Annotated in this window: 49 protein-coding genes and 7 pseudogenes (1 of these 56 running past the window's edge); 29 read left to right on the top strand and 27 right to left on the bottom strand. The window is 61.5% G+C overall.

The window, feature by feature from the left end:
- The 3 genes in view from asnB to HUI96_RS29080 are tightly spaced (at most 14 nt apart) and all read left to right on the top strand, a layout consistent with a single transcriptional unit that may run on beyond the window.
- Positions 1-1,519: the 3' portion of an asparagine synthase (glutamine-hydrolyzing) gene (gene asnB, locus HUI96_RS12490; protein ID WP_188254991.1), read on the top strand. It extends 350 nt beyond the left edge of the window; 1,519 of the gene's 1,869 nt are visible here — the last part of the coding sequence; its start codon lies beyond the left edge, outside the window; it ends in the stop codon at positions 1,517-1,519.
- 14 nt (positions 1,520-1,533) lie between these two features.
- Positions 1,534-2,466 (top strand): glycosyltransferase, encoded by a 933-nt coding sequence (locus HUI96_RS12485; RefSeq protein ID WP_237684113.1) that lies wholly within the window; start codon positions 1,534-1,536, stop codon positions 2,464-2,466.
- The gene (locus HUI96_RS29080; protein ID WP_210320153.1) at positions 2,463-4,475 is read left to right on the top strand and encodes a nodulation protein NodZ; all 2,013 of its coding nucleotides are present in this window, start codon (positions 2,463-2,465) and stop codon (positions 4,473-4,475) included. Before HUI96_RS12485 ends, HUI96_RS29080 begins: the two co-directional genes overlap by 4 nt.
- 67 nt (positions 4,476-4,542) lie before the next feature.
- On the opposite strand, the pseudogene HUI96_RS12475 reads toward HUI96_RS29080, so the two are convergent.
- The 3 genes and pseudogenes from HUI96_RS12475 to HUI96_RS12465 all read right to left on the bottom strand — a co-directional run.
- Positions 4,543-4,709: pseudogene (locus HUI96_RS12475) on the bottom strand (IS630 family transposase); the annotation flags it as partial.
- A 37-nt stretch (positions 4,710-4,746) separates the two neighbouring features.
- Complete coding sequence (locus tag HUI96_RS12470; RefSeq protein WP_188254990.1) at positions 4,747-6,000, bottom strand: O-antigen ligase family protein; 1,254 nt, start codon at positions 5,998-6,000, stop codon at positions 4,747-4,749.
- 713 nt (positions 6,001-6,713) lie between these two features.
- Entirely contained in the window at positions 6,714-8,009 is a 1,296-nt protein-coding gene (locus HUI96_RS12465; protein WP_188254989.1) for a glycosyltransferase family 1 protein, read from the bottom strand.
- An 842-nt stretch (positions 8,010-8,851) separates the two neighbouring features.
- Between HUI96_RS12465 and HUI96_RS12460 the strand changes: the two genes are divergently transcribed.
- Positions 8,852-9,925: a glycosyltransferase family 2 protein gene (locus HUI96_RS12460; protein ID WP_188254988.1), complete on the top strand. Its 1,074-nt coding sequence runs from the start codon at positions 8,852-8,854 to the stop codon at positions 9,923-9,925.
- A gap of 222 nt (positions 9,926-10,147) precedes the next feature.
- Here HUI96_RS12460 and HUI96_RS12455 read toward each other — a convergent pair whose 3' ends face one another.
- Both HUI96_RS12455 and HUI96_RS12450 read right to left on the bottom strand, forming a co-directional pair.
- On the bottom strand, positions 10,148-10,912 hold the full coding sequence (locus tag HUI96_RS12455) for a glycosyltransferase (RefSeq protein WP_188254987.1): 765 nt from the start codon (positions 10,910-10,912) through the stop codon (positions 10,148-10,150).
- A 535-nt stretch (positions 10,913-11,447) separates the two neighbouring features.
- The gene (locus HUI96_RS12450) at positions 11,448-12,734 is read right to left on the bottom strand and encodes a glycosyltransferase family 4 protein (RefSeq protein ID WP_188254986.1); all 1,287 of its coding nucleotides are present in this window, start codon (positions 12,732-12,734) and stop codon (positions 11,448-11,450) included.
- 765 nt (positions 12,735-13,499) lie between these two features.
- Here HUI96_RS12450 and HUI96_RS12445 point away from each other — a divergent pair.
- From HUI96_RS12445 to HUI96_RS12410, 8 genes are all read left to right on the top strand, one after another.
- On the top strand, positions 13,500-14,003 hold the full coding sequence (locus HUI96_RS12445; protein WP_188254985.1) for an acyltransferase: 504 nt from the start codon (positions 13,500-13,502) through the stop codon (positions 14,001-14,003).
- The gene (locus tag HUI96_RS12440; RefSeq protein WP_188254984.1) at positions 14,000-15,037 is read left to right on the top strand and encodes a Gfo/Idh/MocA family protein; all 1,038 of its coding nucleotides are present in this window, start codon (positions 14,000-14,002) and stop codon (positions 15,035-15,037) included. The genes HUI96_RS12445 and HUI96_RS12440 overlap by 4 nt, the downstream gene beginning before the upstream one ends.
- Positions 15,034-16,140, top strand: coding sequence for a DegT/DnrJ/EryC1/StrS family aminotransferase (locus HUI96_RS12435; protein WP_188254983.1), 1,107 nt, complete (start codon positions 15,034-15,036; stop codon positions 16,138-16,140). Before HUI96_RS12440 ends, HUI96_RS12435 begins: the two co-directional genes overlap by 4 nt.
- Positions 16,130-16,855 (top strand): acyltransferase, encoded by a 726-nt coding sequence (locus HUI96_RS12430; RefSeq protein ID WP_188254982.1) that lies wholly within the window; start codon positions 16,130-16,132, stop codon positions 16,853-16,855. Before HUI96_RS12435 ends, HUI96_RS12430 begins: the two co-directional genes overlap by 11 nt.
- A complete protein-coding gene (locus HUI96_RS12425; RefSeq protein ID WP_188254981.1) occupies positions 16,852-17,826 on the top strand; it encodes an NAD-dependent epimerase/dehydratase family protein in 975 nt (324 codons plus the stop codon). Before HUI96_RS12430 ends, HUI96_RS12425 begins: the two co-directional genes overlap by 4 nt.
- Positions 17,823-19,007 (top strand): aminotransferase class I/II-fold pyridoxal phosphate-dependent enzyme, encoded by a 1,185-nt coding sequence (locus tag HUI96_RS12420; protein WP_188254980.1) that lies wholly within the window; start codon positions 17,823-17,825, stop codon positions 19,005-19,007. The genes HUI96_RS12425 and HUI96_RS12420 overlap by 4 nt, the downstream gene beginning before the upstream one ends.
- A 795-nt stretch (positions 19,008-19,802) precedes the next feature.
- Entirely contained in the window at positions 19,803-20,639 is an 837-nt protein-coding gene (locus HUI96_RS12415) for a hypothetical protein (RefSeq protein ID WP_237684112.1), read from the top strand.
- Entirely contained in the window at positions 20,620-21,096 is a 477-nt protein-coding gene (locus tag HUI96_RS12410) for a hypothetical protein (protein ID WP_188254979.1), read from the top strand. Before HUI96_RS12415 ends, HUI96_RS12410 begins: the two co-directional genes overlap by 20 nt.
- A gap of 1,286 nt (positions 21,097-22,382) precedes the next feature.
- Here HUI96_RS12410 and HUI96_RS29395 read toward each other — a convergent pair.
- From HUI96_RS29395 to HUI96_RS12370, 9 genes and pseudogenes are all read right to left on the bottom strand, one after another.
- On the bottom strand, positions 22,383-22,853 hold the full coding sequence (locus HUI96_RS29395) for a hypothetical protein (protein ID WP_237684111.1): 471 nt from the start codon (positions 22,851-22,853) through the stop codon (positions 22,383-22,385).
- Positions 22,854-22,864: 11 nt separating this feature from the next.
- Positions 22,865-23,224: pseudogene (locus HUI96_RS30270) on the bottom strand (TniQ family protein); the annotation flags it as partial.
- A 59-nt stretch (positions 23,225-23,283) separates the two neighbouring features.
- Positions 23,284-23,505, bottom strand: coding sequence for a hypothetical protein (locus tag HUI96_RS12400; protein WP_188254977.1), 222 nt, complete (start codon positions 23,503-23,505; stop codon positions 23,284-23,286).
- A gap of 118 nt (positions 23,506-23,623) precedes the next feature.
- Positions 23,624-24,310: an ATP-binding protein gene (locus HUI96_RS12395; protein ID WP_188254976.1), complete on the bottom strand. Its 687-nt coding sequence runs from the start codon at positions 24,308-24,310 to the stop codon at positions 23,624-23,626.
- A gap of 11 nt (positions 24,311-24,321) precedes the next feature.
- A complete protein-coding gene (locus HUI96_RS12390; RefSeq protein ID WP_188254975.1) occupies positions 24,322-24,708 on the bottom strand; it encodes a hypothetical protein in 387 nt (128 codons plus the stop codon).
- A gap of 99 nt (positions 24,709-24,807) precedes the next feature.
- Complete coding sequence (locus tag HUI96_RS12385) at positions 24,808-25,011, bottom strand: Mu transposase C-terminal domain-containing protein (protein WP_210320151.1); 204 nt, start codon at positions 25,009-25,011, stop codon at positions 24,808-24,810.
- Positions 25,012-25,085: 74 nt separating this feature from the next.
- A complete protein-coding gene (locus tag HUI96_RS12380; protein WP_188254973.1) occupies positions 25,086-25,484 on the bottom strand; it encodes a hypothetical protein in 399 nt (132 codons plus the stop codon).
- An 8-nt stretch (positions 25,485-25,492) separates the two neighbouring features.
- A complete protein-coding gene (locus HUI96_RS12375) occupies positions 25,493-25,765 on the bottom strand; it encodes a hypothetical protein (protein ID WP_188254972.1) in 273 nt (90 codons plus the stop codon).
- A gap of 10 nt (positions 25,766-25,775) precedes the next feature.
- On the bottom strand, positions 25,776-26,207 hold the full coding sequence (locus HUI96_RS12370; protein ID WP_188254971.1) for a hypothetical protein: 432 nt from the start codon (positions 26,205-26,207) through the stop codon (positions 25,776-25,778).
- Positions 26,208-26,285: 78 nt separating this feature from the next.
- Here HUI96_RS12370 and HUI96_RS12365 point away from each other — a divergent pair, with 78 nt between their 5' ends.
- Positions 26,286-26,456: a hypothetical protein gene (locus HUI96_RS12365; RefSeq protein WP_188254970.1), complete on the top strand. Its 171-nt coding sequence runs from the start codon at positions 26,286-26,288 to the stop codon at positions 26,454-26,456.
- A 109-nt stretch (positions 26,457-26,565) separates the two neighbouring features.
- On the opposite strand, the gene HUI96_RS12360 is transcribed toward HUI96_RS12365, so the two are convergent.
- Positions 26,566-27,390, bottom strand: a complete 825-nt coding sequence (locus tag HUI96_RS12360; protein ID WP_188254969.1) for an LssY C-terminal domain-containing protein — start codon at positions 27,388-27,390, stop codon at positions 26,566-26,568.
- Positions 27,391-27,539: 149 nt separating this feature from the next.
- On the opposite strand from HUI96_RS12360, the pseudogene HUI96_RS12355 reads away from it, so the two are divergent.
- From HUI96_RS12355 to HUI96_RS12345, 3 genes and pseudogenes are all read left to right on the top strand, one after another.
- A pseudogene (locus HUI96_RS12355) lies at positions 27,540-27,967 on the top strand (hypothetical protein); the annotation flags it as partial.
- Positions 27,968-27,997: 30 nt separating this feature from the next.
- The gene (locus tag HUI96_RS12350; RefSeq protein ID WP_188254968.1) at positions 27,998-29,950 is read left to right on the top strand and encodes an isochorismatase family protein; all 1,953 of its coding nucleotides are present in this window, start codon (positions 27,998-28,000) and stop codon (positions 29,948-29,950) included.
- 322 nt (positions 29,951-30,272) lie between these two features.
- The gene (locus HUI96_RS12345; RefSeq protein ID WP_188254967.1) at positions 30,273-31,052 is read left to right on the top strand and encodes an alpha/beta fold hydrolase; all 780 of its coding nucleotides are present in this window, start codon (positions 30,273-30,275) and stop codon (positions 31,050-31,052) included.
- A gap of 414 nt (positions 31,053-31,466) precedes the next feature.
- Here the strand turns inward: HUI96_RS12345 and HUI96_RS12340 are convergent, their stop codons facing one another.
- From HUI96_RS12340 to HUI96_RS12315, 6 genes and pseudogenes are all read right to left on the bottom strand, one after another.
- Positions 31,467-31,838, bottom strand: coding sequence for a zinc ribbon domain-containing protein YjdM (locus HUI96_RS12340; protein WP_273033178.1), 372 nt, complete (start codon positions 31,836-31,838; stop codon positions 31,467-31,469).
- Positions 31,801-31,994 (bottom strand): annotated as a pseudogene (locus HUI96_RS30265) (hypothetical protein); the annotation flags it as partial. The gene HUI96_RS12340 and the pseudogene HUI96_RS30265, both read right to left, overlap by 38 nt.
- A gap of 170 nt (positions 31,995-32,164) precedes the next feature.
- Positions 32,165-32,245 (bottom strand): annotated as a pseudogene (locus tag HUI96_RS12330) (DUF1348 family protein); the annotation flags it as partial.
- Positions 32,246-32,428: 183 nt separating this feature from the next.
- Positions 32,429-34,027 carry a 2Fe-2S iron-sulfur cluster-binding protein gene (locus HUI96_RS30060; RefSeq protein ID WP_188254965.1) on the bottom strand — a complete coding sequence of 533 codons (1,599 nt, stop codon included), beginning with the start codon at positions 34,025-34,027 and terminating at the stop codon, positions 32,429-32,431.
- Positions 34,028-34,091: 64 nt separating this feature from the next.
- Positions 34,092-34,523, bottom strand: a complete 432-nt coding sequence (locus HUI96_RS12320; protein ID WP_188254964.1) for a VOC family protein — start codon at positions 34,521-34,523, stop codon at positions 34,092-34,094.
- A 94-nt stretch (positions 34,524-34,617) separates the two neighbouring features.
- Complete coding sequence (locus HUI96_RS12315) at positions 34,618-35,163, bottom strand: carboxymuconolactone decarboxylase family protein (RefSeq protein ID WP_188254963.1); 546 nt, start codon at positions 35,161-35,163, stop codon at positions 34,618-34,620.
- 128 nt (positions 35,164-35,291) lie between these two features.
- Between HUI96_RS12315 and HUI96_RS12310 the strand changes: the two genes are divergently transcribed.
- Entirely contained in the window at positions 35,292-36,191 is a 900-nt protein-coding gene (locus HUI96_RS12310) for a LysR substrate-binding domain-containing protein (RefSeq protein ID WP_188254962.1), read from the top strand.
- A gap of 174 nt (positions 36,192-36,365) precedes the next feature.
- Here the strand turns inward: HUI96_RS12310 and HUI96_RS12305 are convergent.
- Positions 36,366-36,632 (bottom strand): annotated as a pseudogene (locus tag HUI96_RS12305) (winged helix-turn-helix transcriptional regulator); the annotation flags it as partial.
- A 350-nt stretch (positions 36,633-36,982) separates the two neighbouring features.
- On the opposite strand from HUI96_RS12305, the pseudogene HUI96_RS12300 reads away from it, so the two are divergent.
- Both HUI96_RS12300 and HUI96_RS12295 read left to right on the top strand, forming a co-directional pair.
- Positions 36,983-37,110 (top strand): annotated as a pseudogene (locus tag HUI96_RS12300) (polyketide cyclase); the annotation flags it as partial.
- Positions 37,111-37,955: 845 nt separating this feature from the next.
- Positions 37,956-38,933 (top strand): hypothetical protein, encoded by a 978-nt coding sequence (locus HUI96_RS12295; RefSeq protein ID WP_188254961.1) that lies wholly within the window; start codon positions 37,956-37,958, stop codon positions 38,931-38,933.
- A 142-nt stretch (positions 38,934-39,075) separates the two neighbouring features.
- Here the strand turns inward: HUI96_RS12295 and HUI96_RS12290 are convergent, their stop codons facing one another.
- Both HUI96_RS12290 and HUI96_RS12285 read right to left on the bottom strand, forming a co-directional pair.
- On the bottom strand, positions 39,076-40,080 hold the full coding sequence (locus HUI96_RS12290) for an alpha-ketoacid dehydrogenase subunit beta (RefSeq protein ID WP_188254960.1): 1,005 nt from the start codon (positions 40,078-40,080) through the stop codon (positions 39,076-39,078).
- 1 nt (position 40,081) lies between these two features.
- Complete coding sequence (locus HUI96_RS12285; RefSeq protein WP_188254959.1) at positions 40,082-41,047, bottom strand: thiamine pyrophosphate-dependent dehydrogenase E1 component subunit alpha; 966 nt, start codon at positions 41,045-41,047, stop codon at positions 40,082-40,084.
- 134 nt (positions 41,048-41,181) lie between these two features.
- On the opposite strand from HUI96_RS12285, the gene HUI96_RS12280 reads away from it, so the two are divergent.
- Positions 41,182-41,838: a GntR family transcriptional regulator gene (locus HUI96_RS12280; protein WP_210320149.1), complete on the top strand. Its 657-nt coding sequence runs from the start codon at positions 41,182-41,184 to the stop codon at positions 41,836-41,838.
- A gap of 156 nt (positions 41,839-41,994) precedes the next feature.
- On the opposite strand, the gene HUI96_RS12275 is transcribed toward HUI96_RS12280, so the two are convergent.
- Together HUI96_RS12275 and HUI96_RS12270 are read right to left on the bottom strand one after the other, a co-directional pair.
- Entirely contained in the window at positions 41,995-43,308 is a 1,314-nt protein-coding gene (locus tag HUI96_RS12275) for a glutamine synthetase family protein (RefSeq protein WP_188254957.1), read from the bottom strand.
- Positions 43,305-44,060 (bottom strand): SDR family NAD(P)-dependent oxidoreductase, encoded by a 756-nt coding sequence (locus HUI96_RS12270; protein ID WP_188254956.1) that lies wholly within the window; start codon positions 44,058-44,060, stop codon positions 43,305-43,307. The genes HUI96_RS12275 and HUI96_RS12270 overlap by 4 nt, the downstream gene beginning before the upstream one ends.
- A gap of 208 nt (positions 44,061-44,268) precedes the next feature.
- On the opposite strand from HUI96_RS12270, the gene HUI96_RS12265 reads away from it, so the two are divergent.
- The 8 genes from HUI96_RS12265 (at position 44,269) to HUI96_RS12230 (ending at position 53,075) form a co-directional block, all read left to right on the top strand.
- Positions 44,269-44,730, top strand: coding sequence for a VOC family protein (locus HUI96_RS12265; protein ID WP_188254955.1), 462 nt, complete (start codon positions 44,269-44,271; stop codon positions 44,728-44,730).
- Positions 44,730-46,316, top strand: a complete 1,587-nt coding sequence (locus HUI96_RS12260; RefSeq protein WP_188254954.1) for a gamma-glutamyltransferase family protein — start codon at positions 44,730-44,732, stop codon at positions 46,314-46,316. Before HUI96_RS12265 ends, HUI96_RS12260 begins: the two co-directional genes overlap by 1 nt.
- 105 nt (positions 46,317-46,421) lie before the next feature.
- The gene (locus HUI96_RS12255) at positions 46,422-47,303 is read left to right on the top strand and encodes a transporter substrate-binding domain-containing protein (protein WP_188254953.1); all 882 of its coding nucleotides are present in this window, start codon (positions 46,422-46,424) and stop codon (positions 47,301-47,303) included.
- Positions 47,304-47,333: 30 nt separating this feature from the next.
- Positions 47,334-47,987 (top strand): amino acid ABC transporter permease, encoded by a 654-nt coding sequence (locus tag HUI96_RS12250; protein ID WP_188254952.1) that lies wholly within the window; start codon positions 47,334-47,336, stop codon positions 47,985-47,987.
- A gap of 3 nt (positions 47,988-47,990) precedes the next feature.
- A complete protein-coding gene (gene ehuD, locus HUI96_RS12245; RefSeq protein ID WP_188254951.1) occupies positions 47,991-48,644 on the top strand; it encodes an ectoine/hydroxyectoine ABC transporter permease subunit EhuD in 654 nt (217 codons plus the stop codon).
- 44 nt (positions 48,645-48,688) lie between these two features.
- The gene (locus HUI96_RS12240; protein WP_188254950.1) at positions 48,689-50,197 is read left to right on the top strand and encodes an acyl--CoA ligase; all 1,509 of its coding nucleotides are present in this window, start codon (positions 48,689-48,691) and stop codon (positions 50,195-50,197) included.
- Between the two features lies 1 nt (position 50,198).
- Positions 50,199-51,212: a 2-dehydropantoate 2-reductase gene (locus HUI96_RS12235; RefSeq protein WP_188254949.1), complete on the top strand. Its 1,014-nt coding sequence runs from the start codon at positions 50,199-50,201 to the stop codon at positions 51,210-51,212.
- Between the two features lie 909 nt (positions 51,213-52,121).
- Complete coding sequence (locus HUI96_RS12230) at positions 52,122-53,075, top strand: DUF6615 family protein (protein WP_337918270.1); 954 nt, start codon at positions 52,122-52,124, stop codon at positions 53,073-53,075.
- A 779-nt stretch (positions 53,076-53,854) separates the two neighbouring features.
- Here the strand turns inward: HUI96_RS12230 and HUI96_RS12225 are convergent.
- Positions 53,855-55,231, bottom strand: coding sequence for a hypothetical protein (locus HUI96_RS12225; RefSeq protein WP_188254947.1), 1,377 nt, complete (start codon positions 55,229-55,231; stop codon positions 53,855-53,857).
- Between the two features lie 321 nt (positions 55,232-55,552).
- On the opposite strand from HUI96_RS12225, the gene HUI96_RS12220 reads away from it, so the two are divergent.
- On the top strand, positions 55,553-57,022 hold the full coding sequence (locus HUI96_RS12220) for an RES family NAD+ phosphorylase (RefSeq protein ID WP_188254946.1): 1,470 nt from the start codon (positions 55,553-55,555) through the stop codon (positions 57,020-57,022).
- Positions 57,023-57,671 lie beyond the last annotated feature (649 nt).

Below are 57,671 nucleotides of genomic sequence, written 5' to 3'. Positions count from 1 at the left end.
GCCCCGGTTCAGGGGCATGTTCGCCTTCGCGCTTCACGACAACATCGACAGAACCGTCGTGCTGGCTCGTGACCATTTCGGCAAGAAGCCACTGTTCATCGCGGAGCGGCAGACGGCGTCGGGAGCTACGCTGGTGTTCGGTTCCGAGATCCGCGCCTTGCTTGCCCATCCCGAAGTGCAGGCCGAACTCGATCTCGACTCGCTCTATCAATACCTTTGCTGGCGTTACGCGCCCGGTCCCTTCACCTTCTTCCGTGGGATCCGCAAACTGCCCCCGGCAAGCTACCTTGTGTGGAAGGCCGGCAAAACCACGACGAGGCAGTACTGGAGTGCGCCGGAAGAGACTGCGAGGGAACGGAAATCATGCCCGGATCCCGTAGCGGCGTTCCTCGATGTTTTCGACGAAGCGGTCAAGTTGCGCCTGAGAGCCGATGTGCCGCTTGGAGCCTTTCTCTCGGGCGGCCTCGATTCTACAGCCATCGTGGCAACGTTGGCGCATCTGGGCGCCCCGGAGATACGAACATTTTCCGTGGGCTTCCGAGACGATCCGGCGTCTGAATTGCCGGCCGCAGCCGAAGCCGCTCGTAAGATCGGAACAATCCATACCCCGTTGGAACTGCAGCCGGACGACCTGGCGGCGCTGCTACCGAAGCTAAGTCGACATCGGGCCGCACCGGTTGCGGAGACCGCCGACCTGCCGATCTACATGATGTCGAAGGAGGCGGGGAAACATGTCAAGGTGATCCTGTCGGGCGAAGGCTCCGACGAAATGTTCGCCGGCTACCCCAAGCATCTCGTCGAGAGATATCTCGGCGGACTTGCCGGGCCTGGCCTGCTGTCGGTTGCCGGTCAGGCCTTGCTGGCGGCGACGTCTCTCCCGTCGTTTCCGAACAGAAGGCTGAGAATCGCTGCCCGTGCCATGCGCGAGGGTCGCTTCGAAGATCGAATGGTCTTGTGGTTCGGGGCTGTCACCCGGGCCGAGCGTGAACAACTCTGGAATGGACCGGGCGTCTTTCGAGCACTCGACGAACGCCCTTTCCGTCCAGCCCCCGGAAGCACTCCTCTTCGTCGGATTTTGCATTTCGACCAGACGTCCTGGCTGCCCGACAATTTGCTCGAACGCATGGACATGATGACGATGGCCGCGTCGATTGAGGCGCGGACACCGTTCATGGATGTGAAGCTCGCCGAATTCGCCAGCACGTTGCCCGACCGCTGGCGGATCGGAGGTCGTGTCACCAAGCGCATTGTGCGCGAAGCCCTGGGGCCGCGTCTGCCGAAGGCCGTACTCCATCGACCAAAGAACGGCTTCCGGATGCCGGTCACGGAATGGTTCTGCGGCCCCCTTCTCGAACCGGCGCGGGCGCTCCTTCTAGGGTCTGACAGCATCAGCGGCAGCTACCTCGATCGGACGACGGTCGGACGTCTTCTCAGCGAGCATGCAGACAGGCGGCGGAACCATGACAAGACCCTGTGGGCTCTCTTCGCACTCGAGACGTTCCTCCGCGAATTCTTCTGACGAAGGACACGGCAATGTTGATTTCAGTCATCATTCCTCACCTCAACCAGGAAGATCACCTCAAGATCGGGCTGAAAGCTTTGCACGCCCAGGAGAGTGTCACCGCCGATATCGAGATCATCGTCGTAGATAACGGATCGACGCGGTTGCCTGAGCCGGTCTGCTCTGCCTGGCCCGGCGTCCGGCTGGTCTCTGAGCGCACACCCGGCCCGGGGCCCGCAAGAAACCGGGGAATAGGAGAAGCACGGGGCGATATCCTGGCATTCATCGACGCCGATTGCAGGGCCGATCCCGGATGGATTGCCGCGATCGAGGCAGCCTTCGCGAACCGACGAACGCAGATCATAGGTGGGGATGTGAGGGTCGGTTACGAGAATGCCGCGCGCCCTACATTTCTCGAGCCTTATGAGAGCATCTATTCCTATCGCAACAACGAGCATATCGCCGAAGGATTCTCGGGGACGGGCAATCTCGCAACGCTGCCTTCGGTCGTCGCAAATGTCGGACCCTTTGCCGGGATAGAGGTTGCCGAGGACAGGGACTGGGGATTGCGCGCCGGCGCGGCAGGTTATGCAATACAATACGTGCCGGAGATGATCGTGTTTCATCCTGCCCGGAAGACCTTCGCAGAACTGACCAAGAAATGGGACAGGCATATCGCACACGATTTCGAACGCATGCGATCCCGGCCCCTTGCGACACTGCGTTGGCTTGCACGGGCAGTCGCCGTCGCGGGTTCCCCCGTTTTCGAGTTCCGGACGCTGCTCGTCTCGCCGCGGGTCTCCGGGCCATATGAGCGCCTGCTCGCTTTCCTTTGTCTCACCCGCATCAGGTTCTATCGCGGCGGCCGCATGATCGCAGTTCTGCTGCAAAGTGATGGCCGCGCACTCTCGAAGGCGTGGAACCGCGACATCGGGACGATCAGGGAGGATTCTCGCGCCAGATGACTGCGGCAACCACAGAGGCAGGAACGGAAACGTTCGGGACGGAAGCGTCTGCCTTGGCCAGCCAATGCGATCCTGTCGTGTCGATTGTCGTCGTAAGCTACAATACTCGCGAGATGACGCTCGAGTGCCTGCACTCGGTCTTTGGCGAGACCAGGACGCGGTTCGAACTGATCGTAATTGACAATGCTTCGTCGGACGGATCGGCGGCTGCCATTGCTGCGGAGTTTCCTGGCATCCGGCTGCTGGCGGAAAGCCAGAATCATGGCTTCGCCAAGGCCAACAACATCGCCGCGTACCATGCAAGAGGGGAGTATCTTCTGCTGCTCAACCCCGACACCGTGGTGCTGGAAGGCGCAATCGACCGACTTGTGGATTTCGCGCAGCGTGTGCCGCAGGCAAGGATCTGGGGCGGACGCACGATGTTCGGCGACCGCAGCCTCAACCCTAGCAATTGCTGGGGACGTATGACGGTCTGGAGCGTCACGAGCCAGGCGTTGGGGCTGTCAAGCCTGTTTCGCCGAAGCAAGATCTTCAATCCTGAGGGATACGGGGGCTGGCTGCGTGACAGTGAACGCGAAGTCGATATCGTGACGGGGTGTCTCCTGCTCATCCGGCGAAAGTTTTGGGAGGAACTGGGAGGTTTCGATCCGAGCTTTGTCATGTACGGGGAAGAGGCCGACCTTTGCCTGCGCGCCCGGTCGCGTGGCGCACGCCCAAGAATAACTCCCCAAGCTCAGATCGTTCACTATGCCGGGGCATCCGAAATGGTGCGTTCCGACAAGATGGTGCGGCTGTTACGGGCCAAGCTGTTGCTCATCCGTCGGCACTTCCCAATCTGGCAACGGCCGATCGGATTACTGCTGTTCCGCCTTTGGCCGCTTAGCCGGTTCTGGGGAACGCGCCTGCTGCGACGACGTGATGCCGCCGAGATGTGGAGTAATGTGTGGAGGCGGCGCTCCGAATGGTGGCACGGTTGGCCGGATATCAACACTGAACCGTTGCTGGAGTCGGAATTCGAACATACGACAAGAGCGATCAAGTTGACGACGCAAGCTCGTTACATGCTCGTGAAAGCAAAGGGGGGGTTCGGAAACCGTATCCTGTCCGCTATCACCGGGACACTTCTCGCAGAGGTAACCGGCCGCGTTGCGGTGATCGACTGGCGTGACGGAGAATACCTGGATCGTGGAGTTAATGCATATCCGCTGCTGTTCGAGGATCCCGTCGGTGTCGATGTGGCGAAATTTGACAACCGCTCCGACGTGACCCCAGCGATTTGGGCGGGACATCTATCAGAGCACCCAACGGACCTGATTGAACGTTTCTTTCCTAACGACCACAGCAATCCGTTTATATACAGAAAGTTGTCTATCGACTTGGCGCATCCAAGTGCGGACACGGACCTTGCAGTGTTCTGGTCGTATCTTCCCAAGATGGCACGAATCCGCCGGCAGGTGAGGGCGCTGCCGGCCTACCGCGAGTTCTCTGCCGGCGAGATCACCCGACGCGCTCTATCTCGTTATTTCACACCGAATGATCGGGTGCGCGAACGTGTCGATGAACTGCTACGGGCTAAAAGCCGGCCCATTATAGGGGTTCACATTCGTCACACAGATCGAAAGGTGCCTTTGGCCAGAATTGCGGCTGAGGTGGCTCGGCTGCGCAAGCGTATGCCATACGCCCCAATCTTCTTGGCGACGGACAACCAGCGGGTCCAGGATGATTTCGGAACGCGGTTCGACAACGTTATCGTCATCGAGAAGACGCTAGGTGACGATGTCAACTCTCTTCACGAACATGTCGTCCACGCCGATCCGCTGCGCGAAGCGGAGAACGCTCTTGTCGATATGTGGGCACTGGCCTCGTGCGACTGGCTGGTACACTCCCGGCACTCCACTTTCTCAGTCGCAGCGGCCGCTATTGGGGCTATCCCGCATTCACGGCAGCGAGACGTCGATCGCCGTAATCCGCGAGTTGTATTGAAGCGATGGCTTCAGACATGGGCTTGACCTGAAGTCTCTATTATCAGGGCATCAAGACGGAGACTGCGCGTCACGGCGCTAGAGCCCGTCCTGCTTAATCTGGGTCATATTCGGCAGCCTTGAAGTGGTTGGCGCATTCGGCGGAAGTGAAGAGGTCGAGGACCAAGCCTACTGTGTCCGACGGGGCGGCAATGGTTCTTTCGGCCCTTGCTCGCAGCAGCGCCTTGAGTTGGCGAATGCGTTCTCGATCGAACCGGTATCGCCCCTGAGTGTTGCCTCGTTGGGAACCATGTAGGGGCTAAGACTCATGTCCAAGCTTGGCGGTGCGGGACCGACCCGGCCTGGCTCCATTCTCTTGATCTCGTCGCTCATCGCGATGGCCGGCTGAACGTGGAGACGACTTAGGTCGGCCCCTTCGATGTGACCGATTCAGGCGCGTCATTGCGACGTCGTCGCCAGATTTGACTTCCAAGAGCCACACCCCGCTGCCCAACAGGAACAGAAACCATGAATACGGAGCTGCCCAGAAGTGCACTGTGGCTCCGACGAGCAAGCAACTCATCATGCAGATGAGATACGCTACGCGATAATCGTTCAGCGTCTCATCCGTAAACGTCTTTGCGCCGACCGCGAACACTATCCAAAGGCAAGATCCAAATATCAGCGCGAAACCTGGAAGGCCATGCCTCACTGCGATCACGAGCCAGAAGTTGTCGATGCTGCCGGGCATCCAAGCTGGCCGTACCCAGTCGTGGAATCCGATACCGAAGATGGGATGGTTGATCACTGAGGCGGATCCGAATTCCCAGATCAGGAGTCGGATCCAACCCGTTTGCTGATCGAACGTAAATCGGGAGATGTAGAACTGCACGGGCGTCTGATTGGACCCGAATTCGACGATCAGATACGCCGCGAGAACAATAACCCCCAGAAGCTTCCATCGGGCGGCGTAATTCCTGAGGAGCCGGTTCCAGGACATCAGCGCACCCTGCATTGCCAATCCGGCCACCGGCGCCGACGACATGGACAGAAAAGCGGCGGCGGCCACCACGGGTCCCAGAAGTCTGCGTGATCTGGCACTGCGATCCTTGCTCGAAGCCATTTGGGTCAACGCAAAGACGCTGCCACAGAACAGGCCGAAGTGGATGGAATGCTCGAAAGGGCCCTGTACTCGCCAGAATCCGGATCGCTGCGCCTCCGTCGGTTCTACAGTCGGAAGGACGGCGCCAAAAGCCGTCAACAGAGGCTTGTCCCCGGTGAGCCACTCGTAGAAAAAAAACGGAAACAGAAGGGCAATAAGCTTTGCCGTCGCCATGATTGCATTCACAAAGGCTTTGGCATCGCGAATGTAGCAGCGCGCAAGAAGATATGGGCCCAGGGTTTCGATAAGAAGGATTCCGCTTGGCTTAACAGCAAAGCCGATGCCGTGAGCCACCGCGAAACTGATTGCTGCCCAAATACAAAACAGCAAAACGCCGATATCCGCGGCTCTGATGGGCCCTGCCTTGCCACCCGCCCACATCACAAGGCACGGCACCAACTCGATGATCAAGACGATTCGGTAAGCTGACAAGCTCAGAGGTCCGACACGAATTATCCAGGGAACAAGAAGACTGACCAGGAAAACCGCGACGGGCCAAGGCAGTTTTCGCTTCTGCGATTTGACCTCTGCGTTTCGACTGTCCAGTCTTCGCCGTCCACCTCTTGCGGGTTGGGACGAGCGAGCTTGTCCTGCTGCTGAGGCAGTGGCCCTCATCCGTTACGGCCTTTGGCGCTGTTCGGCATCCTAACCCCGCAGTCGCTCCGCGATTAATGACCGATCGGGACATAGCTGTCGGGCCACAATCGCCTCCATTTATGGGCTATGGAAGTACAGCACGCGATTAATTCTTCTTGCGCAACGCGCATCAACCGAACTGAGGAGCCTCACGCCCTACTTCGCTCCGCGCGAGCCTCGTGGGGACCAACTCATGGGGCGCCGCGGATTTCGACGTGAAATCGGTGGGTAGCCGGGGAGAGCGCGCTCTTCGAAAGCCGTGCTCCGGCAGGCAGAAGTCCCAACTCGATGGCCGCGCGGGCCAGCTCAAGCTACAAATCGAAAACCTCGCCGCACAGCGCAAAGCGGCCGAGAGATCCGCCGCGCTGGTCGAACTTGGCAAATGGCGACTGTTGGTAGGTTTCGGTGGCTTCGTTGCTGATCGATGGCGAGAAGCCGACCCCTTATGACCGCGCAGGTATCGGAGCGCTGCTTCGACAGCCCAAGCATCACGCCGCGGCGGAACTAGATACGATCGATGCGTCCGATGCTCCCTCACCTTCATGCAACGCTCGCCGAATTGCAGCGTCAACCGCGGCTCCGGCATCGTCCCAGGACGTTGACGCGACGCTCTCGGCCGCCCGCGTGGACGCGGATACGAAATCCGCCATGTTCACCACCTCATCCAGTGCTGCTGCCAGGGCGTGTGGCGTCGCGGCCGCATAGCGGATATGGGCGTTGTTCAGCACCATGCGATTGTGCTCGGCGTCGTTAACGATCGGGATGCAGCCGGAAGCCAGCATCTCGTAAGGCACGAGAGATACATTGGTTAGCGACAGGCACAAACCGGCGAAGCACCGATTGTAGATGTCGTTGAGCTTGGCCGGCGTTACCACACCATGATTGATAAAGTTGAAGTGAAGATTGCCGATGCGCTCCCCGAATAAGTGCAGTTCTATCTCGGGCTGTCTTCTTGCAAACAGTTCAAGTGCCAAAAGTCCAAGCTCGACAGCCCGACGTGGCGTACCGGCACGCGCGTAGAACGCCACTCCGCCCCGCTTCGAGCTTGGATCCCGCCGGTATCTGCCAGTATCGCATCCGAACGGAAAAAAATCCGACCGCATGCCGAATTCACGCGCCAACTTCTCCGCCAACCAGCGCCCTGCCGTAATGCCATGGAAACCCATGCGGTAGGTATTTTCGGCAAGAAGACTGTTGGTACCAACAGGATAGAAATAGGGCTCAAAGTCCTGAACAAAATAGAAACGCTTTCCGGTGCAGCGCGCGTTGAAGACCGCATATGCTGACGCCCAATCAGTAGCCACCACAGCATGAGCATCCGACATACCCTTCCGTAGGTCGCCGATCTCACAGTGTAATCCGTAGTGTTCACGAGCGATCGCTGCGTAATATTTGTGGTCGCCTCCGAAAGGATCATGCAGGTAGACGCGATTTCGATAACCTTTGCCTTGAAGATAATTGACCATCCTATAGGCGGTCGTGTGGCCCCCTGATCTGGGAGCGGCCGCGCCGATTACCCAATTCACGACAATCGGTTCGTTCTTTTTGACCTTCAGCCTGGCCACAGGGACCGGTTGAGAGACATCGGCGGCCAGCACGTCCTCTGGGGAAACGAGCCAAGGCTCGTTTCGAGGCCGCAGCCGATCCGACGCCTTTGACCGCAATCGATGCACGATTCTGCGATATCCATCGGTCGTCAGAATCGTACGGATCTGACGACTACGACGGCCTAATTGCACGCGCGCCGCATTGAGAACCAACAAGGGAGTTCCCAGCCGCATCATCGCAGAACAGCTCCGGTTATTTCAAACAGCCAGGCCACTCGCACCCGCCAGGCACTTCATTGGAAATGCTTTTCAATGACTGGTTGCCTAGATGCACTGTAACCGCCAGTGGGCAATTCAGCGAGAATCGTAACTCTTTCGATTATCCATTTGGATGGCGACGCGCTGATTTCGCTGACATGGCACTGATGTCGTTGCTGTCATAGCCTTGTCGGCATGACCCCGGTGTCGCGCAATTGGTCGAGCAGGCTTTCCTCGGCCTTGCAACCGGCGACATTGCCGCCCGTGAGCAGGAAGGCCACTGTCCGCCACCCACCGTCGCTCAGGGCGTGAATCTTTGGTGGTGGTGCCGCTGCTCGAGCGGCGGATGGCTTGGCTGCGCTCACCTCGTTGCCGCCAGTGGCGTAGCGATGCGCCCGCACGGGCGAGGAGTCGGTGAGGATCTCGGCCTACGTCATTACGGCATTGGCTAATGCATACTAATACGTGAAAGGTGCAACTCCAGGTGCCCTTGGCGGACCAACGCTGGAAGCGGTTGTAGAGGGTCTTGCGCGGACCGTAGACCTCAGGCGCATCGACCTAGCGCCCTGGCGGAAGCGCCCGACCGCCGCTCAAGCCGCGAGAATTCGATCGGTTCACGATTCGCCGGTATGGTGCGACTTCCAACGTCAGTAGCGGGATCGCACTTCGCGAACAATCCGCGTGCCCGGATATAGGGAGTTGTTTGGACGTCATCGCGCCAGCATTCGTACTGATAAAGGGGTAGGGTTGTAGATCTTGTCTCGGCCGATGAATTCTCGAAGAATCCATGATGACGATAGAAATTCTGAGGGAAATGCGGCATGGCGAAGGTCCAGGTTCTCGTTCCCTGCTACAATTACGGACGCTACTTGGAACAGAGCGTTCAAAGTGCCCTGACCCAAAAGGATGTTGATGTTGATGTTCTGATCATCGACGACGGCTCGTCTGACAACACGCCCGAAATATGCAGAGAACTGATAGACCGGGATTCCCGCGTGCGGGTTATTCGCCACGAAAGGAATATCGGGCACATCGCGACCTACAACGAGGGGATCGCACAGATCCGTGGCGACTATTTCGTCATGCTTTCGGCGGATGACCTGTTGACGCCTGGCGCGCTTTCACGAGCGACCTCGCTCATGGAAGCGCATCCGAGTGTGGGCATGACTTACGGTAACCCGATCTCGTTCACCGATACACTTCGGGAGGCCCGCACGTCATGCACCGGCGCGCAGGTTTGGGCTGGCACGGAATGGATTCGCAAAGTCTGTAGATCGGGAAAGAACTTCCTCGACAGCCCGGAGGCCGTAGTTCGCGCAGACATTCAAAGGCAGATCGGCGGATACGACCCGAAGCTTCCTCATTCGGGTGACATGGAAATGTGGCTTCGCATTGCTGCCCTTTCCGATATCGGGCGCGTTCGTGGTGCCGACCAGGCCTACTATCGTGTGCATCCGCTCAGCATGCAGCGAACTGTTCATGTCGGCTTTCTGTTCGATCTCCTGGGCCGGCACCAAGCTATTCAATCGATGTTTCAGAAGGAAGGCGCGTCTTTGCCTGAGCGCGAAGAACTCTGCAGTCTTGCAAGGCGGGTACTCGCCCGAACGGCGATCCGGCACGCGCGCAAACTCTGCGATTTCCCGCTGGAAGACAACCTGCCGGCAAGCAAGTATCGCGATTTCGCCGTTTCGCTCTGGCCAGAAATCGTCGGCACGTTCGGTTATCACGCTTTTGAAATCGCCGAGCGCCAACACAAAAGAAAGAGCGCATTTCAAAAATCCGTCTCTCACCACATGGCGCGGCTCCGCAAATTCGCGGAGGATGGGATATTCAACAGGGTTGAATATCGTTGGTTTAGATACACGGGCACTTACTTTCCACGCGATTTGTTCTAAGTGCCGCAATGGGCCGTCCAGCGTACCCGCTACATGACGCTGGAAAGCGTCGGGCAATTGAGCTGATGATCCCATCATCAGCCTGCCAGCCGTGATCAGTCCGGCCCAGGCCGGACAGCACGGCGACAGATGCCATCAGCTACACCACTCAGTGGGAGACGATCTCTTCATCCTCCTGGCGAATTATCAAGGCAATGAATCAGATCGCGTTCGTCAGCGGAATCAACATGATTCCCGGTTCACGGAATGCTCTAGGCTAATCGCCGTGTCGTCCTCGCCGACGAGTCGGCGCGTTCGGTTCAGAAGGAGAGACTGACTTAATTCGACATGTCTGCGGGCATATCCCTTTGTCGAGAAGTCCATTTCCTGGAAACGCTTAGACGCATGAGCGATGCGGCGCGCTGCCAGTTCCGGGGTGATATCCATTAGGGCCTTACGAAGTGCATCGGGATTTCCCGGCTCAACGAAAGTGACGCAGTTGTCGTCGAAATACCACTCCAAGCCGCCCGCACGCGAGGCAACGACCGGAATTCCAAGGGCGACGCCTTCGAGAAGCGTCGTCAGGCCAGACGCATGAAGGTTGGAGGCAAGCGGGATAACCAAGACATCTGCCCAATCGAACCACGATCTGGCCTCGGACAATTGCAACTCCGCTATCTGGAAGTTCGAATGCATCAAATGTCTAGGAAAAGTTCGCGAGCCGATCCGGACATCGAAATGATCAGCTGACTTGAATGCCGCGGCAAACGTTGGCCAATCCCTGTGCCGATCATTTCCTAATGCAAGGACGCGAACTGGCCGGTGAAAATGCTCGGCGTTCGGCCGTTGGGTATTGAAGGAATCCAAGGAGATTCCAAAAGGCATGAACTCGACCCTGGCTTTGCGGAAAGCACGGCGAGCCAGCTCGGTGTTTACCGGCGAAAGAAAGGTAAGCACATCTGGGAAGTGTATAAGCTGCTCATGCAGCCACCGTCGCAGACGAGGCATTCGATCCCAACTGTCCATTAGCCAGACAGACTGGGCTATTATAAGAGGACGAGAGCGGCGACGGTAAATGAACAGGAGTAGGCTGAGAGCTAAATGTTCACGTTCCGTATGCGTCCAAACTATGTCCGACTCAAAAATCTCCCTTCGATTCCGCCATGCATGAATAAAATCAAATCCACACAGTTTAGCGAGGCCCCTATCGATTACCCACATTAGCCCCCGTGTTGGCGTTGGGCGAGAGAATCTGACCCGCCATTCACCTGAGTGCGCATGATGGTATCCATAGGGAGTAACATCTGGAACCTCGCCGCGTGAGAAGGCGCTCTGCCACTCGCTAGATCCGAGTAGTCTTGGGAGTAGAACCAGGACTGATGGCATTAGGCTGCTCTCCAAGCATTGACCCATACCATTTTAATAAACAATACCCCGAACATAAGAGCTATAGAATGGCCGGCATCTAGTTGTTGAATATGTTTCATGTATTACGCGGCTCGGTTCATTGAAGCTCCCCGGCGAAGAAAGACCGAGTGCGACCTCACTCGGAACCCTTTCCGCTTTGCCTAGACGAGAGCAACCGGAGGCGCGCTTCGGGGCTTGCGCCCGATCGATAGGCGGGCTGATCGTCGGATGTCGTTTCCTGGCGGAGAACTGCCCGGTACGCCGCCAGGTAATTGGCCTGTTCGACCGACCAGCGGAATTCGCGCTGCGCCGTTTCGAACCCGAATGTCCCCATGCGGCGGCGGCGGTCGGGATCATCAACGAGCGAGGCTATTGCTTCCGCCAGCGCCTTGGGCGAATGCTCCGCCGCAACTAGGGCGGCATCCCCGGCGTCGCGCGAGGCCTGGAGAAGATTGAACTGAACGATGGGCAGTCCGAGCATCATGTACTCGAACACCTTGTTCATGGACAGCTTGTCGTTGAATTCGTTCGGGGCGTCCGGGATGACGCCGACGCTCAGCGACGAAAGATGGCTGAGCAACGGCGCGCCCCGGAGATAACCGGTAAAGGTAATCGACCCGTCCAGGCCGAGCGCGGCGGCGAGTTCCCTGAGGCGTGGAAGTTCCGGGCCTTCTCCAATGATGACGCAGTGGATGTCGTCGCGTCCGCACGCCTGCAGTTCGGCCATGGCGCGGACCAAGGCGTCAACGCCGTCCTGCGGCCCCATGATCCCGACATAGCCGATCAGATGCTTTCCGAGAGCGACCAGCCGCGGCTCCGCCTCGGTTCGCCGGAATTTCTCGGCCTCCGGATAGCTCTTCACCATGAACACACGGTTCGGTGACATCCCGCCACGCGAGATTGCAAGTTCGCGAAAGATCTCGTTGGTGGCGATGCTTGCGTCGGCAGATCGGAATGTCAGCCGTTCGAACATGCGCATCGCCCTGTAGCCGATGTCCTTGCGATCGAATTTGGCGACGTATAGCTCGGGACAGAGGTCATGATGGTCGAAGACGAAGCGGGTCCCGAACAACAACTTATGAACCAGTGCGATCAAGAACATCAGATCTGGCGGATTGCAGGCCTGTATGACGTCGATCCGTTGGCGCCGTCGGACGCGGAACGACAGGCGCAGTTGGTGGAACAAGGCGGTCGCATATTCCCTCAGATAGCCGCGGGCCGAGCGTGCCTCGCGAAGCGGATGCCTGTAGATATGTACGCCATCGAGGAACTCGTATGCCTTGAGATGCCCTTTCGCCGCCGGGCAGATCACTGAGACTGCGTAGCCAGCGTCCAACAACGTCCGCGCTTCCTGCCAGACACGGCGGTCGAACGGCACCGGCAGGTTCTCGACCAGGATAAGGACATGGCGACCTTCCGTCATGGCACTCTCCCCCGTAGCCGGAGCTTCCTGCGGCCGGCTTGAGCGCCGTCACGGGCTCACGCGGACTGGACAGGTCATTCTGCCATCCACGGGCAGTCTGAGCCCGCTCTCGCACGGCTTGCCAGTTGGCTATCGGGGTATCGAACTTTACCTTTAGTCGGAGCGCTGTGGGGTACCGTAGCAGGCCTATACCATCGAGGTATGCCGATGACCGAGCGGATGCTCCCTTAGCAGATGGCGAGCTGTTGGTACGTTTCGGTATAGCTGAGATCCTATCTAGCCCCCCTTTCGAGGTTTCCCTCGAGGTTGGCCTTCTCAAAAACGCCCAAGCCTGACTTCCGCCGCCCAAGATTGAGTTCGGCTTTGGCGGGGGTGCAGCTCAAAATCTTCCAGGTGCTACGCGATCAAACCTGCTTGCATTTCTTGGCGGGCTCGGCCCGCGCTATTTCTTCGGCCGGTCGGCGACGGGCAGGTCACGCCCTGGTAATTGCACCGCGCATTTGCCGCGCGGCCAAGCGGAGACTGTATTGGCCACGGAGGTCCAGCTCAGTTGTCGGTACTGCCGACGCGACCACTCCTTCGACAAGACCACGGCGCTAGAGGCGCCCGAACGATTACGGATAATCCTTTCGGCTGATCGCTATACTGCGTTTTCCGCGATTTACCTGAGCAGCTTGAATGGCATCTTTTGGCTTCCCGCGATCTACTTCGGCCAAGCGTCGCCCGGCGTATTGCGGCTGAAGGTAAAGGGAGAGGGACTTCACTATGATCGTCGCCGACGTGGAACTGGAGGAAGGAGTGGTCATCCACCATCCTGATCTCGTCAACCTCTATGGCTGCCGGATCGGTGCCGGCTCGCGCATCGGCGCCTTTGTCGAGATCCAGCGCAACGCCGTGATCGGCCGTAACTGCAAGGTGTCCACCCATTCGTTCATTTGCGAAGGCGTGACGCTGGAGGACGGGGTCTTCGTTGGCCATGGTGTGATGTTCACCAACGATCTCTACCCCCGCGCCGTAAATCCTGATGGCAGACTGCAAACGGACCGGGACTGGAGCGTCGTCACGACCACAGTGAAGCGCGGCGCGTCGATCGGCAGCAACGCCACGGTCCTGGCGGGCCTGACGATCGGCGAGGGTGCGATCGTCGGCGCCGGCGCCGTCGTCAGCCATGACGTGCCGGATTATGCGATCGTTGCTGGGGTGCCGGCAATCGTGATCGGGGAGGCTGCCGACAGGCCCCAACTGCGCCGGACGGGGAGCATCGGATGATCGGCGTCGCTGTCATTGGATATGGGTACTGGGGTCCCAACCTGGTCCGCAATCTGGCGGAAATTCCCAACACGCAACTGCGCACCGTGTGCGACCTGAAGACGGAGCGGTTGGCTTCTGTCCGAAGTAGATATCCCGGCATTGCCGCCACCGACCGCTTCGATGAGGTTCTGGCCGACCCGGACATATCTGCCGTCGCTATTGCGACCCCGGTTTCCAGCCACTATCGCCTTGCGATGAGCGCGCTGATGGCGGGCAAGCACGTCTTCATCGAGAAGCCGATTGCGTCCACATCCGATGAGGCACAGCGCCTGGTCGACGAGGCTGCGCGACGCAATCTCGTCCTGGCCGTCGACCACACATTCATCCACACGGGCGCAGTCCGCAAGATGCGCGAAATCGTGGAGAGCAGCCTCGGCGAGGTCTATTACTACGACTCGGTGCGGGTGAACCTCGGACTGTTCCAGCACGATGTCAGCGTGATCTGGGACCTGGCCGTGCACGATCTCTCGATCATGGATTTCGTGCTGCCCGAGAAGCCCGTCGCTGTTTCGGCCACTGGTATGAGCCACGTTCCCGGCGAGCCGGAGAACATCGCCTACCTTAGCCTCTTCTTTGCTGGCAATCTGATCGCGCATATCCACGTGAACTGGCTCGCTCCGGTCAAGGTGCGGCGAACGCTGATCGGTGGCAGCAGCAAGATGATCGTCTACGACGATCTCGAGCCGAGCGAGAAAATCAAAGTATACGATAAGGGAATTACACTCGGCCAGCGACAGGGCAGTTCGGACAACATCTACCAAGCGCTGGTCGGCTACCGGACTGGCGACATGTGGGCACCCCAACTGGAGGCCAGCGAAGCGCTTAGGGTCGAACTGCAGGAGTTCGCGGACTGCATCGAAAAGGGAGCAGCGCCGACAGCAGACGGAGAGGCCGGCCTTCGCGTCGTCCACATCCTCGAGGCGGCGACGCAATCCCTGGCGCAGCGTGGACGAGTCGTCGAGCTTGGGAACGCAAGGCGGCAGGTAGCATGATCCCGTTCCTCGACCTGAAGGCGCAATACGCCAGTATCAAGGATGAGATAGATGACGCGGTCCTGCGCGTCCTGGCCTCCACGCGCTACATCCTCGGGGAAGAGGTGGAGGCGTTCGAGCGCGAATTCGCCGCCTACTGCGACTCCAAGCACGCGGTCGCTGTGAATACCGGCACAAGTGCCCTGCACCTGTCTTTGCTCGCCGCAGGCATAGGCCCGGGAGACGAGGTCATCACCGTTCCAATGACATTCGTGGCGACGGTCTCCGCGATCTGTTACACCGGCGCGCGCCCGGTCTTCGTCGACATCGAGCCCGCTACATGCACGATGGACCCCGCAATGGTCGAGGCGGCGATCACGCCCCGGACCAAGGCCATCGTTCCGGTCCATCTCTACGGCCAGATGGCGGACATGGATCCCATCATGGATATCGCCGCCAGGCACGGTCTGGCGGTGATCGAGGATGCGTGCCAGGCACACGGAGCGGAGTATCACGGGCGCCGATCGGGCAGTATCGGCGTGGCGGGATGCTTCAGCTTCTACCCCGGCAAGAATCTCGGTGCATGCGGCGAGGGCGGCATCGTCGTGACGAGCAGCGACAGCCATGCCGAGGCGATCCGCATGCTGCGCGATTGGGGCCAGAGCCAGCGCTACCATCACGTGCTCAAAGGCTTTAATTACCGCATGGACGGCATTCAGGGCGCCGTCCTTCGGGTCAAGCTCGGGCATCTAGAGCGCTGGACGAGGGCGCGGCGAAGTCACGCCGCATTGTACGACAAGCTGTTGGCCGGCTCGGGCGGCACCACCGCTCCAGTCCAGGCGCACGGGCGGCGGCACGTCTATCACATCTATGCCCTGCGCGCCTCCGGCCGCGACCGCCTGCGAGAAGGCCTCCGGTCCGTTGGGATCGAATGTGGCCTGCACTATCCGATACCGGTGCATCTCCAGGAGGCACACGCCGATCTCGGCTACCGCGCGGGCGACTTCCCGGTCGCCGAGGCGGTTGCCCGGGAAGCGCTGTCGCTGCCGATATTCCCGGAAATGACGACGGATCAGGTGCGCCAGGTCGTCGAGGCGGTCGAGGAATGCGCATATGCCGCCTGATACCGCAAGCGCAGAGAGAATTGTCCCGGCTGTGCACGGCCGCCGCGAGCTCAGGGCCGATCCAACTTTCGAGCTAGGCCTGGTCGGCGCGCTGCGAGATGCCTACGGACGTCCCGGACTGATCGAACTTTACGCCCGCTTCGCCTTGGGCGAGGGAATGGTCGACAGCATGATGCGCCGCGTGATCTGGCGTGCTCTTGCGCGGCGCTGCGGGGACGGACTGAGCGTGGGCGGCGGGGTCGTCTTCAGGGATCTGGAAACGTTCGAGATCGGGGCGGACGTGCACATCGGCGCACAGGCAACGATCCAGGGACGGTTCGATGGATCATGCACGATCGGTGACAACACTTGGATCGGCCCGCAGGCGTTTCTTGATGCGCGGGATCTCTATATCGGCAATTTTGTCGGGTGGGGGCCTGGCGCGAAGGCTCTCGGTTCCGCGCATGTGGGAGTACCTGCCTCGGTCCCGGTGATCCGGACCGACCTCAGGATTCGGCCGATCAGGATCGAAGACTGGGCCGACATAGGCGTCAATGCGTCCATTCTGCCTGGCGTCACCGTGGGCAAGGGTGCGATCGTCGGCGCGGGCGCGGTTGTCGTCGCCGACGTGCCGCCCTTCGCTGTGGTTGCGGGTGTGCCGGCAAGATTTCTCCATTGGAGAACGGATTCAGATTCTCTGCGGCGGAGCCAAGAACTGGAGGTAACCAGCCGATGAAGGACCAGCGGATACTGATAACAGGCGGAGCGGGCTTGGTCGGTTCGCACATCGCGGATCTCGCGGCCATGGAAGGTCCGCGCGAGATCATCATCCTTGACAATTTTAGCCGCGGTCGGCGCGAAAACCTTCGGCGCGCATGCGAGCTTTGCCCGCTCACCATCGTGACCGGCGACATCCGCGATCGCGCCTTACTGGATGAACTGCTGCCGCGCGTCGATATTGTTTTCCATCAAGCCGCGATCCGCATCACGCAATGCGCGGAGGATCCGCGCCTTGCGTTCGACGTTTTGGCGCGCGGCACGTTCGACCTGTTAGAAACGGCCGTCAACGCTGGCGTCTCCAAGATCGTCGCGGCATCCTCGGCGTCGGTACTTGGCTTGGCGGACCACTTCCCGACAACTGAGACGCATCATCCCTACAACAACCGGACGATCTACGGCGCCGCCAAGGCGTTCAATGAAGGACTGCTTCGCTCTTTCGCCGAGATGTATGGGTTGCGCTATGTGGGCTTGCGCTACTTCAATGTGTACGGCCCCCGCATGGATGTTTACGGCGCGTATACCGAGGTGCTGATCCGCTGGATGGAGCGCATCGCCGCCGGGGAGGCGCCGATCATTCATGGCGACGGCCTGCAGACAATGGACTTCGTCCACGTGCGGGACGTCGCCCGCGCCAACATCTTGGCAGCGAAATCGGACGTTACCGACGAGGTGTTCAATGTGGCCAGCGGTGCCGAAACCAGCCTGATTGAGCTTGCTGCCACACTGGCCAGCGTAATGGGCTCTTCAGTGACTGCGGACCATGCGCCTGCGAGAAGCGTGAATGCCGTGACACGGCGACTCGCCGACGTCTCCAAAGCCCGCGAAACGCTTGGGTTCAAGGCGGCAATCGGCCTTGAGGAGGGGCTTCGCGATCTCGTTGATTGGTGGCGCCGCGAGCGCCAGACCTCCCTGGCGGCCGCAGAGTGAACGCGAACCCAACTCTCATCCCGGTGGCGAAGCCGCTCCTCGAAGAGCGAGAGATCGAAGCCGTCCGGCGTGTGGTGCTGTCCGGGTGGGTGACCCAGGGACCCGAGGTCGCCGCCTTCGAGCGCGAGTTCGCGGCAACGGTGGGTGCGCCGTTCGCCTGCGCCGTTTCCAACTGCACCACCGCCCTTCACCTGGCGCTGCGTGCCGTCGAAGTCGGTGCCGGCGACGAGGTGATCACAGTCAGCCACTCCTTCATTGCTACGGCGAACGCCGTCCGCTACTGCGGCGCAACACCGGTCTTCGTTGACATCGAAGCGGGCGGCTTCAACATAGACCCGGAGCAGGTCGAGGCCGCTATCACGCCGCGGACAAAAGCTATCCTCTGCGTGCATCAACTCGGCATGCCGTGCAACTTGGAGCAGATTGCCGATATCGGAAGGCGCCACCGGATCCCGATCATAGAGGACGCTGCGTGCGCGACGGGAAGCGAAGTCTTCTGGGATGGCAAGTGGGAGCCGATCGGAAAGCCCCACGGCGACATTGCATGTTTCTCGTTCCATCCGCGCAAGGTCGTCACGACGGGCGACGGCGGTATGATCACGACAGCCAGCGCCGCTTACGACCGCAAGTTCAGGCTCTGGCGCCAGCACGGCATGGATGTTTCTGATACCGTGCGGCATAGCGCTCGGCAGGTGCTGTTCGAAAGCTATCCCGAACTGGGCTTCAACTATCGCATGACGGATCTGCAGGCAGCAATTGGCCGCGAGCAGCTTCGCCGCCTTCCCGAACTCGTGTCGAGGCGCCGCATCCTCGCGAATGTCTATGCCGAGAGGCTTGCCTCCGTGCCGGGTGTTTCTCCGCCGAATGAGCCGTCATGGGCGCGCAGCAACTGGCAGAGCTACTGCATCGGACTGCCGCGCGCCGTCTCCCAGATCGCCGTCATGCAGGCGCTGCTTGATCGAGGCATCGCAACTCGTCGCGGGGTGATGAACATACACCGGGAATTGGCCTACTCCGGCCCGGGAGACTGCAGGGCCACGGGCGATCTTCCGAACAGCGGTGCCGCGCAGGATAACTCGATCATGCTTCCGCTTTACGTCCAGATGGGCGAGGGCGACGTCCACTTCGTCGTCGACGCCTTGGCGGACGTGTTGGCGGTGGGCGGGCCGCGGGCGACCTGATCGCCTTCGGCCTGATTCCGCCGCTTTCCCCCGAAGATGTAACCAGCGAGCTTCGCGGTCTTAGTACAGCCCATCGAGCATTGCCGAAATGAATGCCGAACGCATGCGGTATCGCCGCGGTATCCGGCAAAGCGTATTTCGATCATCTGCCCAGGAGTGACTGAACTTAAGGAAGATTAGTGAACGGAATCAGTGTTACCTTGTAAAGAATGTCAAATACGATGCGTATTGCCGCGGCATCATGTCCCTTAAAACGGACCTCGGAATCCTACTGATGACCACCGTCGTGGTCTTTCGCGGGACGGGATCATAGATTCGGACATGGCAGCGAAGGAGAGCGTGGGAGACAAGGACCGGCCTTCCACTTTCAGGCCGTGATCTCCTCCCCCAAAGGGATGTCTCTCCTAAACCGAAGAAGAGACATACCTTGCCTACCATTGGGGGCGAACCCAGGAGGTGAACGTGTTGGGCTTTCGAACAGCCTTCATTACCGCTGCCCTTTGCCTGATGGCAGCGGCCCCGGCCCTTGCCGAGCAACCTCCGGATCGAGGTCCGACGCCTGGCCTTGGCTATGGTCCGGGCGGCAAGCCGGGCCTAGCCGCACCCGGTCCTGTCGCGGGGGTCGGCCTTCCTGTTCTCGCCGTCATCGGCGGTTACATCTGGCTTGCCAGGCGTAACCGGGCCAAGCGGCGCCAATAGCCAAGGTTGAGTACCGCCTCAAAGGCGAACTCCGGTCTGATATGAATGGCCTGGCAAGCAGCAACCTTGCGGCGAGAAGTGTCGGCGCGCCCGCGCTTGGCGCGGCTAGCGTCGATTTCGCTACCCGCGCAGACGCTAGTACGGCCGGCATTCTTCGCCGCACTGGTCGCGATCGGCTTCGCCAACGGCATCAGCGAGCACGTCTATCGGGCAGTTGCCGATAAGGGGCTGGCGACCGCCGCATCCGACACTTTTGACGTCAGCGTCATCCTGTGGGGGGCTTGTGCGGCTGCACTCCTTGCTCTTTTCCGCACACGTGCCGAGGAGATGCGACGCAGTGATCTCGCTATGGCTTCTCTGGCCGGGCTTGCCTTCCTTTTACCGGTGCCGGCCGCAAGTTGGCTTGGCCTATGCCTGATCGCACTCCACCTCCATGTCACGGCATCCGATAAGGCGGCGCGCCGCGCGGCGGCAATCCTCTTCGCGCTCACCATACCGCTCTTCTGGGCGCGCCTTCTGTTCGCCGCCTTCAGCGACATTATTCTGCACTCCGATGCCCGGCTAGTCGGCTGGATCGTCGGTACGGAGGCGGTGGGCAATGTCGTGCCGCTCGTCGACGGCTCCGGCTCCTTGTTCATCGCGCCGGGCTGCTCTTCGCTCGCCAACCTGTCTCTCGCGCTCCTGAGCGCCACCGTCTTCATCAATATGCGTTGTGGTCGCTGGACCCCGGCATCCTTGGCCTGGGCGCTGACGAGCGCGGCGGCGGTCGTCGCGATCAACGTTACACGCATCAGTCTGATTGGCCTCTATCCCTCTCATTATGGCCTGATACATGGCCCCGTCGGCGCTACAATCGCGGGGTGGCTGACCCTGATCGTGATCCTCGCCATTGGCTATCACAGGATCGGCTATGATGCGCCCTACGACCGCTAGTCTCGCCCTCGCGGCGCTTCTAGGCCTCAGCCTTGCCGGGAAATCAGTCGGCCTCACCCAGAGCGGCTTGGCCGACCCAAATTCGGAATCCGATATCGTCGCCTTCCTCGAGGAACGCGGCTTTGCCGTCCTGCCTCCTGACCGGGAAACCGCGCCCGTCTGGATTGTGGGCGTGCTCGGCGCCTGCCGTATACGCGTGGCCGATGTCGCTCCCGAGGGCTGGGCACGGGCTATCATCGCCGAGCAGACAGCGGGCGAGCGCCTTGCATATGTATTCGCCGGACGCTTCCTCGCGGAGCAACCAGTGATCAGCACGCGAATGGAGAACTACCACCGCCGTCTCATTCGCTACCTGGGCTTTGAAGCACCGGCGCTTCGCTTGCGTGCCGTTGCGGTCTCCCCCGCCTGTCCGCCCGATATCATGCGCTCGCAGGACGCCGAGCGCCTTTCATCTTGATGCTGTTACCACAGTCGTGAAAGGCGTGGCAAACAAGCGCGGGGCCGGTGCGAGCCACCGGATAGGACTGCGTGGTCGGGCCTCATAATCGGGCCGATCTATGATCGGGCCGATGTATGTGTTGTGTTGAGAAACGCAGCCAAGTACTGGCCAAACTCCTTGTAAGCCGCTGTTTTTCTGTAGCCGTGGCCTCCAAACCGACCCAGTAATGGCCAATCCGTAAGTCAAAAATGGCCATCGGAGCAGGCCATAAAAAAGCCGGGTCAGAGACCCGGCTGCAAGTCCGAAAGACTGCTTAGAAAAGATTTAGGCCAGGATCTCCGGCCGTCGATAGAACGGCATATCCGCTGCGATGAACAGGGGTGACACCCCTGCGTTGTCGAGTTCGCGCTTCAAGCTCCACGTTCTGGTTCCGCACCCCGTTGCCAGACTTCCCAGGACACGTACTCCTCCATGAAAGCGAGGAAAGCACCGGGTTCGACTACGGTCTGCATGTTCCGTTTGACCGGACTTTGCCTCTGGACTGTAGGCATATGACCGTCATCGACAAGCGCCTTGATGATCCGGCTCGATGCCGGAATTAGTCTCTCCAGTCGACGCAATGTGATACACCTATGGTCCTCAGAGGCGGTCCTTTCTTTGACTTCGTCAACGTCAAGCCGGATTGCAGCAATGCCCACGCAATCCGGGGACAAAGCAACCGTTCGCAGTTCGCCCCCAAGGATCAATCCGATAACTTCCGCAAATGTGCATCCAGCTTTCCGGGCGACCTCTTGCAGGCTGCTCAGGCCGCGATTATCGGAGCACGTAACTGCCGAACGCAATCGGCCGAGAAACTCATCGAGGTCGACCGGCGAGAACCTTCGATCGACTGCATTGTTACTCGCGGAAGGTCTCCCCCATGTGGCTTGATGAACTCATGCTTCACGAGACGCTCGAACTGCACCCGCCTGACTCCGAGATATGCCCTCGCCTCGGGAACGTCGAGACTGCTTCCGGCCTCCACAGCAAACCTCTCCATTATTGCCGCGTCGAGAAGAACCCGCTCGAAGGTCTTCGCACTGTCCTGCACGGATACCAAGCCGCAATTCGATAGAAGCTTACGAAGGCGCTTCGGATGAACACCGAATTCCTTTGAGGCCGAGTGCACGGAATGGAGCCTCCGCTCGGTGACGGGGCCGAAGAAGTCGTCACCGGGGCCAAGAGGAAGGTTGCTCAGTGCCACGTCACGCATGATGTCGCGAACAGGATTAAACGCCAGATCCGATGTCTCATGGGCAGGCCATTCATAGAGACGGCCGAAAAAGTGCTCGACCGCCCATGTCGCGCTTACTGCTCAGAAAGCGGACGAGGTGGCTTTGGAGCCAGTCACGAAAATCATTCTCGCCATCGCGAAGCAGATCAAACCCCGCACCCGCACAGGCCAACCACTCGCGCTCATCTAGCGCATTGCTGTGGAACCGGATGTCATGCCTTTCCGATGCGCCGACGGTCTCGCACAGGCGGACCGCAACATAAAGCGGCATGGTGTCGAGCCACGCGGATTCAGTCTTTGCGCCCCCGAGACGTGCCTCGACATAACGCTGAAGTGTGTCGGGCTCCATTGGTGCGGCCGCCGCCAGCAGGTTGTCGAAATTATCCGCTTCCGCCGCCAGATTGGCTGCGAAATCATGATGAACATTGGGTGCATCTTGCGGTCCGAGGTGATCAGTCGCGCGCCGTGATGTCGGCAGGCCCGAATTGGTTTCACCAACCATGACAGTCGACCGTACGAGCGGAAGCCGCGTCGCCCGCCCTTGTCCCGTTCGTCATCCTGAACGCAGAACGGGCAGAACCGAAGCCGCTGCCGCTCCATATGAGAGCGGGTTAGCTTCTCACAAGCGAGGACGTTCATGTGGCCGTTCGTCACGACCGCCCCGGGAGACAGCGACGATGCGGATACATCGAGGATGGAAGCGAACTTCTCCAACTCCGGCTCGTCACCAATGGCTAGGCCCTGGAAGCGAAAACTGAGGTCGAAGCCGAAGGAGCGTGCATGCCGATAGCCACATGTGGCCGCCAGCCGGGAGCAGTAGCTGGCGACCGTCTCGCCAGCGTTGAAGGGAAGCAGTTCCGCAAGCCTGTTCATTGGGGGCGCACTCCGTATTTGGTAGCGTTCTTGCCCTTGGATCTGAGCCGCTCCTCCTCCTAGGCCCTATCGTCGTCGCGAAGCAGTGCGGTCCAAGGCTCTAGCTCCTCCCAGTTGTCGGCCTTGAACACGTTCTTGCTCGGCCTGCATCCGGAGAACGAGGCGTACGTCCGGTCGAAGTCATCGAGGGTGACGTGATCCGTGTCGGCGAGCATCGCGAGCTCAACCGCGGCCCGGATCATCTGGACGACGGAGCCGAATTCCGCGTCGCATGCGTGCATCAGCCTTTTCAGAAAGTCTCCCTCCAGATCGATCTGGATTCCCAGGCCGGCATGCTCGATGATAATTGTCTTGAGGACGTCTCTGACGAGGTCGGTGCTTCCGTCGGCGTCGACCTTGTCAAACGGAACGACGGTCCGCCGATTGTAGAACTGCTTGCGGGCGAGGAAGCTCGCGAGAGGAGGAACTCCGACAAGGATCAGGTCTCACAGGCCATTCGCGCATCTGCGTGAGGGATTTGAATGCGTTTCCGATCACAGTCGCTTCGCGCACGGACGCGGTCTCGATCGCGTTCTGGGCTTCGTCAATGACGACCCACATCACCTTGTGGACCTTCAGCAGGCGGCGGAAGAGCTGCCAGGCCTCGTTTTCCCGGATCCGGTCAGGCGGCGTATGACCGAGCGCCTCGAGACCCGCGATGGCAAGAAGGCGCGGCGTGCACGGGGAGGGCCCCTCTATGAAGATCACAGGGTGGATCATGACGCCGTCTTCATCGACGTATGACTGCATCGCCTTGAGACTTCCAATGTGCTTTGCGACAGCCGTGGTCTTTCCTGCACCAGAACGGCCGCATACCGCCACGATGTGCCTCTTGTCGGGTTTGCCCGTGATCGGTGTCGTTACGCTTGCGACGGATGCCGTCAAAGCGTCCCGGAAGAGTCTGTCGCGGTCGAGCGCGATGTACTCGTTGTACAGATTTGCGATGCGGTCGGCGACCGCGAGACGGTTTTCACCGATCAGGCCACGGACGCGATCGATGGCGGCTCGGCTGCGCTTGGTGTCGAGTTCCTTGTCGAACTGGGTCATCATTCGTCTCCTCACTCGTTGTCAAAGATGTCATTGCTGATGCGCAGGACGACGGATACCTCAGGGTCCTCGTTCTGCTGCGCCGGCTGCAGCTTCGGCGCGGGACCGATCTGCGGGCGGCTTCCGTCCTCAGCCTCTTCCCGGATGGCCTTCGCGGACTGCTTGGCCTTGGCGTAGACGACAGGCCGGATATTGAGAGCGGCGAAGAGTTCATTGGACGGATGCCACTCGCCTTCCGGCCGGATCTCTCCCTCGAATGGCTTGTCGACGAGGTCGAAGACGCGGTCCATCTTCCGCTCGAAGCGCTGGTAGTCCTCGTCGGTCAGGACAGGGTTCACGAGTCCGGACTCCAGCCGCGCCATTTCTGCCTGCTCCTTGAGCCAGGCAAACGTCGCCATCAGCGTGCCCCGGGAAACCTATGCGTTCTCCGCGTTGAAGAGCCGGAGCCTTTCGGTAGCCGCCAGCCAGATGCTCACGCCCTGGAGTTCTCTGTGGACTCACGGCACCTCGATCCAACCTTCCTCGGTCCAAACCGAGGCGGAGCCGAGGTCATGATTGTTCACGCGGCCGACAATGGGGGTCTTGCCGCTCGTGCGACGAACCTGCTGCAGTTCCTTGCTCTGGAACTGCAGGCCCGCGATGCGAAGACCCTTCTTAGTGATGATGCGCTTGATGTAGGTGCCGAAGAGGTGGGCGCGCATTGCTCCCCTCGGGCCGGGCATCACCCCGTAGTCACGGCTGAGTTCCAGCCAGCGGTTGAGCGGGGTGGCCCCGTTCAACCGCTGTGCGGAGTGTTGTGATAGCCGTCCACCGCCCATCGGATGATGCACTCGGCGACCTGGTCGGCGACGGCAGCCGCATTCGCTTCGGAATCGTAGTCACCCTTGGCTGCGACGGAGCCCCAGGTGCGGCCATTGAAGTAGTTGAACATCTGATGTGCGAACGTTCCGAAGAAGCGTTCGATGAAGCCGCGCCACGGCGCCTCTCCGGCCGGAGGCAGAAAGAGGTCGTTGCCCATATCGTTCACGGCGACGCGAAACGAGCGAGGGGCGAAGTACACAGCGCTGTCGACCGCAACGGTTTCCATGGTGCCGCCCTGGGGCCACGGAGACTGGCATCCGATCCGGCGGGCCATTTCGGTCTTGTCGCGTGTCGCCATCTCCAGGATGGTCATGGCCGATTTCATGGAAGGCGGCTCGGCGCTGACATGGAGACCGACGAGGCTTCGGCTCGCAACGTCGATCGCGGCCGACATGCACAGCCCTCGGCCTGGCTGAACGTGACTGTGGCGTTGGTCTCGTCCATGCGCTGGAGCGCGGCGCCGTTCCGGTCGCAGTAAAGGACGCAATAGTCGATGCCGAGATCCCTGACGCGGGCGTTCTCCGGCAGGCGGTGGAAGACAGGCAGGACAGCGCCGTGCTGGAGCGCAAGAACGGAATGCAGATTGGTTTCCATGTTTGGTCCTTCAGATTGCGTTGTGGTTGAAGCGGACGTACGGGGCGTCGACGAGCTTGAGGTCGGGCCGGGCCGGGAGAAGGATCTCGTCGTGGACGAGGCACCAGACGGCGTTCCAAGCGGCAGTAGCGCAATCGAAGACGTCGATGAGCGCCCGGATCGCCACCATCCCCTGGAATTTCGCCGCGTGGTCCGTGAGCCGTGCGTTGTCGTCGCCGACTGAGCCCTTCAGGGCGCGTAGAATGCTCTTCGCGTTCCAGCCGCGATCGTTGGTGATCTCACCCTCTGTCAAGATGATCGCCTCGTCGGCGAACCCTTGGAGGGATCCTCCGTTGATGCGCTCGACCGTGTGTCGAAGGTCGTCCTTGTCCAAGAGCCATGAGGGTCTGACGGCGGCGACGACCTTGTAGCCGCTGACGGCCATCGTCGCCCGGTAGTCCACGGTGTGCTTCCGATCGCCGTCTTCGCGGTTGCCTCGGGCTGGTCCTCGACCAGTGACACATGCCTTGTGGCGCAGAGCATGTACGCGAGGTTCATCTCGTACGTGCTCGCGCAGCTGCTCGCCTTCCGCGTCTTCGGGTTGGTGATGGTGCCGCGGGAGTGCCCCTTCGTGCGCGCTGGATACCAGCGAGAAGGTGTCGCTTCCTCCGTCGGCTTCCATAGCCACGGTACGCTTGTGAGGTCGGAATAGTCTCCGTCATCGGTGGGATCGACCGGAAACGGGAGCATCCCTCCCGAGAGGAGCGGCTGATCCGGCTTGAGAAAGACGGTCTCGGCGGGGAAGAGCTCCGATCGCTTGTTCAATTTCCTATCAAGCTGGCGAACGCGATTTCACCATCGGTGATGTAATGGTTGACCTTTCCGGTCTGCAAACGTGAACCAGATTGGTGCAACGTGACATCGCCGATCACGCGCCTTGCTCTCAGCTCGCTGACTATGTGGTCGCGCTCAGCGTTCGTATCTGAATCGGTGGCATGTGTGACTTGGAACGTTAGCCAAGTGAGAGAAAATCCGGTGTCTCTGGTGCCCGCCCCAACCCATAATACGCGCTGGTCAGCCGAAGGTTTGTCGGTATTCAACCAGAAGCTCGCTGCACTTACATCGTCCTCGGAGTGGTCGAGGCTAAGCGCCCAGAACCGGATGTGATGGCGCTTACGCGGGCTATTATCGATGGGCTCCTGGAAACCGATGTCCTGCCTTCGCCCGAAGAGATAGAGGGTGCTGAAAGGAGCGGTCGGATACGGAGAGTTGAGCAGAAATGCTCGTATCATTCGCCACGAACTCGCCATCCCCAAACGATCGGCCGTGGACCAGCCCGCCGTCGCAAATGCATCGCAAAGTTGTTGAAACGTGCCGATGAAGACGAGATTCACAGGGTCGCCGGGCAGACCATCGCCGGTGATTGTGTACCTGGGGACAAGTCCACGATGAAGTATCTTGAGGCCCATTCGGATCGCGTTTGGCAGAATAACATAGGCAGCCAAGCCGTATGTAAGACTCACCGCAAGGATCCATGGAAGTCTGCGGTCAGCAGTATCGAAGACGACGAAGACTATCAGCCAAACGCTAAGTACGCCCAAACAGAGAACTAGAAGCCTCTGGAAAAGGCGCGTCAGCAATCTCAAAGGACCCTCTCCCGTCTAGCACCGGAGGAGCTCGCCGTCGGCCTCGCTGTTCGTCACCGGGATCTGTGCAGTCGAATATACCCAAACGGTGACGGTGCGGACTCCGACTTCGACCGACTTTATCATGCGGGCTGCCGAGTTCACCATGCGAGCATGAATATCAGGGCTGTTCTCCGGCCCATGTCGCGGCCGGCTACATCACCGCTCCCGACGGCAAGCGGATGTCCGATCAATGTCGGAGGTGGTCGGCGCTGTCCCGATGGGACAGCACGATGTCGAGACCCTGGGCGAGAAAGACCATCATTCTGGATCGATCTCTGATATACTCACGCCGACCGGCCGGACCACGATCCACGTCCTTTCGGAGCAGAGCGTGAAGGCCATCGACGACCAGCGCTGCGAGTTCACCAACCACGTCGGCTCGCACGGCACCGAGGAGTTCATCGCATTCCTCGACCGACAGGGTATCCCGTTCGATCTGTTCCGGGCGCAACGCTAGCCGATGTCCATCGCACACAACCAGGGCGAAACACCGCTCTTCGCGGCCAGCACCGAGCGGACCGCGCTCAAGAACTGACGTTCCGCAAGATCAACTGGAGCGTTCAACATGGCGCATCCAAACTATCCCATCGAGCGCACCGCACTCCTGTTGGTCGACCCCTACAACGATTTCCTGTCGGAAAGCGGCAAGTCCTACCCCAGATTGAAGCCGATCGCCGACGAGGTCGGGCTACTCGATAACCTCCGCCGGCTGGACAACGCCGTGCGCGCGGCCGGCGTCCAGGTGGTTATTGTCCCGCATCGGCGCTGGGAGCCCGGCGATTATGAGGATTGGGACCACCCCAACCCCACGCAGCGCAAGATTATGGAACATCACCTCTTCACCCGTGGTGAATGGGGCGGTGAATTCCACCCTGATTTCGCGCCCAAGCCCGGCGACATTGTTGCAGCCGAGCATTGGGGGCAGAGCGGCTTCGCCAACACCGACCTCGACATGAAGCTCAAGCAGCACGGCATGACCCATGTGATCGTCGTCGGTCTGCTGGCCAACACCTGCATCGAGTCGACCTCCCGTTTCGCGATGGAGCTTGGCTACCACGTCACGCTGGTGCGCGACGCGACCGCCGCCTTCGGCCACGAGCATATGCATGCCGCACATGAGATCAACGGCCCCACCTTCGCTCACGCCATCCGGACGACGGACGAAGTGATCAACGATTTGTCCGGAAAAAGTGAGGATGACATGACCAAGACCATGAAGATCCTTGCCACCGCCGCGGCAACGGCCATGCTTTCAACGACCGCACTGGCTCAAGAAGCAAGTGGCGCAACGGCAACCGCCATCCCGACCGCTAACGTCACCGAAGACGCGTCGATCCGTCCGTTCCCGAAAGTCCACTTTTTGCAGCAAGCGCTCGACGACCTTCGCCAACGGGTTGCGGCGACTCAGTGGCCGGAGAAGGAGACCGTTTCGGACTCGTCTCAGGGTGTGCCGCTGGCGACGATGCAGGAACTCGCCCGATATTGGGCGACGGACTACGACTGGCGCAAGGCGGAGGCGAAGCTGAATGCCTTGCCTCAGTTCGTCACCAACATCGATGGGGAGGAAATTCACTTCATCCACGTCCGTTCGAAGAATCCCAATGCGCTGCCGCTGATCATCAACCATGGCTGGCCGGGCTCGATAATCGAACAGATTAAGCTGATTGGCCCGCTGACGGACCCGGTTGCCTCTGGCGGCAGGTTGGAAGACTCATTCGACGTGGTCATCCCGTCGATGCCGGGCTACGGTTTTTCCGGCAAACCGACTTCGACCGGCTGGGGTCCCGAGCGCATGGCTAAGACCTGGGACGTGCTGATGAAGCGCCTCGGCTATCAGCGCTATGTTGCCCAGGGCGGCGACTGGGGCGCCTTCGTGGTGGACCAGATGGGCTTACAAGCGCCTTCAGGGCTGCTCGCCATTCATACCAACATGCCCGGGACCGTTCCGGCGGACATCGACAAGGCGACCTTAGCCGGCGATCCGCCACCTTCCGGTCTTTCAGCCGAGGAAAAACGCGCCTACGAGCAGCTCCTCTTCACCTACAAGCATGTGGCCATGTACATGATGATGGCGGAGCGGCCCCAGACCTTGTACGGCCTTGCCGATTCGCCCGTCGCCCTCGCAGCCTATATGCTCGACCATGGTGACGGCGGCGGCCAGCCCGCAGCGGCGGTCACCGAGGCCCTGGGCCGATATGAGAGCGCCACCGGCGAACTGACCCGGGACGAGATCCTCGACAACATCACCCTCTACTGGCTGACCAATACGGGCGTGTCCGCGTCCCGCCTCTATTGGGAGTATAAGGGAGGGTTCTTCAACGTGAAGGGCGTCAATATCCCTGTGGCGGTGAGCGTCTTCCCCGGCGAGCAATATGAGGCGCCGCGGAGCTGGACCGAGAAGGCCTATCCCAACCTCATCTACTATCATCACGCCGAGAAGGGCGGCCACTTCGCCGCTTGGGAGCAGCCGATGATTTTCGCTCAGGAACTGAGGGCGGCGTTCAAGCCGTTCCACTGAGCGAGGGGACGCGGGCGGACACCCTTTCGCTTCCATCCGCCCGTGTTCTCATTTCTCGACAATCTGCTGCGGCACGATCTTAGCATCCCCGGCCGCGAGACTATTCAGGTGCGCATCGATATTGCTCCGCGGGTGATCGGTACGCGTGACGCCCGAGGCTGGGCAGAACCCGGGATGGCCTGCATCGGCATGGCGCTTGAGGTCATCAGACGCAAAGTCCGATTGAATAGGAGGATGAGCGGGACGACGCCCGAATGCGGCCGATGAATACGCTGCGCCCGTTAGTGGTCGGGTTCTCATTGAGCGAAAGGAGGAAGTTGACATGAAAATATTCACGGCTGTCCTCGCATTGGCTGGCCTCCTGCTGACAGGTTTTGTGGCAATGGCGCAGCCGGCCAAGCCGACCATCGTGCTTGTGCACGGCGCATTCGCCGACTCTTCCAGTTGGTACGGTGTCATTGGCATACTGCAGAAGGCCGGCTATCCCGTCGTCGCCGCCGCAAATCCGCTACGTAGCGTGAAGGGCGACGCCGACACGGTCCGCAGTCTGGTTGCCACCATCAAGACGCCCATCGTGCTCGTCGGACATTCCTACGGCGGGATGGTGATCAGCGGTGCGGCACATGGTGAGGCGAACGTCAAGGCGCTCGTCTATGTCGCGGCTTTCGCGCCGGAGGCGGGCGAGAGCGCCGGCGGCCTCAATGCCAAGTTTCCCGGTAGCCTGATCGGCCCCGACACATTGGCACAGCCGGTGCCTTTGGCAGGTGGCGGCAACGATCTCTATGTCCGACAGGACAAGTTCCACGCGGCCTTCGCGCCCGACCTGCCCGTGGCCGATGCGAAATTGGCGGCGGCGGGGCAACGGCCGGTCACTGACATTGCCTTCGGCGAAGCGGCGGGCGAGCCCGCCTGGAAGACCCTCCCGTCTTGGTTCGTCTACGGTGACCACGACACCGCGATACCGCCGAAGCTGCATGCGTGGATGGCCGACCGTGCCCATTCGCGCGAAACGGTGGTCGTCAAGGGCGCCTCGCACGTCGTAATGATTTCGCACGCCGAGGCTGTGGCCAAAGTCATCGAAGACGCGGCCAACGCACCTTAAAGCGATTCAACAACGCTCGCCGCCACGATGTGGAGGATGCACTGACCCGAACTGAGAGCACCGAGAACTGAGGAGGCGGCTCCTCGCGAACCCGAGGAGCCCCTCCCAGCCAGAGAAGCAAACTTTGCCTCCACGTCGGATCATTTCAGCGATTTCGTACGTTGATGAAAGCAGACACGCTGGTGACTGTGCCGAGCCGGCCCCTCTGCGCCCGATGTTGGCCGTAGAGGTCAGATTTTCCGCTTCCTCAACGCAGACATCGCCGGCGATCACGCTGGAGGTCGTGGTTGCACAGCTGCCCGAAGGCGGCGATCCGCCCCCATAGCAGTCGCTGAAACCGATAGCCGGACACGTAAAGAGCAGTGGATCAGCGTCAGCCCGTGAGGACCCGCTCATTGCAGCTTCTGTGCGAATCTATTCGGAGACTTTTTTGACGAACTGGGACTTCAGGCCAATCTGGCCAAATCCTGGAACCTTGCAGTCGATGTCGTGATCGCCATCGACAAGACGAATGCCGCGGACCTTGGTTCCAACCTTTATCACCGAAGACGAACCCTTGAGTTTCAGATCCTTGATCACCGTCACGGTGTCGCCGTCCAAAAGAATATTCCCTACGCTGTCGCGAAACTCGCGCGCGTCGTCGGCCGGTGCTCCAGGCGACCATTCATGTCCACATTCCGGGCAATTGAGGAGGGCATCCACCTGATAGGCGTAGGTGGAGGAACACGCGGGGCAAGGAGGCAGGCTCTCAGTCATGTTTTTCAGCGTATAGCCAAGTGTTTGCATTGGAGCCAACAAAAGCTTGGTCGCCCCGTGCGCGGAAGCGGTCGCGCCTGCGCTGGTAGCGGCGGGTCATCTCGGCGGAGCATGGCCGAACTGCTTCTGCACGGCGCTCGTCGACCTCGGCGGAGGAGGCACGGCCCGCCGCAGCGAATGGCCGGACGAACTCAGTGTGAAGGGGCAAGTGCTTGCCGAGGACAACGTCGTCTCCGATTACGATTTTGGAGCTCCTTCGAGCGTGATCGGCCGGAGCCGACTTGCGTCTGCCACGCCGTGAACGACTGCTGTGCGCCGATGGCGGCCGTTCAAGTCAGTTTTGCCACTGTCTGAAAGCTGTTCCAGGCATCCTCGGCTAGGCGCACCTTTTCGGCGGCCGTAGCCTGGGTGAACGGGGGAAATGGAGGACGGCTCATGCGATATCTCCTGTTGGAATAGAGGAACGCCATGGCCGAACGCCGAGACGGCAGCCAGTTGAAGCGCACTTTGCCGGGCGACCCGAAGCACGAACGGTATCCAGACCGGTTGAGCTTTTGGACATCTGGCCGCCTTCGCGGATTCGTCGACAGCGCTCATGAGCGCCATCTTGGCGGTGAGCTTCACAGGTCGAGGACCAGGTACTCGGACTCGGCCCGCGACACGCAGATACACATGAGCCCGGCACGACTCCGCTCGGCCTCGGAAAGAGTGCTGTCGCGATGATCAGGGACCCCTTCCAGCACCTTCACGGCGCAGGTCCCGCACCTGCCTGCCCGGCACGAGTAGCCAGGATTGGCCCCAGCCCTGACCAAGGCATCCAGAATGGTTTCGTCGGCTGCGACTTCGATGGTCCGGTCGCTTCGAGCGAGGCGCAGTTCAATGGATCGGTCGCTGGCGCGAGGCGCCGGGACACCGAACAATTCGAAGCGTACCTGATTGCCGAGGCCAAGGTACGCCGCGTTCTGGCGCACGCTGTCGATCAGGCCCGCGGGGCCGCACGCATAGACCACCGAGTCAGCCGGGATCCGGGCGATCAAGGCGTGAACCGGAAGTGGCTTCGCTTCCTGACCGCGACTGAAATAAGTCTTCAGCCGATGGCCGAAGCGGCGTTCGAGGTCGCTGCGCAAGGCCATCTCGGCGGGCGTCTTCGCAACGTAGTGAAGCTCGAAGGGACGTCCTTTCGCCTGAAGGCTCAACGCCATCGCCCGTAGCGGCGTGATGCCTATGCCTCCGGCGACGAGGATGCTGAGGCGGGAATCCTCATGCAGGGCGAACAGGTTCTCGGGCCTGCCGCAATGCAGAACCGTCCCGACTGCGAAATCGCGGTGGACACTCAGCGAACCGCCCGTGCCCTGGTCGTCCCGGAGCACCGCGATCTCGTAGGCCTCCCGATCGGCAGGGTCGCCCATCAACGAATAGGTGCGGGTTTCCTGGCTTCCGTTCGGAAGGCGCACCGGGAGGGCGAGATGCGCGCCCGCGGTCCAGGGCGGCAGAAGGCAGCCGTCGGAAGAACGCAATTCATAAGCCCTGATCCGGGGCGTCAGTTGCCGAATGCCTGCGACCACCAACTCGAGTGGCCCGCTCCCCAGCGTCGTCGGCGGGACCGTTCCGGCTGACTTCAGCGCGTCTTTCTCGGCGCTCAGGCGCTCAAGCCTTGTCCGCAGCGGCTGAACGAATCCTTCGATTTCTTCCTCGGTGAAGCGGGGCGTGATGTGCTGCGGGCAGTTCCAGTCGAAAGCCTCGACGGTCATCACCACCGCGCGTTCGACCCGGGCGCGGTAGGTTGGGACTTCCAGCCGGGCCAAAAGGCCTGGATCCTCGTCTTCATGCACGATCCGCGCCCGCGCCCAGAGCTTGAGACGGCGGCGGTTCGGGTAGTCCATCAGGATCAGGGCGACGCGGCCGTCCGCGTCGATGTTGCCCGTGCTGATGTACTGGACGTTGCCGCGGAAGTCGGCATAGCCGACCGTTTTCTCGTCGAGCACCTTGAGGAAGCCCTTCGGGCCGCCGCGGAACTGGACATAGGGCCAGCCGGTCTCGCTCACGCTGGCCTGATAGAAGCCGTCGCGTGCATGGATGAACTCGGCCTCGCGGCTCGTGAGGACATCGCGGCGGTCCTCGGCGTGCTCGAAGCCCGTGTTGGCGGCGCGGCTGCCGTGGCGGGCCTGGGCCGCCTTGACGCTCGGGGTAAAGGTGATTTCTGCAAAGGCCCGGGCCATGGCTCGCGTGCTCCAGGAGGAAAGAGGGGGGGAGTTCCGAACGCGCAGGAGGATTGATCCCGTCTCAGCCGAATGCGTAACGAGAGGCCTGCGGCAGGCACGTGAACTCGATCCTGGTGCCGCCCGGCTCACGGACCATGCAGTGGATACTGGGTCCGGAGCCGTTTCGTTCCGGCGCGAACTCGACCACGGCGCCCGGCCAGTTCGCGACGCGTTCGTGAATTGCCTTTAGCGTCGACAGTTCCGCTACCCGCAACGCGAGATGATGAAGTCCGACGTTCCGGTGGCGGTCGAAGGGCACGTGGCTTTCCTGATCCTTCACCTGCCAGAGCGTCACCCGCGTAGTGCCGTCGGTGACGAAGGCGGCCGGGTAGGCGGGGTTCTCCCCAAGCAGAGTCCAGCCGAGACACCCGGTGAAGAAGGTCCGGTTTGCGGCGAGGTCGGAGACGGTTAGGCCGACATGGTCGACCCCCGACGTCAAGGCAGCATCCGTCATTGCAGAGCTCCGAAGGGAAAGGAGGGAGGGGCGGGCACCGGAGGCGAGTGCCCGCCCGGGCAGACCCGGGGGCAAGGGTCCGCGCGAGGTGGAATCAGGCCGCCTGCCTGAGGGCGACCTTCGGGAAGTCGATCTCAATGCGGCTGGCCTTGCCGAGGATGTTGGTGAGGAGGTTCATGCCCACGTGCACGATGATCTCGACGATCTCGGCCTCGCCGTAGCCAGCATGGCGTACCGCCTCGATCTCGGCGTTCGTCACCTCGCCCTTGTGCTCGACGAGCGCGCGGGCGAACCCGACGGCGGCCGCGGCCCTCGCATCCTGCGAGGTGCCCTGGCGGTTGGCCTCCATCTCGTCGCCCGTCAGGCCGGCGCTTTGGCCGATGGCGGTATGCGCCGACAGGCAGTACTCGCAACTGTTCTGCTCGGCCAGCGCCAAGGCGATGCGCTTGCGGGTTTGAGGATCGAGGCTGCCCTGCTCCGCGATGCCGTACAGGCCCAGGAAGGAGCCGAGGGCGGCCGGCGAGTGGGCGAGCACGCGCAGGAAGTTCGGGGTCATGCCGAGCTTCGCCTGCACGGCATCGAGGAGGGTCTTGGCCTCGCCGGAGGCGATGGCAGGGTCGACGGCGGGGATGCGGGCCATGGAGAAGTCCTTTTCGAAGCGATCCGAACGGCGGTCGCCGCTCGTTGCGAGGACAATGGCCCTTGTCTTGGAAGAGATGAATGTTCATTTTCGGCAATGCATCATTCCTGATTGGGGAATAATCGGCCGTGGACAGATTGCAGGCGATGGGGGTGTTCGTGGCCGTCGCGGAGGAGGAGGGTTTTGCCCCGGCAGGGCGGCGGCTGGCACTGTCGTCGCCCGTGGTGACGCGGGCGGTCGCCGCCCTCGAGGCACGGATCGGCACTCTGCTCCTCCACCGCACCACCCGGAGCGTGCGCCTGACCGAGGCCGGCACGCGCTATCTCGAGGACTGCCGACGCATCCTGGCCGAGATCGACGAGGCGGAAGAAACGGCGTCCGGCTCGCACCGGGAGCCGCGGGGTCAGCTGGCGGTCACCGCCTCGGTCCTGTTCGGGCGGCTCTACGTCGCCCCGATCCTGCTCGACTTCCTGGGCCGCCACCCCCAGGTGAGTGCCCGTACTCTGTTCATCGATCGGGTCGCGAACCTCATGGAGGAGGGACTCGACGTGGCGGTCCGCATCGCCCACTTGCCCGACTCCGGGATGACGGCACTGAAGGTGGGATCGGTGCGGCGTCTCGTTTGCGCGTCGCCAGGCTACCTTGCCGAGCACGGCATTCCGCAGGAGCCCGCCGCTCTGGCCCGCCACCGGACCATCGCCTTCCAGGGCATTACCCCTTCCCCGGAGTGGTCATTCCGGGATGGCGGCGCGGAGGTGAAGGTCCGGCCGTCGCCGCGCCTGGACGTGAACACGGCCGAGATGGCGATCATCGCCGCCGTGCAGGGGCACGGGCTGACGCGGGTCCTGTCCTACATGGTCGCGCCCGAGCTCGCGGCGGGACGGCTGAAGATCGTGCTGGCCGCGTACGAGCCCGCGCCGGTGCCCATCCACCTCGTGCACCGGGAAGGGCGGCAGGCCTCCGCCCGGGTGCGGGCCTTCGTCGACTTCGCGGCGGGGCGCCTGCGTGCGGACGGCTCCATCAACTAAACACGTCACATCCGTTCCACTGGCCCGTCCGCGCTGGCTGTACAAACGCTGCGGCTTTGCCGAAAGTGAAGGGAGGTTCTCCTGGCGGACAGCGTGCCGAGGCATCGTTGAGCTTGGCGGCCTGACCGTGCATGCGGCGCGCCGATCTAGCTCGTTCAACTCCGCGGCATGCCGCTGGCCCCACTTGCACAGCCCGCGCAGCACAGGTTCCAAACTCAAGCCGAGCGCGGTCGCCGAGTAATCGACGCGGGGCGGCACCTGACGGAAGACCTCACGGCGGAACTGCTGGATCAGCACCTTCTGGCTCACGTCCGAGACCGGTCGCGTCAACCCCGAGAGCCGCTTCGGGCCGTCAGACAGATGATAGAGGAGATTCGCCTTCCAGCGCCCGCAGATCACCTTCAGAGCCCGTTCGGCCGGGAGCGCCGGCAGCCTCTTCATCACGTCTGCCATGGTTACCTCCTGGCCGGTATGGCACGAAAGAGTGTGTAGAGCCGATCCCGGGACTGTAGGCAAATGACCTCGGCGAGTAGGCACCGCCGCAAGCCCGGGCAGGGTCTGGGAAAGCGCCTCCGGCGGAGGGAACGTTCCGATCGACTCCAGCTTCTTTTCCTGCCTCCCAGGAAACTACTGGATCGGCCCGCTGAAGTCTGGGGGCGTTTGCTGCCGAATCCGGATCTCTGTGCGGGGGGCACTCAGTAGTGGGCGCCTCTCCCGCAATCCGAAACGGCATTCGGTGGCAAAGACCAGGTTCTAGCTACCGAATGCCTGATGTGCGCGGCACTCACTGTTCGGCGACCCTGCTGCGCATGGAGCAGGTGGGCTTCCGGCCGGATCAGAAGCAGGCTTTGGGGGCGCCAAGGCGGGGTGGCACGGATTCCTTGCTAACCTGGAGCAGGTCCTGGCGCGGATCGGTTGAACGCCGTCGCCGAGCGGGTCGTCCGATCCGCTCGGCTCAACTTCAAGGGAAGTCACCATGAACTGGAACAACTGGATTCGGCAGGGTCACCGCTGACTGTCGATCGCCTTTACGGTGACCGTCATCGCCAACTTCGTCGCCATGGGGCTGGGGGAGCCTCCCGCCCTGGTGGTCTATTCGCCACTGCTCCCGCTCTTCCTGCTCCTGTTCACCGGCCTGTGACGCCAATGGTCTTTGCCACCTCACGTCGGCGTGGTTCGTCCGTGACCGTCATCAAGCTGTCGTAAGGAACTGGTTACGTTTCCGCAAGTCCAAGCGGAGGCGTAGCCGGTGACTGTGGCGACCAACAGCGATGTGCCGAGGAGGGCGGGATGCGGTCTTGCTACAGCCGTGTCCTGAAGGGCACCGACCCGGTCAGCCTCGCCATGCGTGTAGTCGTCCAGGCTGCCGTCCGCGATCTCGACTTCCATGTAAACGAACTTGGCCGGGCTTTGAAGCGCAGCCGCAGCGGTGCGATCGGCTGCTTGGTGCCTTCGATCGCGAATTTGGTCTTCGCCGAAGCGATTCACGGCGTGCAGAGCCGCTTCGCAGCCGCCGGCTACCCGTTGATCCTGGCAACGTCGGATTATGACCCGGACCAGGAAACGGCTGCAGCGGCTGCGCGCTCGTCGACGCCCGGGTCGAGGCGGTGGTGCTCACCGTCTGCGATGCGGTGGAGAGCGAGTCTGTGGCGATGCTGCGCCGCGAGAGCGTGCCGTTCTGCCCCATGTTCAATGCCTCCGCAGAAGGCCGGCCTGCCGTCTGGGTCGACAATCGCACAGCGTCTTACCGCGCCGGGTGTGAACTTGCTTCGCTGGGGGACCGTCACCTCGCCTTCGTGGTGTCCCCGGCTCCGGGCACCCGCTTTCCTGGCCCGGCTGACACGACCTTTCAGTGATGACCGATATCCAGATCGCGATGCGGCCGGCGGCGATTTTCAGAGAGAAGCCATCTCGGCCGACAGCCAACCGACTCATGACGATGGGGTGATCATGTTACGAGTGCACGCCAATGCGCTGCTTTTCCTCGCTGCACTTAACTCGGGGATTGGCAAGGTCGGGAGCCGCGTGCGGGATCCCGGCATGCTCTACAATTTGGGTAATGCACTTGGCTTCATCGTCGGGCTTGGCATCGCGCTCGCGGCGGATGTTGCTCAAGATGACAGGGCCAGCGCATGGGACCGCGGTATTGCCCATGTTGCGGGAAGTCCGGCGGCGGCGGCACTAACCGCCGCCACGGTCGTGTTTTTCTGGGGCGGCATCGCCTATACGAAGGCCTGGTCGAACGGTGCAGCGCCCAATCCCAGGCTCAATCGCCAGGGCGATGTGCTTTCCGGCATCGGCGCCATCCTGCTCGGAGCCGGATTGATCATGATGGGCAATCCGTGGCTTGCGGTTTCGGCCGGCGTGCTGCACGCAGCGGGGAAATTCGGCAGTGCCTTGGGCGGTATGGCAACGCGGCAAGGATCTTTCGTCCAATCGCGCGTTGCCAGCCTCTGCAAGGATCTGGTCCTGGCAAGCCGGGTGCCCGCTGTCTTCGTAGGCGCGGCTGCGCTCTGGCGGGAACTTATTATGCTGGACAGCATGGAGCGCCTTCTGCTCTCTCTGAGTTTCATGACCTGTTGCCTGATATGGGCCGCGGCCGATTGGATGTTGCTGTCGCCAGACGGGTGGGTCAGGTCGGTGGCGGCGCGCCTTGCCGGAAGGAACCGGCAGCCCGATCGCGAATGGCTGACGGACGACAGCGAGCTTGTCGTTGGGAATGTTCGTAAAGGGCTTAATTGAGCCATCTACGGCGCCTGGTGCCATGACTGCAAAGGGTCGTCCGCGGAATGTCCGCTTCAGCCAAATATGTTCCGAAAGCAGACTGACAGCTTTCGGCCGATATCGGTCGTCCAATGATACCATCGCAGCAGCAGTTGCGGTCTTAAGACATCGACCGGATTACATCGGCTATGGAGTCAGCGGACGGCACCGCGGCTTGTTCCAGAGCGATAGACGCTGGCAATGGAATATCCGGCATGGCATGCCGCTTTACTTGGCGCACGGCTGCCGTGCCCAGTTCCTCAAGCGTGCGCGCGATGATTTCGCCGCTCATTCCGAAGCTCAGGAAATCCTCGTCTACGACCAGCAGCCGGCCCGTCTTGGATACAGACGTCGCGACCGTTGCGATGTCGAGAGGAACCAGCGTCCTGAGATCTACGACCTCGACGGAGACGCCTTCGCCTTCGAGCCTGGATGCAGCGACGAGTGCGTCTCCTACCGAGGCGGAAATCGTGACGAGCGTCAGGTCGCTGCCCTCGCGCACCACTTTCGCCTTGCCGAGCGGCACGGTATACCGTTCCTCGGGCACGAAAGCGTCCAGCGGGTACGACGACACCAGTTTGTTGAGCTGCCGCTTGTTCTCAATGAACACGACGGGGTCATCCGACTGGATCGATGCCGCCATGAGGCCCTTGTAGTCATGTGGCGAGGAGGGGCACACGACGGCCATGCCGGGCAGATGAGCGAACAGCCCCCACAGGCACTGCGAGTGCTGCGCGGCCGAGCCGATGCAGCCACCGGCGGTGCGCAGCACCATGGGCACGCGCGTATTGCCGCCCGACATGTAGGGAATCTTGGACATCGCATTCATCACCTGCTCGAGGCAGACGCCTATGAAGTCGACGAACATGATCTCCACGACGGGCCTGTAGCCGGCCATCGCCAGCCCCACGCCCATGCCGGTGAAGGCCATTTCAGAAATGGGCGTATCGCGCACCCGCGCTTCGCCGAAGCGCGCCTGCAATTGCCGCGTGACGCCGAAGACGCCGCCGCTGCGGCCTATGTCTTCGCCCAGCAGAAGGACCTTTTCGTCGGCTTCCATTTCCAGCGAGATCGCCTCGCCGATCACCTGGGAAAAGCGCAGATTGCGGACGGGAGTCGAATTCATGTCATATGCCTGCAAAGCTGAAGCGGTGGAGTTCCGAAGCCGGGGGGAGAGGGTCAGAGCGTACGCGGGCCAGCATCTCGCGGGCCCGCGTACGGGACGCCTCGCGCCATCTGGCCATCTCTTCCTCGGAGGCCAGCCCGAGCTCCGTCAGGCGCTTTTCAGCCAAGGTGAGAGGATCGTTTTCGACAAGCATGCGCTTGCGCTCGTCGCGGGGACGGTAGGTGTCGTGGTCGCCTTCATAATGGCCGCGGAAGCGGAAGCATGTGGCCTCCAGCATCGCGGGCCCGCTGCCGCCGCGCACATGGGCGAAGGCCTCGGCCGCGGCCTCTGACACGGCCTCGACATCTGTGCCGTCGACATGGCGAGCCCACATGCGATAAGCCGGCGCGCGCTCCGCGACGGTCGGGGTGGCCGAGACCTCGGAAAACCGCACCGAGATCGCATAGCTGTTGTGCTCCACCACGACCAGGAGCGGCAACTTCCATGCGGCCGCCATGTTCAGCGATTCGTGAAAGGCGCCGGTGTTTGAGGCTCCGTCGCCGATGACGGCGACCGCCACTGCATCGGTTTTTTCAAGCTGCGCCGCATAAGCAAATCCCAGCGCCACCGGCAGCGAGGAACCCACGATACCCGTGGCCGAAAAGCGCTTTTCCGGATCGAAAGGGTGCATATGGCCGCCGCGCCCTCTGCACAGGCCGGTATCTTTCTCGAAGATCTCTGCCATCAGACGGTAGGGATCGACCTTCTTGGCCAGACCGTGCAGATGATTGCGATGTGTGCTCACCAGCGCGTCATCGCCGCGCAACCAAGGCGCAATGCCCGCCGCGACCGCTTCCTGGCCGATCCCGGTGTGCAGTTCGCCGTGTATCTCACGGGTCGGCACACCTTCCAGGCACGCTTCCTCGAAATGGCGCATGTCCAGCATCGTGTGATACAATTCAATCAAAGACGGTTCGTTGGCGGGCACGGATTCACCTTGAAGCGGCATTTACATACGTGGATTTTTGTATCCAATTTCTTATTATGCTGTCAATATCGAGCCGGGATTCGGCCGGATTGGATTCCGGACAAGATCGAGGTGAACAGTTGAAAGGCATGTCGTTGAAAGGCACTTCCGCGCCCTCTTCCGCGTGGGCGGAGGCTTACAGTTTCCTGCGCGAAAGGATTCGCAGCGGCCACTTCAAGAGCGGGGAAAGAATTAAGGCGGAAGACATTGCCGCGCAGCTCGGCATCAGCCGCATGCCGGTGCGCGAGGCGATCCGGCAGCTCGACAGCGAAGGCCTGCTCACCATCCGCGCCAATCGCGGCGCCATCGTCACGGTGCTGAAGCCGGACGAAATCCTGGAGCTGTTCGAGATGCGCTCCGTGTTGGAAGGGGTGGCGATCAAGCGCGCGATGAAGCGATTCGACGAGGACGCTTTCACAACCCTGGAAATGCATTTGGTCAGGCTAGGCCGCGCCCAGGACGATCCCGACCTGTGGATCGACCGGCACAACGAGTTCCACGACTTCATCTGCGCCCAGAGCGACGCCATGCGGCTTTTCACGGAAGTGCGCCAGTTGCGGACTGCCGTCGAGCCCTATCTGCGGATGGTGCTCGGCATCATGCAGTCGGGCGATGCGGTGGCCGACCACCAGAAGCTGATCGACGTCATCCGGCAAGGGGACCCGGAAGTGGCCGAGGCTGTCATCCGTGAACACGTGCTGAGTACCGCCTACGACCTGATCAGGGCCATGCCCCTCGGAGAGCAGAACTAGCGTTTAGTTCCGGCATCTGGTGTGGCAGATTGTGGGTGAAGCGTCTGTCCACATGGAATTGCCATGAAGGGACAGAGACGAGGCGGACAGCGGGGATCGTCCCGTCGGACAGATCGAGGCGCGAGCAAGGATGGCGAGCGTCCCCGCTGCTGCGCCTCAGGCGGCCTCGAACCCGCGACGACGGTCCCAGTCGGTGACATGTGTGCGCGTGATTTCGAGTTCTTCCGCGACGAGTCCCGCAAGGTGGCGATGGACGGCAGGTCCGAAGGCATCATGCGCCACGGATGAGCCGCGGAAGGCGGCCATCGCCTCTGTCAGGTCGGACGGCAGCGACGGCAGGTCTGCGCTGCCGGCGTCGCCGGCCGTCGCGGGCGGCAAGGGCAGGTCGGCCTCGATCCCGGCCAGGCCTGCCGCGATCAGCCCGGCATAGGCAAAGTAGGGGTTTGCGTCGGCGCCCGGAAGGCGGAATTCGAAGCGAGCGCTTTTGCCGGCGCCCGTAAGGCGCACGAGGCAGGTGCGGTTGTCCCATGCCCAAGTGCCGTTCACCGGGGTGAAGTTGCCCCTTCGCAGCCGCCTGTAGGAGTTGGCATAGGGGGCATGCATCACCATGAAGTCGCCCGTATAGGCGAGGATGCCCGCGATGAACGATGCGGCCCGGCCACTGGGCGTCTCTCCTTCAGTGAGCAGCGTGCGGCCTTCGGCGTCCCTGAGGCACAGATGGATGTGTCCGCCGGAGCCGGCCGAATGGTCGAACGGCTTGGCCATGAAGGTGATGGAGCGCCCCGCCAGGAAGGCCCGCGTCCTGGCCACATGTTTGAAGATCGCGTGCTGGTCGCAGGCTTTCAGGGGGTGCGAGGGCGTGACATTTATCTCGAGCTGGCCGACGCCGCCTTCCCCCTGGATCTGGTCGACGCTGATGCCGGCGGCGCTTAGATCCTCTACCATCTGTTCGAGAAACGGTCCTGCGATGCCGGTGACGAAGAGATCATTGTCCGCATTCCGATGATGGAAGGGGCGGAATGTCCTGTAGTCAGCTTCGGCAAGCTCCGCGAAGGACTGGTCGAAGAGATAGAATTCGAGCTCGGAGGCCATGCTGGCGGTCAGGCCGGCCTCGGCGAGCCGGCCAAGCTGGCGCTTCAGCATCGAACGGGGCGCCTGGGGGACCTCCGCGTGGCCGGCGTCGTACGCGTCGGCCAAATAGTAGTCGACATTGCCGTCGCCCGGCACTCGGAAGCGGCTTTCCAGGTCGGGCCGTAACGTGCCGTTACGGAAGCCGGTATGGACGCCGGTGACTTCGAGCGACAGATGAGGCTGGTTCTCCAGTCCAGTGACCAGATGGAAGTTCGGCATCGCCATGCCGCTTTCCTTCGCCTCCGCGAGTCGGTCAGCGGGCTGGCGCTTGCCGATGAGGCGGCCGCAATTGTCCGGCACGCAGATAGTGAACTGTCGACCGACGCTGGCTGAAGTCATCGCGAAAGCTCCCCGCCGTCTATGACTATGTTGGACCCGTTGACATAGGAGAAGAGGCCGGAGCACATGGCCACCGTCACGTCGGCGACCTCCTCCGGGCGGGCGAAGCGGCCCATCGGTATGCCTGCCTGGTATCGCGTCCTTATGGCTTCGGCGTCCGTTCCGGTCTCGGTGGCGAGATCGGCGATTGCTTTCGAGACCATTTCCGTGTCGACCGTGCCGGGCGAAATTGCATTCACGCGCACGCCCTTTGGAGCGAGTTCCTCCGTCAGGCAATCGGCGAGCCGCAGGAGGCCACCCTTCGAGGCGCTGTAGGCCCCCCACAGCGCCCCGCCCTTTAGGCCAGCCTGCGAGGCGACGAAGACCAGGTTGCCGCCGCGGGGCAGCCGCCGCGCCGCCTCGCGCGCCACCAGGAAGGCTCCCGTCAGGTTGACGTCGAGCACGCGGCGGAACTCCGCCACGCTCATGTCGGCTACCGCGCCGATCGTGGCGACGCCGGCGGCATGCACGATGTCGTCGATCGGCCCGGCCGCGGACGCCTCCTCGAAGGCCCGCGACACTGACCCTTCATCGGTCACGTCGCAGCCGCGTACCGGTCCCGATGCGGCGATGTCCAGGCGCACGACCTGCGCGCCCGCCGCCTCGAACGCGTCGGCGACCGCCTTGCCTATACCTCTGGCTGCGCCGGTCACGACGGCGCGGCGGCCGGCGAGGAGTGGCGGCAGGCCCCGCCCGGTAGAAGGCGCCCTCATGCTCGCGCCCATTCCAGCTTCGCGCCCCCCGCGAAGCGCCGGCATGCCCGTTCCGGCCGGCCATCACCGGCGAAGAACCGGCGTGCCCACAGATTCTCCATCAAGCCTCTTCCTGTTCCACATAGCGCATGCTATTTCGGATACTTGGATACATTTATCTGAAAGCCTTGCCAAGCGTGTCACGACCGTATCCGAAGGAAAAGTGCATATGGCGGTACGCCTCGACCATCTCTCGCTTGCGGTCTCCGACCTCGATGCGGCGATCACCTTCTTCTGCGAAGGCCTCGGCTTCATCACGCATTTCATCGAACGTGGCATGACCGGTCAGATCGCCTCCATGCTGGGCCTGCCGGAAGCCGGCTGCGATATCGCTCAGCTTGTGTGCGGAGGCGGGGACGTCAGGCTGGAGCTGATCGCCTTCCGTCACGAGCAGGTCGGCCGCACTCTGTCCCATCCGATGACGCCCGGGATGGGCCATGTCGCGTTCAGGGTCGATCAGTTTGAGGCCACGCTCGCGCGGCTTTATGTGCTGGGCGCGGAGCAGCTTGGCGCCATCACCCAGTTTGAGGCGGGCAAGGCAGTCTACCTTCGCACACCATTCCACGCCTTCCTGGAGGTCCAGGAGGCGTCGCGGCCTGAGAGCGCAGCAATTGCAGGGGGGAATGCCTGATGCGCGAACTGAGCTTGCCGGGCCGCTCGGCCGTCTATGCCGGGGAGGCCATGGCAGCGACCTCCCATCCGCTCGCAACCAGCACGGCCCTCCATATTCTGCGTCGCGGCGGCACCGCGATGGATGCCGCAATTGCCGCAAGCGCGGTCCTGGCTGTCGTGGAGTCGCCTGAAACCGGGATCGGCGGTGACTGCTTCGCTCTCTACGCGCCCGAGGGCCAGATGCCGCCGATCGCCTTCAACGGCTCGGGGAGGGCTCCCCTGGCCGCGGAGATCGGCTGGTACGAGGAACGCGCGATCGGCAAGATCGCAGACGACAGCGCGCATGCCGTCACCATCCCCGGCGCTGTCGACGCATGGTGGCGCCTGCACGGGCGGTTCGGCAGGCTGGATTTCGCGGAATTGTTGCAGCCGGCGATCCGCTATGCCGAGAACGGTTATGTCGTGCACGAGCGCGTGGCGGCGGAGTGGCAGGTCGCCGCCGCCCGGCTGGAGAACGACTCCAGCGCGCGGTCGCTGTTCCTCGCCTGCGGTCGCGCGCCGGAACCCGGAACGGTGATGCGCAACGGTGCGCTCGCCCGTTCGCTCGACCTCATCGCCAGGAAGGGCAGGAAAGGCTTCTACGAGGGCGAGCTGGCGCAGGCAATGGTGGCTCATCTGCAAAGCCGCGGCGGTCTTCACACGATGGAGGACTTCGCCCGGACGGCCGGCGAATTCGTCGAGCCGATCTCCATCGACAGGGGCGCGAACCGGATATTCCAGATGCCCCCGAACACGCAGGGGGTGGTCGCGCTGATGATCCTGCGACTGCTCGATGCCTGCGGCGCCGGCGATCTCGATTTCCTGTCGCCGGAGCATACCCATCTGGCTATTGAGGCGGCAAAGATCAGCTATGGCTACCGTGACCGGCTGCTTGGCGATAGCGAACGGAGCGGAGCCATTCTGGACCTTCTCGACGACAAGGATGCGATCGCCCGCCTGGCCGCGGGCATCCTGCCGCGCCGCATGAACCCCGACCTGCCGAAGGTCGCCGGCGGCAGCGCCAACACCGTCTATCTGGCCGTGGTCGATCGCGACCGGAACGTGGCCAGCTTCATAAATTCGATCTACCACTCCTTCGGTTCCGGCATCTGCGCGCCCGGAACGGGTATCCTGCTTCAGAATCGCGGTGTGAGTTTCCGTATCGATCGCGATCATCCCAATGCGATTGGCCCCGGCCGCCGCCCCATGCATACGATTATTCCGGGAATGGTAGGCAGGGATGGGCGGGCCGTGCTGTCCTTCGGCGTCATGGGCGGAGACTATCAGCCGATGGGCCATGCGCATGTGCTCACGGCGGTCCAGGACCACGGCTACGATCTCCAGGCGGCATGCGACGCCCCGCGTTACCTTCCCGTCAGCGGGCGGGTCGAGGTCGAGCGAGGCATGGACCCGCGTACATGCGAGACGCTCAGTTCCTGGGGCCATGAACTGGTCCCGGCCGCCGATCCGCTGGGAGGCGCCCAGATGATCAGTATCAACTGGGATAGCGGCACGCTCGCGGCAGGCTCCGATCCGCGAAAGGACGGATGCGCCCTGGGTTATTGAGGGGATGCTTGGCGAAGAATCTCCTTGCCAACATGCGATGGAACGTATCCAATTATCCATGTAGCCAGATAAGGCCTATAAAAGGTCCGCAAAGGGGAGTGTAGAATGGGAAATCATGTCAGAAGCCGGCGGGATGTTCTGAAGTTCGCAGGGGCGGCGGCTCTCGGGCTGTCGATGTATCCGCATGTGTCGAGGGCGGCGACCGCCAGCCTGGAGGACATACGCAAGCGCAAATACCTGCTTTACGGTTTCAACGGCGAGCGGCCCTACAACTATACTGACGCGGAAGGAAACCTGGTCGGGTCCGAAATCGACATCGCCCGGGCGGTGGCCAAGAATATCGGCATCGATGAGGTCCAGGGCGTGGCGATGAATTTCGACTCCTTCATCCCGGCGATACTGGCGGGGCGCATCGACACGTGCCTGCCGATATTCGTGAAGCCGGAGCGCTGCGTGAAGATCGCCTTCGCGACGCCTCACCTCATCGAGGGCCAGTCGGCGATCGTCGCCGCCGGAAACCCCAAGGGCATCGGCGGCTGGGACGATCTCGTCAGCAAGGATGTCAAGGTCGGCCTCATCGCCGGCACGACGCCCAACGAGATCGCCAAGAGCGTAGGGCTGGCCGACGATAGGATCACGCGCTTCCCCGATACCACGACCATGACCGCCGGCATGCGCAGCGGCCGCGTCGACGTCATCGTCGAGGCTTCGAGCACCATCCGTCTCATTTCCGAGGAACTGGACAAGGCCCAGTTCGAGCGGCTGTCTTCCTGGCAGAAGCCGACCAAATACGAGGGCGCGATTGAATTCTATGCGGCTTTCGCATTCAGCCTCGACGCTTTGGAGCTCAAGACAGCGTTCGACGCCGAACTCGCGAAGCAACTGGCCAATGGCAAGCTGGGGGAGGTCACTGCCCCCTATGGATTTACCGCCGCGGACAGGCCAGGCCCCGACGCGCCCACGCTTGACGCCATCTGCGGAAAATAGCGCTGCATCGACCGGCATGGGCGAGTGACAATGGATGCGGCGACCTATGTGCTCCCGGCCCTGCTGAAGGGGGCGTGGATTTCGCTTCTGGTCGCCGTCCAGGCGGGTGCGCTCGGCCTCGCCATCGCCGTGGCCGCGGGAGCATTGCGAGAGATGGCGAACCCCATCCTGAGGTTCGCCATCGGGCTTTATGTGGAGTTCTTCCGCGGAACCTCCGCCTTCATCCAGATCTACTGGGCCTATTTCGCCCTACCCATGCTCGGCGTGCGGCTTTCCGCGCTGGAGGCTGGCACGGCAGTTCTGGCCCTGAATATCGGCGCCTATGGCACAGAGATCGTCCGGGGCGCACTGAAGGCGGTTCCCAGAGGCCAGCGCGAAGCTTGCCACGCGCTAGGACTGCCGGTGTGGATTACGTACGTCAAGGTGCTCATCCCGCAGGCATTGACCCGGGCTATCCTACCCTTCGGCAATCTGATGGTGGACCTGCTGAAGGGCACCGCGCTGCTGAGCGCCATCACCGTCACCGAACTGACCTTTGCCGGCCGCCAAGCCGTTTCCTCGATCGGCCACCCGTTCCTCATCTTCGGAGCCGTGCTGGTGCTCTACCTTATCATGGCCGCCCCTATCGCCTGGGGCGCCCGGGCGTTCGACCGGCGCGCGCGCCGCTGGCAGACAGAGGCCTGAGGCGTGATCATCGACTTCGCCTACATAGGGGAGATACTTCCGGCCCTTTTCGGCGCGACGCTGGCCACTCTGCGCATCGCGGTGTTAGCCTTCGGTCTTTCTCTGCTCGTAGGCCTCGGCTTTGCGATACTGCGCCTATCCAAGCGTCGCGGCCTCGTCGCCGGCATATTCGCGTACACGGAATTCATCCGCCTGACGCCCCTCATCGTCCAGCTCTTCTTCGCCTACTACGTTCTCCCAGAAATCGGCATCCAGCTTCCGGCGGAGCCGACCGGCATACTTGTGATTGGACTGCACTATGCCACCTACACCTCGGAGGTGTTCGGCACGGGTATTCTGGCAGTGCAGCGCGGTCAGTGGGAATCCGCCTGGTCGCTCGGACTCAGGGGCTGGGTGGTCTGGCGCAAGATCGTTCTACCTCAGGCCATTCGGCCGATGGTGCCGGCGCTGGGGAACTATCTCGTGCAGCTTTTCAAGGAAGTGCCGCTCCTATCGACCATCACCGTCTATGAGTTGCTGAACACCGCAAACCTCATTGCCGGCCAGTCCTTCAGATATCTGGAGGTCATGACGCTTGTGGCCTTGATATTCTTCGTGATCAGCTACGGATCGTCCCTGATGATCGCAAATCTCGAGGAGCGAGAAAGGTCGCGCTAGAATTTGGTTGAGGACCGCTGCAACAATCCAGAGGGGAAACCGATTTGAAGACCACCGTCCTATCCCTGCTTCGGGCGGCGCCGGACACCGCCATAGTCCTGACTGCGCCGGGACGGCGCGGGCTGACCTATAGGGAGTTGCGCCAGCTCGTGGGGCGCATCCACCGGCAATTGGCTGCACGGGGCATCGGCGCGGGCGACCGCGTGGCGATCGTGCTGCCCAACGGCCCGGAGATGGCAGCGGCCTTCCTGGCGGCTGCCTCCGGCCTGTCGGCGGCCCCGCTGAACCCCGCCTACAAGCAGGCCGAGTATGAGTTCTACCTTTCTGACCTGCGGCCGAAGCTGGTTCTGGTCGAGGCCGGGTCGGACAATCCGGTGCGTGCCGCGGCCGAAAAGCTGGGCGTTGCGGTTGCGGAACTGAAGGTGGAGGCCGATGCGCCGGCCGGCGCCTTTTCGCTGTGGTCCGAGGAGGCCGGTTGTGTGCCACCTTCGCCGGACCACGAGGCGCTGGTGCTTCATACCTCCGGCACCACCTCTCGCCCCAAGGTGGTTCCGCTCTCGCAGGCCAATCTGTTCGCTTCCGCCCGCAACATTGCGGACACCCTGCAACTGACGGCGCAAGACCATTGTCTCAACATCATGCCGCTGTTCCACATACATGGACTGATGGCGGTGATTCTGGCCTCGGCAGGGGCTGGTGCGTCGGTCTGCTGCACGCCGGGCTTCAATGCGCTTCGCTTCTTCGGCTGGGCGACGGAGGAGAAGCCGAGCTGGTACTCCGCAGTGCCGACCATGCACCAGGCCATATTGCAGCGGGCCGAGCGCAATCCCGAGGCGGTAGCGCAGATGAAGCTGCGCTTCGTGCGCTCGTCCTCGGCCTCGCTACCGCCTGCCGTGTTCAAGGCCCTGCAGGAAACCTTCCATTGCCCGGTGATCGAAGCCTACGGCATGACGGAAGCCTCGCACCAGATGGCGTCCAACCCGTTGCCACCGGGCGAGCAGAGGCCCGGCTTCGTGGGCAGGGCGGCCGGACCGGAGATCTGCATCCTCGATGCCGACGGCGCGCCGCTCGCAACCGGGAAGGAAGGTGAGGTGTGTATCCGCGGCACCAATGTCACCTCAGGCTACGAGAACAATCCCACGGCCAATGCAGCGAGCTTCGTCGACGGCTGGTTCCGCACCGGCGACCAGGGCTATCTCGACGCGGACGGCTATTTGAAGATCACCGGCCGCATCAAGGAAATCATCAATCGCGGCGGCGAGAAGGTCTCGCCGTTGGAGGTGGACGACGTCTTGCTGGAACATCCTGCGGTGCGCCAGGCGGTAACCTTCGCCATGCCACACAAGACGCTGGGCGAGGAAGTGGCCGCTGCAATCGTGCTGGTGGAGGGGGCGACCCTGGAGCCGGCTGCGTTGCAGGCTTTTGCCGCCGAAACGCTTGCCGCCTACAAGGTGCCGCGCAGGATCGTTATCCTCGACGAGGTGCCGAAGGGCGCCACCGGCAAGGTCCAGCGCATCGCGCTGGCCGGGCTGCTGGGCCTGGGAGAGGAGTGAGATGGCCAGGATCTGCGTGTTTGGGGCGGGTGCCATCGGCGGTTATCTCGCCGTGTCGCTGGCGAAGGCCGGCGCGGACATCTCGGTGGTGGCGCGCGGCCCGCATCTGGCGGCTATCCGCTCCCGCGGGCTGACGCTGCGCAAGAACGGAGAAGAGCATACTTGCCGTATCACGGCGACTGACGATCCGCGCGAACTGGGCGAGCAGGACTATGTCATCGTCGGCATGAAGGCGCATGCCGTGCCGGCGGTGGTGGAGCGCTTCGTGCCGCTGCTGGGGAAGGACACCGCAGTGGTGCCGGCGGTGAACGGTCTGCCATGGTGGTATTTTCATGGCGCGAATACGGGCACGCCGCTGGATGGGACTTGGCTGGAGAGCGTCGATCCGGGCGGCGCGCAGTGGAACTTCTTCGGCCCCGAGCGTGCCATCGGCTGCGTGGTCTATCCGGCATGCGACGTGCCGGAGCCGGGCGTCATCCATCACTCCAGCGGCGACCGCTTCACGCTCGGCGAGCCCGACGGTTCCGACAGCGAGCGCCTGCGCCTTCTTTCGGAAATGCTGATCGCCGGCGGCCTTAGGGCGCCAAGGAAACCGCGCTTGCGCGACGAGATCTGGATCAAGCTGTGGGGCAACTGCTCCTTCAATCCCGTTTCGGCCCTGACCGGTGCCAGCCTCGACGTTATCGGCGCCGACGATGCCAGCCGCCGCCTGATTCACGACATGATGGTCGAATGCAAGGCAGTAGGCGAGGCCGTGGGCGCGCGCTTCGGAGTCACGATCGAGCAGCGCATCAAGGGCGGCACCGACATTGTCGGCCACAAGCCCTCGACCCGCCATGACGTGGAACTGGGAAGGCCGATGGAGATCGACCCGCTCGTCTCTTCGGTGCTTGAAGTGGCTCGCCGGCTGGCCATCCCGACCCCCACGCTCGACGCGATTGCGGCGCTGCTGCGCCTGCAGGGCCAGGTGCTTGGGCTCTACGACCGTAAGCCCGGACTCGAGGCGGTGATATAATCCCCGGCGTTAAGGCCGCGCCGTTAGGCCGCCCCGCTATCGGGGCTCATGGAGACATGGCAATTCGAGCCTGGTAGTCGTGCCCATCCCAGTTTCGCAATTACCGTATGAGCTATTGCTTCTCCAGTCAGCCTCTTCTCTTTGATCCCTTTTTGTGCCTCTGTGCATTTCCAGGCGTCGAAACGCCTGGAAATTTCGTTGACCCTAGCTTTCTAAGCGTTGGTCATTTTTAACTTCAAGGATGGCCAGCTTCTGTGCCTTTTGGCCAAGACTTGGTTGGGTTTCTCAATTGTTGTTACGTTTTCAATGGTCGGAGAGGCAAAGTTGTATCCTCGATCACGCGGAATGCATTGATAAGAAGAGGTTTTTTTGATAGGAATAAAATCCATACCCAAAGTTGTGTTCCTACCATACGCAATGTTTTATCCCTGAGAACAGCCGGAAAGTTTTCCGGAGGATGCTAAGCGGTCGGCTCAGGGAGGTCGCCCGTCTACAGAACGCTATCTTCAGGCTCGCGCTCAACGGTCCTGCTCAGTTTGTGTGGACCATAAATTCACAATTAAATTTTCAATCGGCAGCGTGGGATTTATCGCATCTCAACAACGGGGACGGGGTAGGGCAGTCGCATCCGCCAAAAGTGGTCGTCGCTGCCTCACACTCCAATTGGCGGTGGTGGGCCGGAAGAGGACTGTCCGGTTTGAGGACCACCCCGCGGTAAGCTGCCCTTCGGGGCGACAGCAGAATGTCCGGTTAGGGTTGCATGGCAGAAGGAAAGGCGCGCGACCTTGGCAGCATCATCGAAGCCGCCAGAGTGCGTCCCGCAAATAGCCGAGCCTGCACATAACGCTGTCGACGTGAGCAGAGTATCTGTGCCACCTGTTGAACCGGAAACGGGGGACCTGCTGACCAATGCTCTGCGAATTCGCCAACCGCTTCCCGCGCGACCTTGCGATGCTGCTGGAACGCGACCGGGATTTGACGCGCAACTTCCGTGAAGAGACTGCGACCGATCTACTGATGATGGGACTTACGCCTCTCCAGCCGCATGGCGTCCGCGTTGATTTTCCCGACGAGATAGTCACTGGCGCGGACATGGACTGGATCTACGCCGCGCCGCACGAGGTCGGCGGTGGTAGCTATCTGCGCCTGATGATCCAAGCCAAGCGCTGTAAGCGGGCGAAGCTCAAGGACGGATCAACCTACTGGTATTACGATCATCTTGATCACGGGACGCCGAAAGGAAGTCAGGCGCAGACGCTGGTGAACTATGCCGCGTCCAAACCGGATGGGATGGATACGCTGCCGTTGTACATGTTCTATCACCCTCAGTCGGCGCTTGAGCAGGTGGCCGGCCAACTTCCGGGCGTGGAAGGAATCAACATAAGGCTTGCGCGCGACATTGTCGGCACGGTGATCGGCGGATGTAAGCGCAATGAGAAGAAGGTCAGCCACTGGCGCGCCGGCTTCCTGACTTTGTCCGACCTGCTCTGCTGGCCGATCGTCAACGAGCCGGCGCCACCGCCGCCACCAGGAGAACCTGCGACGGAGTTCCTGCTTCCCGGCACGTTCGCCCCAATCACCTATCTAGCAATGGCCTTTCACCCTGAGTTGGTCGCCGAACGGATCAATCTGGTCCGCGGGGAGATCGCACGGACGGCCGATCCGGACTTCGCGGTCCGACCGTCGAAAGGCGTCCCTGACCATATCCGCCGTGGGATTGCTGGTGAGATGACAGAGAAGGACCGTGCCGCGCTCGAACGGCCGAGGGTCATACTCAGTACGCCGCTGACGAGTGAGGATCCGCAGTTTCAACAGGCGCGCGCCGCGGTTCGGCGCAGAAGGGGCGGTTCGGCGGGGAACTGATCCTCGACGGCAGTCGCGGACGGTCCGTAGCCGCTACCCCTGGCATTCCCACATAAGTGAGCCGCGGGCCTTCGGCATCGCACACCCACCGGGCGACCGAAATAGGCGATGCAGAGCGGAAGTTCGCCGGCTTGATTGAGTGTCCGCTTCCGTAAGTGAGCCACCCAAACCGGCCATCCGCTATCCGTCCAATTGGGACCAAGACGAATCCTTGATCACCGCTCTTCAAAGGGATCCGTTGGGTAGGTTTGGGGCCGTCTGCTGACTGTCCGGTTCGGGCTGAGAAACTGAGAAAGCTGCCATTCGGCAGCCGACCCCCTTCCTCGCCGTTTGGCTCGCTGCTGTCGTTACCCAGAACTTGCCGTTCGTTCGGGTCCCGATTGCCGGCTTGAGCGGCCGAGAACGGACTGGCAGCTTACGAGATGCTGTTGTTAGAAGCGGCCCTTCTGATGCGAGCTAAAGCCAGTCCATAAGCATCGCCACCTGTTCGGAGGTCAGGGGAGTCGCTGCTCGGCCGGCATACGCGTCTCGGAAAATGCCGTACTTGATGCCGATCTCGGCAACGATTTGATCGATGTCAGACTTCCCGTCCTCCTGTTTGGCTCGATTCACGATCGTAGCGATCGAAGACCGATAGTATTCGGCCAGGTTGAGTATTACCGACTCTAGGTAGCTCGGCGTCCGCCCGGCGTGCACAAGCTGGTTACGCGCCCTGTAAACCCGATGGATCTGCCAACGGACGCGGTCCGCATGGTCGCAAATCGTCCGATTTGCCGACTTCACATCCTTATATAGTCATTCTGGAGCTTCCAAACTCTGTGAAGTGCTAAAGGGTTGTCCTTTAGGATGCCGGTCAGGATCGTCCGGCGGTCGGCGTGCTCGGGGAGGAACATGAGCTGTGAGAACGCCCGGTAGCCTTGCATTTCCCTGTAGTCCGGCATTGCCCGCAGCAGCCGGTTGAGTTTCGTTCGGTGTCCGATGAGGAGTTCTTCATAGACCGCATTGACCTGTCGGCGGCTATGACGGGACACAATGCATGGTGCGATCAGGGATGCATAATGAACGATTCTCGCTTCGTCCTTGGGTTCGCTCAGAAGGACCTCCACGGCTGACCAGAGGGATATGAGCTGGTTCTCCGGGCTGCCCGATGTCCGCGCCAGTGCGGCGGTCCTGATGGAGCTAAGCAGCCGCTCGGTTGAAGGTGCATCGAAATTCTCGCTGATGCTCCGCGCGTAGTTGCTGATCGTCTTACTGCGGATCGGCGTCTTGGCACTTGCCGTTCGCTTTCGTGCCGAGAGGAAGTCGCCCTTCGTGATAGCCACGCCCTGCTGGGCCCGCAGTCGGGTAACATGCATGGTGTGGCCCCACTCGACCTGCATCCCGTAGGGATCGAGGTAGGCAATCGCCCGCTGGGCACTGAGCATCTGATAGCAGGAATCCATGGCCCCGTGTGGGTCCAGGTGGGACAGCTGAATTACAAGAACGGCGGGCAGGTTTTCATGGCTAGGATTCAGCTGGAGAGTATCGATCTGCTCATCCTCGAAGTCCTCCATGGGGCGGATCACGTAACCGAGCCTCTGAAGGTAGGCGCCAAGGTCCCGTGTCACGGCCGCGAGGACAATGAAACGCTTCTCCTTGCCATCGAACTCGCGAAAGAACTTGGACAAGGTGCTGCGGCCGATGCGCTGGATGTCTTCCGAGAAAAAGAACTCATCGACAACGCTCAGGACATGCCGTCGTGAGTATCCGAGATTGATGAGGTGGCTACAGTAAAATCCAGCAAGCTTACGAACTTCGATTTTTTGGTTCTGCTGGTCGAAACAGGCAAGGATCAACTCTTCCAGCTTACTCTTGTAGGCTCTGGAAATCAGCTTTAAGATCAGGCGAATGTGGGAAGCCATCGCCTCGATGGAAAAGCCTTTACTCTTCATAATCTTACATAGCGAAGCGATTTCCTGCTCCGCTAAAACTTTTGCGGCCGAGTCCTTCCCGAAAGACCAGGTCAACTCTTCGACAATTGGTTCCAGCACTGCCTGCGGGACCCGCTCCCGCCTCACATCATCGCAAAGTTGGAGCGCTTCCTTCAGACGCGCGTTCGTATCCAGAGAGTAGACGCGGAAGCTTTCAAAGGTAGTCGGGATGAGCATCTCACTCATCAGCTGTGCAAAGAATAGGATACCTCTACTTCCCGTCGTATTCGGCCAGGCATTCTTTGGTGGTCGCACCGGCTCCCCCCAAGTAGCGGCGATTCGAAAAATTTACGCAGTGTTTGCTGGGGAATTCAAGCTGGCGCTGGGAAACTTCAGCCACGCCCTCCAGAGCCCCTGGCGGTGTCGCACTCTGGAGGCGGCAGCGACGGCACCGGTCTAACCAACTGTCGAGCTCGCCGCCATCCCGCCCCCCGCCCGGTCGGACATTTTTTGTCGTGATCGGCATGCGCGCAGTTGGTAAAGTTGCATGACGATGAAGGAGTTGGGATGGAGCATTGGCAGGTAGAAGAACTGCAAGAGAAGGCAATCTGCGCTGGTTGCGTCGGGGAAGAATATCTCTCCGGCGAGATCAGCCGTGATGGCACCGATCGGGTCTGCCACTATTGCGGCGAGTGCGGAAAATCCTACACGCTCGAAGAGATAACTGGGCGCATCGAACACGCCTTCGAGGATCATTATACACGCACCCCCACCGATCCCGATGGCTTCGAGTGGGCCATGCAGAAGGATCCGGAGATCGACTATTCATGGGAACGGCAGGGCGAGCAGACGATCTGTGCGATCATGAATGCCGCCGACATTCCCGAGGAGGCCGCTGGCGACATCCAGGCAATTCTGGCCGATGAGCACGGCGACTTCGAAATGGACCAGATGGGCGAGGAAACGCCCTTTGCTGAAGAAGCGCATTACGAAGAGATCATGCCGGGCGATGAAGAGTGGCAGGAAGGCTGGCGACTTTTTGAGCGGACCATAAAATCCGAAGCGCGCTTCTTCAGCCGAACGGCTGCTGCGCAGCTCTCCGCGCTCTTCGATGACATCGATCAGCTCCGCACGCGTGACAACGAAACTCTAATTGTCGATGCCGGGCCGGGTACGGCCCTGAGCGAGCTATACCGTGCGCGTGCCTTCCAATCGGATGACAGGCTGAAGGCCGCTTTGATGCGCCCCGACCGGGAAATGAGCGCACCGCCATCGTCGCTCGCGGCCGCCGGCCGCATGAACGCCAAGGGGATTTCGACATTCTACGGCGCGACCGAGCCTCATATCGCTCTGGCGGAGGTACGGCCGCCCGTCGGTAGCCAGGTGGCAATCGCCCGCTTTGAGATCGTTCGGCCGCTTCGCCTGCTTGACCTCAACAAGCTGGAACAAATCAGCGAAGGCGGGAGCATCTTCGATCCGGGCTACGCGCGGCGCCTGGGCCGGATGATGTTCCTGCGCAAGCTTACAGGGCGCATCTCGCGGCCCGTCATGCCCGATGACCAGGACAGTGAATATCTGGCGACGCAGGCCATCGCTGATTATCTCGCTACCGAAGGGAAAGTTCCCTTGGACGGGATCATCTTCCCGTCCGTCCAGGCCGGCAATGAGGGCGTCAACGTGGTGCTCTTTCAAAAGGCGTCACGCGCCGAAGAGATGGATATTCCCAAAGGCGCCGACCTCAGTGCTGATACTTGCCATGACACAGCGGATGGTCCCGAACGCGAGTACACCGTAATCGAGCGCGTGCCGCCGCCGGAGCCAGAGCCGGAGAGGCCGGCGACACCCAGCTTCTTCGATCCGTTGGCCATCGATTGGGCTGATCTGAGGACGGATTACGACGACCGCGAGATCACGCTTAAGGTCGATCCTGCAGGCATCACGGTGCACGTCGTGGAGGCCGTCAGCTTCAAGACGGATGAGCACACGGTCAGGCGATATCGATGGGCGAAGCTCGATGCAAAGGACGAACCATTCTGAAATTGTAGGTCACCGGGGAAGAGTACCGGTGGAGAGCGCGGAGCAACCCAAGATCGCTTAGGTGGCAAGCATGTCCGCTTCCGGTGAAGTTTCTGAAGGGATGAATGACCGGGATTGGGCGCGAAGCGGCCGTTCACATCTTGGCAAACGCAAGTCGGCTTGGAGTGGAAAGCTGCCCTCCGGCTATGTTTAGTTGCAACCCTGAGTGGCCGCACGCCGAAATCAGAATAAGGATGAGCGCGACGTCCCGCTAGGCCGTCCTACTTTTGCGGTTTAGATGATCAGTGTCGTAGTAGTTCGCTTAGGCAGCGGACTGGTGCGGTCGCGGGACACGCACCGTGACGGGCAGCCGCGGTGGTGTCGAGCTGCAGCATCGCACGTGCCATGATCTTGACATGAGCGGCGTTATCACCACGAATATAGTGACTAACTTTACTCGAAGCGAAACGATGCCTAACACCAGTGCAGCCAAGCGTCCGCGCGGTCGTCCGCGGAAAAACCCAGAGGCACCTATGACGCCGGCCGAGCGGCAGGCCGAGCGCCGGCGACGACAGAACCGGGCCGAGTCCGATCTTGACGCGCTCCGGGACGCTATCGGACGGATCATCCGTCACACCGAACGTCTCTATGCGGTCATGTATAGTGGGAA

The organism is Pseudaminobacter soli (ex Zhang et al. 2022) (genome assembly GCF_014595955.1).
GTDB classification, from domain to species: Bacteria; Pseudomonadota; Alphaproteobacteria; order Rhizobiales; family Rhizobiaceae; genus Kumtagia; species Kumtagia pseudosoli.
Note: the sequence above shows the minus strand (reverse complement) of the source record. Positions and strands in the feature narration are given on the sequence as shown.

Coding starts and splice junctions, on each gene's coding strand:
- HUI96_RS12485 (WP_237684113.1), top strand. CDS start 1,534: ATGTTGATTTCAGTCATCATTCCTCACCTCAACCAGGAAGATCACCTC.
- HUI96_RS29080 (WP_210320153.1), top strand. CDS start 2,463: ATGACTGCGGCAACCACAGAGGCAGGAACGGAAACGTTCGGGACGGAA.
- HUI96_RS12465 (WP_188254989.1), bottom strand. CDS start 8,009: ATGATGCGGCTGGGAACTCCCTTGTTGGTTCTCAATGCGGCGCGCGTG.
- HUI96_RS12460 (WP_188254988.1), top strand. CDS start 8,852: ATGGCGAAGGTCCAGGTTCTCGTTCCCTGCTACAATTACGGACGCTAC.
- HUI96_RS12455 (WP_188254987.1), bottom strand. CDS start 10,912: ATGCCTCGTCTGCGACGGTGGCTGCATGAGCAGCTTATACACTTCCCA.
- HUI96_RS12450 (WP_188254986.1), bottom strand. CDS start 12,734: ATGACGGAAGGTCGCCATGTCCTTATCCTGGTCGAGAACCTGCCGGTG.
- HUI96_RS12445 (WP_188254985.1), top strand. CDS start 13,500: ATGATCGTCGCCGACGTGGAACTGGAGGAAGGAGTGGTCATCCACCAT.
- HUI96_RS12440 (WP_188254984.1), top strand. CDS start 14,000: ATGATCGGCGTCGCTGTCATTGGATATGGGTACTGGGGTCCCAACCTG.
- HUI96_RS12435 (WP_188254983.1), top strand. CDS start 15,034: ATGATCCCGTTCCTCGACCTGAAGGCGCAATACGCCAGTATCAAGGAT.
- HUI96_RS12430 (WP_188254982.1), top strand. CDS start 16,130: ATGCCGCCTGATACCGCAAGCGCAGAGAGAATTGTCCCGGCTGTGCAC.
- HUI96_RS12425 (WP_188254981.1), top strand. CDS start 16,852: ATGAAGGACCAGCGGATACTGATAACAGGCGGAGCGGGCTTGGTCGGT.
- HUI96_RS12410 (WP_188254979.1), top strand. CDS start 20,620: ATGCGCCCTACGACCGCTAGTCTCGCCCTCGCGGCGCTTCTAGGCCTC.
- HUI96_RS29395 (WP_237684111.1), bottom strand. CDS start 22,853: ATGGTTGGTGAAACCAATTCGGGCCTGCCGACATCACGGCGCGCGACT.
- HUI96_RS12400 (WP_188254977.1), bottom strand. CDS start 23,505: ATGCACGCATGCGACGCGGAATTCGGCTCCGTCGTCCAGATGATCCGG.
- HUI96_RS12395 (WP_188254976.1), bottom strand. CDS start 24,310: ATGACCCAGTTCGACAAGGAACTCGACACCAAGCGCAGCCGAGCCGCC.
- HUI96_RS12390 (WP_188254975.1), bottom strand. CDS start 24,708: ATGGCGACGTTTGCCTGGCTCAAGGAGCAGGCAGAAATGGCGCGGCTG.
- HUI96_RS12385 (WP_210320151.1), bottom strand. CDS start 25,011: ATGCGCGCCCACCTCTTCGGCACCTACATCAAGCGCATCATCACTAAG.
- HUI96_RS12380 (WP_188254973.1), bottom strand. CDS start 25,484: ATGACCATCCTGGAGATGGCGACACGCGACAAGACCGAAATGGCCCGC.
- HUI96_RS12375 (WP_188254972.1), bottom strand. CDS start 25,765: ATGGAAACCAATCTGCATTCCGTTCTTGCGCTCCAGCACGGCGCTGTC.
- HUI96_RS12365 (WP_188254970.1), top strand. CDS start 26,286: ATGTACGCGAGGTTCATCTCGTACGTGCTCGCGCAGCTGCTCGCCTTC.
- HUI96_RS12350 (WP_188254968.1), top strand. CDS start 27,998: ATGGCGCATCCAAACTATCCCATCGAGCGCACCGCACTCCTGTTGGTC.
- HUI96_RS12345 (WP_188254967.1), top strand. CDS start 30,273: ATGAAAATATTCACGGCTGTCCTCGCATTGGCTGGCCTCCTGCTGACA.
- HUI96_RS12340 (WP_273033178.1), bottom strand. CDS start 31,838: ATGCAAACACTTGGCTATACGCTGAAAAACATGACTGAGAGCCTGCCT.
- HUI96_RS30060 (WP_188254965.1), bottom strand. CDS start 34,027: ATGGCCCGGGCCTTTGCAGAAATCACCTTTACCCCGAGCGTCAAGGCG.
- HUI96_RS12320 (WP_188254964.1), bottom strand. CDS start 34,523: ATGACGGATGCTGCCTTGACGTCGGGGGTCGACCATGTCGGCCTAACC.
- HUI96_RS12315 (WP_188254963.1), bottom strand. CDS start 35,163: ATGGCCCGCATCCCCGCCGTCGACCCTGCCATCGCCTCCGGCGAGGCC.
- HUI96_RS12290 (WP_188254960.1), bottom strand. CDS start 40,080: ATGAATTCGACTCCCGTCCGCAATCTGCGCTTTTCCCAGGTGATCGGC.
- HUI96_RS12275 (WP_188254957.1), bottom strand. CDS start 43,308: ATGACTTCAGCCAGCGTCGGTCGACAGTTCACTATCTGCGTGCCGGAC.
- HUI96_RS12270 (WP_188254956.1), bottom strand. CDS start 44,060: ATGAGGGCGCCTTCTACCGGGCGGGGCCTGCCGCCACTCCTCGCCGGC.
- HUI96_RS12265 (WP_188254955.1), top strand. CDS start 44,269: ATGGCGGTACGCCTCGACCATCTCTCGCTTGCGGTCTCCGACCTCGAT.
- HUI96_RS12260 (WP_188254954.1), top strand. CDS start 44,730: ATGCGCGAACTGAGCTTGCCGGGCCGCTCGGCCGTCTATGCCGGGGAG.
- HUI96_RS12255 (WP_188254953.1), top strand. CDS start 46,422: ATGGGAAATCATGTCAGAAGCCGGCGGGATGTTCTGAAGTTCGCAGGG.
- HUI96_RS12250 (WP_188254952.1), top strand. CDS start 47,334: ATGGATGCGGCGACCTATGTGCTCCCGGCCCTGCTGAAGGGGGCGTGG.
- HUI96_RS12235 (WP_188254949.1), top strand. CDS start 50,199: ATGGCCAGGATCTGCGTGTTTGGGGCGGGTGCCATCGGCGGTTATCTC.
- HUI96_RS12230 (WP_337918270.1), top strand. CDS start 52,122: ATGCTCTGCGAATTCGCCAACCGCTTCCCGCGCGACCTTGCGATGCTG.
- HUI96_RS12225 (WP_188254947.1), bottom strand. CDS start 55,231: ATGAGTGAGATGCTCATCCCGACTACCTTTGAAAGCTTCCGCGTCTAC.
- HUI96_RS12220 (WP_188254946.1), top strand. CDS start 55,553: ATGGAGCATTGGCAGGTAGAAGAACTGCAAGAGAAGGCAATCTGCGCT.